Raw genomic sequence first — 55,709 nt, 5'->3', positions numbered from 1 at the left:
CGTTGCGCCAGTTCTCCTTCTTCGCCTCGTAATCCGGGATGTGGAAACCGGCGTTGCGGGCGATGGCCTCGGCCTCGCGCTGGGTGGCGATGAAGTCTTCGGGCAGGTCCCAGAACTGGGGCGGCGGCTCGAACAGGACGGCGGACAGGAACAGGTAGCCGGCGCGGATCTGCTTGGTGATGATCGACCGGTCCTCCACCGCCAGATGGGGATAGTCGCGCTCCATCACCGACATGCAGATCGCCATGTGGCGGCCCTCGTCGCGGCCGATGTTGCGGAAGGCCTCCTTGAACACCGGCTCGCTGCAACCGGCCGCCATCTGGTGGAAGATGGTCGCCGCCGCGATCTCGCCCATCAGGAAGGAGCTGAACAGAACGGCCAGCGAGTATTTCGGAACCGCCTTCTTGTAGCCGTCCCAATAGCGCCCGCCGTTGTAGTACAGCCAGTGCGCGTTCTTCTGCAGCCGGCGGCCGAGGTCGGTCTTCGGCTCGTAGGTCAGCGGGCTGGTGGCCTCCAGCAGCTTGGTGATCGCCAGACCGCACATCTGCTCGTGGTTCTGCTCGTCGCGGGTGACGGAGAAGAAGCAGCGGCGGACAGGGTCCTCCTCATGCACCTCGTAGGTCTTGATCAGGGCATGGGCGAACACCGGCGGCGCGGAGGCGTCGAACACCGACAGGATGGTCCACCAATAGGCGATGGCCTCCCGCTCCTCCCAGCTGTAGCGCGACACGTCGAAGCTGTCCCAGGGCAGCTTGGCCGGGTCCCAGTTCTCGCGCTGGGCAGCGGCATAGACCTCTTCCAGCTTCTTGGTCTGCGACACCCAGGACAGCGGATAGACGTTCGGCTGCGGCGTGGCGGGGGGGAGCTCCATCGTGTTGGCGATGGGGGTGTAGTCCTTGGACATGGGGGCGTTTCCTCCGGGGGCATTCCGCGGGCGCTCACATTACCACTGGCGCCCTGTGGTCTTTATATGACACAGAATTTTTCAGCCATCAACGGCATCTGTATCACTTAAGCCGGCCTGGAAAATCCGCCAACCTCTTGATTTGAAAACAGAATGCTTGCGAGTGCGCCGAATTGATCCAGATCAATTCGTTCGCAAAACGGAGTTTATCCGATCGTGTGGTATCGAAAGGCTGGACCCCGCCGGGGTCAGGCGGCTTCGAAACAGGGGATGTTGCCGCGCACCAGATCGCGTGTCGCGGCATCGACGTCGGCGGCGATGCAGGCGTGCATGTAGGCCCGCGCCAGGACGTCCAGCGCGAAATCGGCATCGTGCGACCGACGGCGGAACTCCTCGGTCCGCACGGGGGAGCCGAACACCGCCTGCCAGAAGGTCGGGGTGTCGAGCGGGCCGAAATTCATCGCCCAGAAGCCGAAATTGGGCTGCCCGACCGTGGCTTCGCGCAGCAGCAGCTCGACATTGCTGTGGCGCGTGTCGGCGGCGATGTGGGCGAAAAGCGTCTCCACCACATCCGGTTCGCCTTCCAGCACCTGCAGGAAGATGCCCTCGAACTCCACCAGGAAACCGGTGATGCCCAACTCGCGGTTCTTGCGGGCGCTGAACAGGCAGATGTCGGCAAGGGCGCTGTAGGGCAGCCGGTCGACGGCCTCGCTGCGGTAGACGATGGTCAGCATGGGCGGTGTCCCGGGAACGGTTGGATCGGACGGCTGCGATCCCAGCTTACCGCGATGTCTTGCATTTTATGTATGAACTTTAGGCCGAAGGAGCGGCTTCCACGGGCACCCTTTGTCGCAGATCGCTGGTCAACCCGCCGGTATGGTCTCCAACCCACCGAACCGGCCGTGGAAGGCGGGCTGGGCATCGGGCAGCGGTCCGTTGGCGGTGGTCGCCGCCTGCATCAGGAAGGATTCCGACGGGCCGGCGAGGCGGCGGTAGAGGTTGCGGGTCAGCATCCGCGATTCCTGGCCCGGCCAGTCCGCCGGCAGCAGGTCGGGCGGCAGCATCGGGTCGCGCAGCAGGATGCGGCGGAAATCATGGATCATCAGCGTGCGCAGAACGAAGCAGGCGGCGGGGTCCGGCGCCTCGGCGGCGTCGATCGCCGCCCAGACCGGACGGAAGTGATCCAGGAACGCCGCATAGTCGTGTTCGAGTTGGTCGATGTCCCAGCAGCCGCGCACCAGATCGCGCAGCGCGCCGAACCCTTCCGTCCGGTCCAGGCTGGCCTTCATGTGGACGATCTTGTCGGCGACCCCCAACTCGGCCAGCGAGCGGTGCATCGCCGCCTCGTCGCAGTTGGGATGGGCGTAGACGGTGGCCGACGCGGTGCCGAAGCCCTGCCAGGTCAGTTCCCGCCGCAAAGCGTCGCGCGTCTCGGCGTCCAGCGCGTTGGGCGGCACCATCAGCAGGTCCCATCCGCGGTCCCACTCGCGGGCCAGCGGCGCGTAGATCCGCCGTTCCGCCGCGGCGAAGCGCTCCTTCCCGCTGTCGGTGACGCGATAGAAGCTGCGGCGGCCGATCTGGGTGTTGGTCAGCCAGTCGTCCTTGCACAGACGGAAGACCGAGGTGCGGACGATCCGTTCGCTCATGCCGAACAGCCCCATCAGCTCGATCAGGCTGCCCAGCCACAGCGACCCGCCATGCGGCAGCACCGCGTCGCCATAGACGGTGATGATCAGCGACTTCGCGCGCGGCGCGATCGCTTCGGTCAACTGGGCGGCAAGGTCTTCGGGGCGGCGCGGGCGGGCCATGCGGGTGGGGTGTCCTTATCGATACGGCTTGTGATGCGGATGGACCGGAGTGAGGCGGCGCGATGGAATTGTATACGAAACCTGATGCCGGTTGGGCCAGTGCCCCGACAGCGTGGATGAACTGGCGGGCGGCCGATAGGAGGCAATCCGGACTTTCCGTTTGACAATCAATAACGTGATACACTAGGTTGGCGTCTCAAAGTAATTTTGTGTCATAAAACGAAATGACGATCTGCCGGCCAGAAGCGGGAAGGATCGCAAAGGGGAGGGGAAGGAGGCCGCAACATCCGTATTTCGATTGTGGTTGCGGGAACTGAAATTGGTCTTTCGAAATCATTTCGTTTGAAACATTATGTGAAACAAATCGTCCCTCAGCACGGGGACCGGGCCGCCGTCCGGTCCCTCGTGCAAAGGGGGGCAGCAATCGGGAGGACATCATGCGCAAAAGTTTGCTTGCCACCATCGCCTTCACCGCCATGACCGCCATGACGGCGGCATCCGGCCTGCTGTCCGGGGCGGCACAGGCCGCGGACCCGATCAAGGTCGGCGCCATCATCTCGGCCACCGGTCCGGCCTCCTTCCTCGGCGATCCGGAGAAGAAGGTGCTGGAGCTGTATGCCGACCGCATCAACAAGGCGGGCGGCGTCGATGGCCGTCAGGTGCAGCTGACCGTCTATGACGATGGCGGCGCCGCTGACAAGGCGGCCTCCTTCACCAAGCGCCTGATCGAGAGCGACGGCGTCGACGTGATCGTCGGCGGCACCACGACGGCGGCGACCATGGCGGCGGTGCCGCTGGTGGAGCGTGCCGGCGTGCCCTTCATCTCGCTGGCCGGCGCGGTGGTGATCGTGGAGCCGGTGAAGAAGTGGGTGTTCAAGACCCCCCACACCGACCGCATGGCCGCGGAAAAGGTGATGGAAGACATGAAGAAGCGCGGCCTGACCAAGCTGGCCCTGCTGTCCGAGGACTCCGGCTTTGGCAAGTCGGGCCGCGAGCAGACCGTCGCCGTCGCCAAGGAGCGCGGGATCGAACTGGTCGCCGACGAGACCTATGGCGCCAAGGACACCGACGTCACCGCCCAGCTGACCAAGATCAAGAACGCCGCGGCCGCCCAGGCGGTCCTGGTGTTCGGCCTGGGCCAGGGTCCGGCAGTGGTCACCAAGAACTACCGCCAGCTCGGCATCTCGCTGCCGCTCTACCAGTCGCACGGCGTTGCGTCGAAGGAATACATCCGTCTGGCCGGCGGTGCCGCCGAGGGTGTCCGCCTGCCGGCCGCCGGTCTGGTCGTCGCCGCCCAGCTGCCCGACAGCGACCCGCAGAAGAAGGTCGTGACCGAGTTCACCAAGGTCTATGAAGACAGCTTCAACTCGGAAGTCTCGACCTTCGCTGGTCATGCCTATGACGGTCTGATGATCGCGCTGGACGCGGTGAAGCGCGCCGGCGGCACCGACAAGGCCAAGATGCGCGACGCCATCGAGCAGACCAAGGGCTATGTCGGCACCGGCGGCACCGTGACCATGAGCCCGAAGGACCACATGGGCCTTACGCTGGACGCCTTCCACATGGTGGAGGTCAAGCAGGGCGACTGGTCGCTGGTGAAGTGAGGGAGGATTCCCGCCCTTTCTTAACTAACGCCACGATGCCCCCTCCCTAACCCTCCCCCGCTTTTCAGCGGTGGAGGGGACTGCCGCCGCTTTCCCGTGAGGCACCCTCTCCCGCAAAGCGGGGGAGGGCGGGGGAGGGGGCCTGCGAAGCGGAAACCCAACGATGTTCGCGGAACTGCTGCAATACATGCTGTCGGGGCTGACCATCGGCGCGATCTATGCGCTGGCGGGGCTCGGCTTTTCGATCATCTACAACGCAAGTCACGTCATCAACTTCGCCCAGGGCGAGTTCATCATGATCGGCGGCATGGCGTCGGCCACCCTGACGGCGTCGGGTGTGCCGCTGCCGCTGGCGATCCTGATCGGCTGCGGCGGCGCCATGCTGGTTGGCGTGGCAGTGGCGAAATTCGCGGTCGAACGGGCGCGCAACGCCTCGACCGTCACCCTCATCATCATCACCATCGGCGCCTCGATCTTCCTGCGCGGCGTGGCTGAACTGGTCTGGGGCAAGGACTTCAAGCGGCTGGACGCCTTTTCCGGCGAGACGCCGATCCAGTTCCTCGGCGCCTCGATGCAGCCGCAGTCGCTGTGGGTGGTGGGCACCGCCGCAGTGCTGATCGTCGCCATCGGCCTGTTCTTCAACCGGACCCTGACCGGCAAGGCGATCCTCGCCACCTCGCACAACCGGCTGGCTGCACAGCTGGTCGGCATCGACGTGAAGCGGGTGGTGCTGGCCTCCTTCGCGCTGTCGGCTGCGCTGGGCGCCGTCGGCGGGGCGGTGGTCGCCCCCATCACCTTCTCCTACACCGAGATGGGGATCATGCTGGGGCTGAAGGGCTTCACCGCCGCGGTTCTGGGTGGTCTCGGCCATGGGCCGGGTGCGGTGGCCGGCGGGCTGATCGTCGGCGTCGCGGAGGCGCTGGGCGCCGGCTACATCTCCTCGGCCTACAAGGATGCGGTGGCCTTCGTCATCATCCTGGCCGTCCTTCTCTTCATGCCGAACGGGCTGTTCGGCAAGCGCGGCACCGAACGGGTGTAAGGACAGTAGAACCGATGAACGCACTCCTTCACGGGCGGCTGACCGGCCTGCTGGCACTGGGCGCGGTGATCGCGGTCCTGCCGGCCTTCCTGCCCAACAACTTCTATCTCGACATCGCCATCCTGGCCGGCTTCAACGCCGTGCTCTGCGTCGGGCTGAACCTGCTGATCGGCTATGCCGGGCAGATCAGCCTCGGCCATGCCGGCTTCTTCGGCATCGGCGCCTATGCCTCGGGCGTGCTGGTCGGCGTCTATGGCTGGCCGCCGATCCTGGCGCTGCTGACCGGCGCCGTGGTGGTCGGGCTGCTGGCCTTCCTGGTCGCCAAGCCGATCCTGCGGCTGAAGGGCCATTACCTCGCCATGGCGACGCTCGGCATCGGCATCATCGTGTCGATCGTGCTGCGCACCGAAAGCGGCCTGACCGGCGGTCCCGACGGCATGATGGTGGAGCCGTTCAGGATCTTCGGCTTTGAGCTGTATGGCGAAAAGGTCTGGTACTGGGTGGTCGGCGTGCTGCTGGTCGGCGTGGTCTGGCTGTCCTTGAACCTGATCGACAGCCCGATGGGCCGGGCGCTGCGCGCCGTCCACGGGTCGGAGGTGGCGGCCGAGGTGGTCGGCGTCGACACCGCCCGCTTCAAGGTGCTGGTCTTCGTGGTGTCGGCGGTGTTCGCCAGCGTGGCCGGCAGCCTGTTCGCCCATTACGCCGGCCTGATCACCCCGGCCAAGGCCGACTTCTTCAAGTCGATCGAGCTGGTGACCATGGTGGTGTTCGGCGGCATGGCGTCGACCTTCGGCGCCGTCGTCGGTGCCGTGGTGCTGACGCTGCTGCCGCAGGCGCTGACGGTCTTCCAGGACTACCAGCAGATCGTGCTGGGCGGCATCCTGATGGCGACGATGGTGTTCATGCCCAAGGGCCTTCTCCCCACCCTGGCGGCGCTGCTCCCGGCGCGGAGGCGGGTATGAAGATGCTGGCGACCACCGATCTTTCCCCCGATACCACGTCGCAGGCCCGCCGCGTCGGCCCGCCGATCCTGAAGGTGGAGCATCTCAGCCGCGAGTTCGGCGGCGTGCTCGCCATCGGCGATCTGAGCTTCACCATTGCGGCCGGCGACATCCATTCGATCATCGGGCCGAACGGCGCGGGCAAGACCACGCTGTTCAATCTGGTGACCGGCGTCTACAAGCCGTCGGGCGGCCGGGTGCTGTTCGACGGGGCCGACGTGTCGGGCATGGCGCCCTACAAGCTGGCCGCCCGCGGCATGTCGCGCACCTTCCAGAACCTGCAGATCTTCTTCAACATGACGGCGCTGGAGAACGTCATGGTGGGGCGGCACCTGCACCTGAACACGCGGCTTCTGCCGGCGCTGTTCCGCTTTCCGTCGCTGGTGCGCAAGGACCGCGAGGCGAAGGACCGGGCGGCGCAGTTGATGACCGAGGTCGGGCTGGAGAAATACATCGACGCCGACGCGGCGGCGATGCCCTACGGCGCGCTGAAACGGCTGGAGATCGCCCGCGCGCTGGCGTCGGAGCCGAAGCTGCTTCTGCTGGACGAGCCGGCGGCCGGCCTGAACGCCACCGAAAGCCGCGAGATCGACGAGGTCATCAAGACCGTCGCGGCGTCCGGCGTCACCATCATCCTGGTGGAACACGACATGAAGATGGTGATGGGAATCTCTCACCGGATCACCGCCCTGAATCAGGGCCGCATGCTGGCCGAGGGCACGCCGCAGGAGGTGGCGGCCAACGCGGACGTCATCGCCGCCTATCTCGGCGCGGCACCGTGAGGGAGGCGCGGAGCATGCTTCTGGAGATCGAGGGACTCAACAGCCATTACGGCCGCATCCACGCGCTGAAATCGGCCAGCCTGACCGTGCGGGAGGGCGAGCTGGTGGCGCTGGTCGGCGCCAACGGCGCCGGCAAGACGACGCTGCTGCGCACCCTGTCCGGCGTCCACCCCGCCAGCAGCGGGCGCATCACCTTCGACGGCTGCGACATCACCCGGATGAAGGCGTCGCGCCGCGTCGCCGAAGGGGTGGTGCAGGTGCCGGAGGGCCGGCAGCTGTTCGGTCCGCAGAGCGTGGAGGACAATCTCCGCCTCGGCGCCTACCGCCGCGGCAGCGGCAAGCCGGACGACGACATCGACCGGCTGTACGAGATGTTCCCGGTGCTGAAGGTCAAGCGCGACCAGCCCGCCGGCACCCTGTCGGGCGGCCAGCAGCAGATCGTGGCGTTGGGCCGCGCGCTGATGGCGAAGCCGCGCCTGCTGCTGCTCGACGAGCCCAGCATGGGTCTGGCGCCTCTGCTGGTGGCGGAGATCTTCGACGCCGTGCAGCGGCTGAAGCGGGAGGGGACGACCATCCTGCTGGTGGAGCAGAACGCCCACGCGGCACTCGCCATCGCCGACCGCGGCTACGTGATCGAGACCGGCGAGATCGTGCTGAGCGACAGCGGCGCCGCGCTGTTGAGCAACGAGCGGGTGCGGCAGGCTTATCTGGGGCTGTGAGGGTTGGTAAAGTGTCGGCTGGCGAATGCCCCCTCCCTAACCCTCCCCCTCTTCGAGGGAGAGGGGACTGCCGCTGCTTCGCGATTGAACTCACGCCGCCAAGCGTCCTGCCCCCTCTCCCGCGGAGCGGGGGAGGGATGGGGAGGGGGCAAAGCGCAGCATCAACCTAGCGGACACACACCCGTGAAACTCCACACTTACTTCCGTTCCTCCGCCGCCTATCGCGTGCGCATCGCCCTGAACTTGAAGGGGCTGGCGCCGGAGCAGGCCTTCGTCCATCTGCGCCGGGGCGAGCAGGCCAAGCCGCCCTATGCCGACCTCAACCCGGAGCTTCTGGTGCCGGCGCTGGAGGTCGACGGGCCGGACGGGCACCATGTGCTGACCCAGTCGCTCGCCATCATCGAGTATCTGGACGAGACGCATCCCACCCCGGCGCTGCTGCCGGCCGATGCGCTGGGCCGGGCGCGGGTGCGGGCCTTGGCGCTGGCGGTGGCCTGCGACGTCCATCCGCTGAACAATCTGCGGGTGCTGAACCATCTGAAGACGATGGGCCACAGCCAGGAGGAGGTCGACGGCTGGTACCGGCACTGGATCGCCATCGGGCTGACCGCGCTGGAGGCGCAGCTCGCGACCGATCCGCGCACCGGGCGCTTCTGCCATGGCGACGAACCCGGACTGGCCGACATCCTGCTGGTGCCGCAGATGGCGAACGCCCGCCGGCTCGATTGCCCATTGGACGGCTATCCCACCCTGCTGCGCATCGACGGGGCCTGCCGTGCGCTGCCGGCCTTCGCCGCCGCCGCACCCGCCCGCCAGCCCGACGCGGAGGCCTGATCCCCCCACGCGAGACTTAGGTCCGCCTTTTGTCCCCGGCAGATCACATCCACGCCCGTTGGTGTTAGCGGTTTCGCGACACCCTTCCGTGGTATAGAGCTAGCCGGAATTCGGGTGGGGACGGCGGCCGGACGATGTTGGGCAACTTTTCTTCGATGGCGTACGACCTTGCCGAGAACATTGCGGCAAGCGCCTTCGTCGTCCTCGCCTACACCTTCCTGATCCGCCGCTCCGACGGCTGGAGGCTGAACACCCGCCAGATCGTCTTCGGCGCGGTGATGGCGCTGACCGCCCTGTTCTCCATGGTCCATCCCATCCATGTCGGGCCGGGCATCTTCATCGACGGGCGCACGCCGCTGGTCGGGCTCAGCGCCCTGTTCGGCGGCCCGCTGTCCGCCGCCATCACCGCCGCCACGGTCGCCGGCTACCGCATCTTCCTGGGCGGGGTGGGGATGGAGGCCGGCGTCGCCAACGCGCTGTTGTCCTTCCTGACCGGTGTCGGCTTCGCGATGTGGGTGAAGCGGCGTGGCGTGCTCCTCGGCGCCGTGTCGTTGCTGGGTTTCGGCCTGCTGCTGACGCTGGTGTCGCTGCTGACCCTGCTGCTGCTGCCGAACCTGGAACTGGCGCTGCAGGTGGGACAGCGCACCGCACCGCCGCTGCTGGCCATCGTTCCGTTCGGTACCCTGTTCCTGGGCGGTCTGCTGTTGCGCGAACAGCGCCAGCACGACGCCGAACGGCGGCTGGGGGAGAGCGAGGCGCGTTACCGCCTGCTGGCCGACAACGCCACCGACATGATCCTGGAGATGAAGGCGGACGGGGCGGTGCCCTACCTGTCGCCATCGGTGCGCGACATCCTGGGCCATGATCCGGCGGAGGTCGTCGGCCGCGCGCCCGCCACCCTGCTGCACCCCGACGATGTGGAAAGCGCCGCGACGGCCTTCGCCAGTATGAAGGCGGGATCGCCTCCCGTCACCTTCACCCATCGGCTGCGCCACCGCGACGGCCATTACCTGTGGGTCGAATCCAGCATGCGCCCGACGGTGGGGGCCGACGGCGAGTTCGTGGTGGTCGGCGTCGTCCGCGACGTGACCGAGCGCAAGCGCTATGAGGAGGAGCTGTCCGCCGCCCGCGCCGAGGCGGAGGCGGCCAACCGCGTGAAGTCGGAGTTCCTGGCCTCGATGAGCCACGAGATCCGCACGCCGCTGAACGGCGTCATCGGCTTCGCCGACCTGCTGCTGGGCACCGACCTGTCGGCCGAACAGCGCCAGTATGTGGCGCTCCAGCGCGAGGCCGGGCGCGGGCTGCTGGCAATCATCGGCGACATCCTGGATTACTCGAAGATCGAGGCCGGCAAGCTGGAGCTGGAGGAGCGCGCCTTCGACCTGCACCGGCTGCTGCGCGACTGCCGCGACCTGATGAGCAACGCCGCCTCGCAGAAGGGGCTGCTGCTGCAGTTGTCGCTGGGCGGCACCGTGCCGCGTTTCGTCCATGGCGACGAGGCGCGCATCCGTCAGATATTGCTGAACCTCGTCGGCAACGCGGTGAAGTTCACCGAGCGCGGGTCGGTTCTGGTGTCGGCCGGGCTGCTGTCGGCGGACGATGGCGAGGGGGCTCCGGTCCTGCTGCGCTTCTCCGTCAGCGACACCGGCCCCGGCATCGCGTCGGCCGAACAGGCCAACCTGTTCCAGCGTTTCAGCCAGGGCGACCGGTCCACCACCCGGCGCTATGGCGGCACCGGGCTCGGCCTCATCATTTCGAAACAGCTGTCGGAGCTGATGGGCGGGCGGATCGGCGTACAAAGCAGTCCGGGCGTCGGCAGCACCTTCTGGTTCGAACTGCCGCTGCCGGTCGCCGCCGCACCGGGGCTGGCCGCCGAACGCCGGGAGGCCGCGGCGACGCGTTGCGCCCGCATCCTGCTGGCCGAAGACGTGCCGATGAACCAGATCGTCACCTCCTCCATCCTCTGCAAGGCCGGCCATACGGTCGAGGTGGTGGAGGACGGCGTCCTGGCGGTCGAGGCGATGCGCAAGGGCGAGTTCGACCTTGTCCTGATGGACATGCAGATGCCACGCATGGACGGCTTGCAGGCGACCGCGGCGATCCGTCAGCTTGGCGGACGGCAGGGTGCCGTGCCCATCATCGCGCTGACCGCCAATGCGTTGAGCGATCAGCTGCAGCTTTGCCTGGATGTCGGCATGAACGACCATGTGACCAAACCGATCGAGCGCGACACCCTGCTGTCGGCGGTCGACCGCTGGCTCGACGCCGGGGCGGAGGACGCCCGGGACGACGCGGCCGTGCTGGCCGGAGTGGCTCCGGTTTCCGACAGTTCGCCGGTGCTGAACCTCGCGACCCTGGACACGCTGGCCCAAACGCTGGGCGCCGAGGTGCTGCCCCGCTTCGTCAACGGAACGCTGGCCGAGCTGGCCCTGCGCGCCGATCGCATCAGCGAGGCGGCGGCGGGGAAGGCCGCGGCGGCCGATGCGCATGCCATGGTGTCGCTGGCCGGCAATGTCGGCTTGCTGGACCTGTCGCGCATCGCCCGCAAGCTGCAGCATGCCTGCGAGCAGGATCGGCCGGACGCGCCGATGCTCAAGGCCGAACTGCGCGACGCCGTCAACCGCGCCTCCGCCGCGCTTCAGGCGGCGCTGCCCAACTTGGGCGTGGCGGTGGAGACGGCGCGCTGAGGCTTTTCTTTACCGGTTGACGATCAGGGCGACTCCGGCCACGGCGACCGCGGCGCCGGCCCAGGCGCCCAGCGCCGGGCGCTGGCCCGTCAGCAGCCACATCATCGGAAGGATCAGGACGGGGCTGAGGGCCGACAAGGTGGCGACCACCCCGGCATTGCCGTGGGCCAGCCCGACCAGCAGCAGCGTCATCCCCAGCCCGACGCCCAGCAGCCCGTTGCCGGCGATCTGCAGCATCAGCTTCGGCGTCAGCCCGCGCGGCAACAGCAGGCCGCCCAGCATCCCACCGAACATTCCGCCGGACACCCCGCCGCCTGCCGCCGCACCGCCGCCGCGGATCGCCGACAGGGCGCCGATCGCCGTGAACATCAGCGCCGCCGTGGTGACCCGCACCGCGGCCGAGGCGATCGGGTCGGCGCCCGCCGCCATCACCGGCTTGGCGATGATCGAGCCGGCGGCCTGCCCGACCGCCGCCAGCAGGCAGACCGACACGCCGGCCAGCAGGCTGCCCTGGATCGCCTCCCAGCTGTGGGTGGAGCCGGAGCGCAGAGCCACCGCCAGCATCACCCCCAGCGTGACCAGCGCCACGCCCAGGACGGTCCAGGGTCCCAGCGCCTCTCCCAGCAGGGCATAGGCGAGCAGGGCGGTCAGCGGCGCGTTGGCGGCGTAGATCACCACGTTGCGGCGCGGTCCCAGCCGGCTGAGCGACCAGAACAGCGCCATGTCTCCCACCACGATCCCCAGCAGACCCGACAGAGCCAGCGTCAGCGCCGATCCCGTATCCAGCGTCTGCCAGCCGCCCATCAGCGTCGTGGCGATCAGCAGCGCGGTGGCGACGATGGTCAGCCGCACGCGGTTGAAGGCGATGGAGCCGAGCACCCGCACCGGTCCGATAGCGATCAGGCCGCCCGCGGCCCAGCACAGCGCCGCGCCCAGCGCGGCCATGTTGGCGATCATGATGGAAATACGGACCGTATGTTTGGAGATGGGGGAGCAGGAGGACCAGCACTCTACAGCCGCCGCACGCTGCCCGCGAAATGAGCAAGATGCATGGCCGGGCCGATCTTCCGTCCGTCCGCCGGAACCGCGCCCCTCCCCCTGCCGTTGATTCGGTCGGAACACGCCTCTTGTGGCATAGCCGATCCGAGGAGCACGCGATCCATGCGGACAGATTTCATGAGGCTTGGCACCGTCGCCCCCGTCGCCCTCGTCTTGACGGCCGGGGTTCTCACCATCCAGCCGGCGGCGGCCCAGACGGGAGGAGCGGCCCCCGCGGGCTGCGCCGCGATGGTGGAGCAGTTCGCCGCCGACCAGGGCCTGTCGACCGAACCGCCGCCGGTCGCTGTTCCCGGCACCGCCGCGCCCGGCCTGTCCGGCTCCTCGCCGCGCGACGAGCAGGGGTCGGGCGTCAGCAGCGGAGAGCTGGCGCAGTCCGGTGGCATGGTGGCGCCGCCCGCCGTCGGCGATCAGGCGGTGATCGAACCGCCGGCCATCGGCAGCAACATGCCGACCGCTCCCTCGGTCAGTCCGCAGGCCAATTCGCGCGCCACGCCGGACAGCGGTCCGGGTGGTTCCGGCGGGGGCGACGGGCTGATGGGGCAGGCGGCGCGGAATGCCCAGCTGGAATCGCTGGTGACCGCCGCCCGCAGCGCCGCCCGCGACGGTGACGAGACCCGCTGCATGAACAGCCTGAACGACGCCCGCCGCCTGTCGCGGACCGCCCCCGGCGGCCATGGCGGCTGACGGAGCCGGTTGCCCTGAACAGTGTCGAGGAGCGATGCATGACCTTCAGTCTTGGACCCTTTCCGCCGGCACCGCCGCGCGAGCCGTCCGTGCCCGACGAGCCGATGCCGGTGCCGGGCGATCCGTCGCGCCCGCCGCTGGGGGAGCCGCCGGGGCCGATCCCCGTTCCGCCGCGTGAGCCGCCGCCGGCACCCGACCGTCTGGCCCCGGACCAGTTGGCCTCAGACCAGTTGGCCCCGGACCAGTTGATGGACCGACTGATGGGCTGAGGCCAGCCCATATGGCGTCACTTGTGTGATTTCATGGCCCGTCCGGCCTATTCGGAGCGGTCCCGACTTGCCAAGAGCGCCCGGACGGGCGATTTGTCAGGGGTTGGCGTCCACCGGTCCATAGATGGGCTGGCAAGGGCGCCGCTTCTGTTTGCCGGAGTTCGGGTTTCCCATGCACAATCAGCCGCCCCGCAGCCACGTCTATCGCCAGCCCAACGTCGTCGCCACCCAGGTGACGGCCACCGTGAAATGGTTCAACCCCGAACGCGGCTACGGCTTCGTCAAGGTCGGCGACAGCGGCAAGGACGCCTTGCTGCCGGCCTCGCTCGTCGTGCCCGCCGGCCACACCACCCTGCCGGACGGCGCCACCGTCGTCGTCGACATCGTCGAGGACCGCAAGGGCCAGCAGGTCAGCGTCCTGCATTCCGTCGACCTTTCCACCGCCGCTCCCGCCCGCCCGCAGGCGCGTGAGCGTGGCTTTGGTGATCGGGGCGGCGACCGGGGTGGTGAGCGCAGCTTCGGCGACCGTGGGAATCGCGGGTTTGGCGATCGTGGGCCCGGTGATCGTGGGCCCAGTGATCGCGGATTTGGGGCGCGCCGCGATGCCGGCGGTCCGCGTGAGCGCAACTTCGGCGACCGCAACTTCGGTGACCGGGGCGGCGACCGCGGCGGCTTCCAAGGCCGTGGGCCGGATCGGGGCTTCCAGGATCGTGGTCAGGATCGCGGCTTCCAAGACCGGGGCCAGGACCGGGGCCCGCGCCGGCCGCAGGCCAGCGGCCCGACCAGCGAGGTGGGCGCGACCGTGAAGTGGTTCAACGGCGGCAAGGGCTATGGCTTCGCGCAGCCCGACGACGGCGGTCGCGACGTCTTCATTCCCGCCCGTGCGCTGGAAAGCGCCGGCCTGCGCGGCCTGGACGACGGGCAGCGCGTACGCATGACCGTCCGCCAGGGCGAAAAGGGGATGGAAGCGGTCAGCCTCAAGATCGAGTGACCGCTTCTCCCGCTTCAATGCCGGCCGTCAGCTGTCCGACGGCACCGAGGACTGGCCCAGATGCGCCGCCGCTTCGCGCTGGTTGCGGGCGGCGACGTCATCCGGGACCGCCAGCCCGGCTTCCGGGCTGTTGACATGGGGGCCGCCGGAGTTGCGGCGGTCCTCCTCCTCGATCTCGCGCGCGGCCTGCGCCCAATGGTCGAGATGGCGGTGGTCGGGCCGCCCTTCCTGTTCCCAAAGCTGATAGGCCCGTTCACGGACCCGCGGGTCGTTGGGACCCAGAGTGTGTTCCATGATGGTCGGCTCCAGTTGCTGAAGGGGCTGGTCAGGTCCGGTCCGGCTGGGAGGGGGAGGAAATCCGTTCCAGCGCGTCCTGAACCGCGCGGTCGTTCTTGGCATCGGTGGCAAGGTCGCCCAGCGAGACGATGCCGGTCAGCCGGTCGTTGCGGTCCACCACCGGCACCCGCCGGACCTGCTGGCCGGCCATCAGTTCGGTCACGCTGCCGACCGGGTCGTCCTCGTAGCAATAGCGCGGGTTGGCGGTCATCACCTCCGACACCTTGCAGCGGTCGGGCTGCTTCCCGGCGGAAATCGCCCGGACGGTGATGTCGCGGTCGGTCAGCACGCCGATCAGATCCCGCCCGTCGCAGACGGGAAGGATGCCGACGTTCAACTGGTCCATCAATTGCGCGGCCCGGCGGATGCTGTCGTCGGGCCGTACCGTCTGCACGTCGCGGGTCATGATCTCGCGGATTTTCATGCGGGAGCTTCCTGGAACAGTGGCGGAGGGCACGGTGTCGTCGGGCACAGTGGCGCCGGGGCGCGGTACTCCTGTCCCGTCCTCAACAGATGCGCCGGTCCGCCGTCCCGCTCAACCTATCCAGTAGAGTGGATCCACCCCGAAGAGCAGGGGGTGCAGCATCAGCATGCCCCCATAGGCGGCAAGCCCGCCGGCCAGCCGCGCCGGTCCCATCTCCGCCAGTCCGCGCAATGCCCCGCGCCAGCCCTGCGGCCCCGCCAGCGGCAGCAGCGAGGTCTCCGCCCGGAAGGCGCGGCCGCCGGGGCTGCGGCGCAGCACGACCTCGTTCTTCACCAGCGCGAACAGGGCGATGGCCGCCATGGTGCCGAACAGCAGCACGCGGCGCCCGTCCCCGGTGGCGTTCAGATGGGCCAGCGCCCACAGCAGCAGCGCCAGGCTGCCCGGCGCGCGGGTCAGGCGGTAGACGCCGCGCGGCGGGTTGGGCTCGCCCTGGCTGCCGAAGCGGGTGGTGACGCGGGCGACCAGCAGCAGGAAGACGATCGGCATCACCACGGCGACCAGCGGAGCCGCCCAGTCGAAGGGGGTGAACACCACCTCCCCGCCGTCGGCGGCACGGTAGGCCAGCACGAACAGGGCCAGCGTCACCAGAGAGCCGACGGAATGGATCGTCGCGAAACCGCCGCGGCCGAGCCGAGCGATCAGGGTGGGCCGCACCCCCGGCCAGGACGGCAGGGCATGGCTGAGGAACAGCAGGGCGGCGGCGAGGGTGAGGGATGCGGTCATGATGGAGACACTAAACCGTGGACGAACGGCACTCGCCTTGATTGGAGTCAAGAAGACGGGAAATGGGGAACGACCGCAAGGCTCGCGCGGTTCACAGGTGGAGAAGCGGCTCATCCCCCGACCCTTGTGGACACAATGACCGAGTGGATCATCCAGATCGTGCAGCAGTTCGGCTATCTCGGCATCTTCCTGATGCTGATCCTGGCCCGCGTGCTGCCGCCGGTGCCGGCGGAGACGGTGATCCCGCTGGCCGGCATGGGTGCCGCGACGGGGGAGTTCAACCTGCTGCTGGTGGCGCTGGCCGCCGGGGCGGGATCCGCCGTCGGGGAGCTGGTGTGGTATCTGCCGGCGCACTGGATGGGGCGCGAGCGGTTCGAGGCCTTCCTGCGCCGCCATGGCCATTGGCTGACGGTGAAGCCGGAGCAGGTCCACCGCGCCACCGAATGGTTCGCCCGGCGCGGCGGCCTCGCCGTTCTGCTGTGCCAGCCGCTGCCGGGGCTGCGCACGCTGATCTCCGTTCCCGCCGGGGCCTGCGGGCTGCCAATGGGGGTGTTCCTGCTCTATGCCGCCGCCGGGGCGGCGCTGTGGTCGCTGGTGCTGGCCGCCACCGGCTATCTGGTGCGGGTGGGCTTCCCCTGGATCGCCGACTGGATGGTGCCGGCGACGCTGGTGCTGTTCATCGTCCTGCTGGGGACCTATGTGCTGCGGCTGGTCCGCCATCGCCGCGAGAATCGTCGGGAGGGGCGCCGGGCGGCGGAGAGCGGCGTTTCGCGCGGCGGCGGCTGAGTTTATGCGGAACCTTCACCCCGCCTTGCGCGTTTGAGGCGCGAGACATCCCCGAAAGGACATGGACCAGAAGGACATAGCCTTCCGGCCAGACCCCCGGTTTCCGGCGTGAAGCCCGATCCGAAAGGAACCGATCCGATGACCCGCAAATCCGCGAACCCGATCCGGTGGCGAGCCGCCGCCGTGCTGTCGGCGGCGCTGGGCATGGCCGCCTGCGCCTCCGACGTGCCGCCGCCCACCGCCCAGCTTGGCGCCGCTTCCCAGGCGGTGCAGGAGGCCGAGCGTGCCAACGCCCTGCAATACGCTCCCGTTGCGCTGCAGAGCGCCCGTGACAAGCTGGCCTCCGCCGACAAGGCGATGCGGGCCGACGAACGCACCCGTGCCCGCCGTCTCGCCGAGGAGGCCCGCGTCGATGCCGAACTGGCGACGGTGACCTCGCAGCGCGCGGTGACGCAGCAGGCCGCCACCGCGGTGGCCAAGTCCGCCATCCCCAACGCCCCGCAATCGGCTGCCGCGCCGAACGCGGCGCCGGTCTACAGCGGGTCGAGCTATGGCACGTCCGGTTACGGCGATTCCAACCTGAGCGGCTCCAGCTACGGGGCTCCGGCCACCGTTCCGAATGCCGTTCCACCTGCCGCTCCTCCCGCGCCGGCCGGTTCCCTCGGCACCATTGGCGGCACGAGCGGCGGCAACAGCTGGGGCTACAGCTATCCGGAGGTGCGTCAATGACCGCGTTCGCTCCCCGCACCATCCTCGTGTTGGCCGGGCTGGGCCTCGGGCTCGCCGGTTGCGCCACCCAGCCGACCGACAGCGCCGCCCTGACCCAGGCGCGCCAGGACTACAGCCTCGCCGCCGCCAATCCGCAGGTCGCCGGCAACGCTCCGCTGCAGCTGCGCGATGCCGAGCAGGCGCTGCGCCGGGCCGAGGCGCTGCGCGACCAGGGCGCCGACGGCGCCGAGGTCGACCATCAGGCCTACATCGCCAGCCGCCGGGTGCAGATCGCCCAGGAGACGGCCGGGGTGAAGGGCGCCCAAACCGTGGTCGCCAACGCCGACACCTACCGTCTCCAGGCCCGCAACACGGAGCTTGAGCAGCAGCTGCGCGACCTGCAGGCGCAGCGGACCGAGCGCGGGCTGGTCATGACGCTGGGCGACATCCTGTTCGCCACCGGCCGGGCGGAGCTGACCCCCGGCGCCTATGACCGGGTCGACCGGCTTGCCCGCTTCCTGCAGGCGCAGCCCGGCCGCACCATCCGGATCGAGGGCCACACCGACAACACCGGCAGCGACGCCACCAACCTGCGCCTGTCGGAGGCCCGCGCCAACGCCGTCCGCGACGCGCTGACCGCCCGCGGCGTCTCGCCGTCCCGCATCGTTACCCAGGGGATGGGTGAGGCGCAGCCGGTCGCCAGCAACAGCAACGACGCCGGCCGCCAGCAGAACCGCCGCGTCGAGATCGTCATCTCCGACGACGGCAGGGTGGCGGAGACGCGCTAACCGTCGACCACTCCTACCCGGGCCCCCCGCGCCGGCGTCAGTCGCGCGCGGGGTGCTTTTTTGCCTGCATGGCCCGGAAGACGCCCCAGGCTCCGGTGGCCAGACCGACCGTCAGCAACGCGGCGACGCCGGCGCGCAGGGCGGAGCGCGGCGGCGAGGGCAGGCGCTTCCACGGAGCCCAGGCCTCGTTCGGGTCGTTCGGGTCGGCGATGCGCAGGGCGGCGAAGGCCTGTTCGGTCAGGCTGGGATCGCTGGCCGGCAAATCCGCCAGCCGCCGCCCGGACGGCCGGCGCAGCCGGTCGATGGCGCCGACCACGCTGCCGGTCTTCGCGATCTCCACTTCCAGCCGGTCCTGCCCGATGCCCATATGCTCGGCCAGCAGGCGGTTGCGCACCCCCTCGATGGCGGCCTTCGCCCGGTCCTGCTCCGGTCCGTCCTCCGGCGGCGCTTCGATGGTCAGGTCGCATTCGGTGTCGTAGCCCATCGACCGGTTGTTCAGGTTGGACGAACCGATGCGCAGCAGCCGGCCGTCGACCGCCACCACCTTGGAATGGACGATCACCGGCCGGCCCTGCTCCGTCACCGGGGTCAGGGCGCGCAGCCGCCCGAAGCGGTCGGCCTCGCGCAGGCAGCGCAGGGCGACAGCGCGCGGCGTGTCCATCGCCATGCGGTCGAACCAGCTCGGGCTTTCCATCGACACCACCAGCACCACCTCCGGCCCGTCGGGTTCGGCCAGACGGCGGGCCAGCGCCTCGGCGACGCGGGCGGAGGCGAAATACTGGTTCTCCAGATAGATCGTCAGCTCCGCCGCGGCGATGGCGGCAAAGGTCAGCGCCTCGCTCTCGCGGATCGCCGGATGGCCGTCGGTTGCCGGCACGGTGCGCGACACGCCGACCTGCGCGTCGGTCAAGACCGGGTGGGCGCAGTCGGGCAGGGGGCAAGCCGGCCAGGGATCATGCTCGGAGGACTCCGGATCGGGGGGAGGGCAGGGCTCCAGCGCCTCGCCGGTGGCGCTGCGCCAGCGCTCCCGCGCCAGTTCGCCGAGCGCGCGGGCGGCATCGCCGTCGACCATCATCATCACGTCGTGGCGCGGGCCATAGGGTTCGCCGTTCGGACAGCGGCGGCGCGGGTCGTCGTCGCGATGCTCCGACGTGTCCCAGCGGTCGAAGGAGAAGTCGATCCCGCCGCAGAAGGCCAGCGCATCGTCGATCACCAGCAGCTTCTGGTGCTGGGCGGCGCCGACCGGCAACTCGCCGTCCAGCCGGGCGGTCAGCCGGCGGCCGGTGCTGCGGTCCAGCCGTTCCAGCGGTTCGTGCGGGTGGTCCAGCGCGATGGGAAAGGGCATGTCCCATTTCAGCGCCCGCACATGCAGGCCGGGACGCGACCGCATCAGCCGGGCGAGGAAGCGGCCCAGCGTCTCCCGGCTGTCGGGATCGAGGCGCATGCGCGGGTCGATGTCCCAGCCAACCAGAAGGATCGACTGCCGCGCCCGCTCCATCGCGGCGCGGGCGGCGACGAAATAGTCGGCGCCGTCGACCAGCACCGCCACGCGCCCGGCCCGCTCCGTCCGCCAGCAGGTGAGGCCGGGGCGGAGCACCGGGCCGGTTGCCGGCGGTGACGGCCCGGGCTCGGGAGCATCGGCGGGAAGGGCGGAGGAGTTGAGCTTCATCGGGGCACGTTGGGCTTGTGGGCGGCGGGGGACCGTCCGCCTCGCGGCTTGAACCCCGGTGCAGGTCCGTTGTTCCCGCATGGCCGGCTGGGCTTCCGTATCTCGCCGAAGGAGACCGGTGCGGTACGCTTTTGCCGCAGGCTTCCAAAAAAAGAAAAGGCGAAGACCGAAACCAAGTTCGTGCTGCCCTGTTCTAAACCGGTGAAAGACGCGAGGCACGCGCCGGAAGTCGCCAAGCGGCTCGAGGCGCGACGTTCGCCTCATTTTGAAAGACGCCCGAATGCGAGGCGTTGCCACCATGAAGGAGTTCGAGGATGCGTAACCTGATGATCGGCGCCGTTTCTGCGGTTCTCCTGATGGCCGCACCGGCCATGGCCCAGACGGCTCAGTCAGAGAGCCCCGGCGCCGTCAAGAGCAGCGGCGCCTACGACACCGCCCCGAGCACCAGCAGCGGCTACACCGGGCCGGACGGCGTCGTCCGCACCACGCCGGGCGCAACCACCTCGCCGTCGGCCGGTTCCTCGACCGGCGGTGTGGACATGCCGGGCACGTCCGGTTCGTCGGGCACCTACAGCAACGGCTCGGGTTCGTCGATGCCGGGCGTGACCACCGCGCCGTCGGGCATGGGCAACAACACCGGCAGCAACATTCCGCGCGACAACCAGACCGCCACCGGCACCCACTGCCCGCCGGGCACCCCGAACTGCGGCCCGGACCAGGGTGGTAGCCAGTAACCGTCCGCATCGCGGCAGTCACCGCGGGCGCCCCGGAGCCATCCCTCCGGCGGCGCCCGCGTCGTTTTGGACGCCGTTGAAGGCCCGTGAAGGGCGCCGGGAAGGGTGATGCGACGCAAGCCCGCCGTCAGCCGGATGCGCGGACCGAACGGCGGGGCGGAGCCTCCACGAAATCGTCGAGCGGAGCGGTGCCGGCGGCGGTGGCGACCAGACGGCGGAACAGCGCCTGCTGGCGGTTGTCGGCGACCAGATATTCCGGATGCCATTGCACGCCGATCAGGAAGGGCTCGTCCGGTGCCTCGATGCCCTGGACGACGCCGGCCCGTTCGCGGGCGACGACGCGCATCCCGTCGCCGACACGGTCCACCGACTGGTGGTGCAGGGCGTTCACCCGGCATTCGGCGATGCCGAGGATGCGGTAGAGCCGGCTGTCCGGCTCGATCCAGATGCGCTTGCGCGGCAGTACGGTGCGCATGTGCGGCGCCTCCTCGTACACCTCGTGGATGTCGACGTGGAGCGAGCCGCCACGGTGGACGTTGATCATCTGCGAACCGCGGCAGATGCCCAGCACCGGCAGCGCGATCTTCGCCGCGCAGTCCAGCGCCCGCATCTCCAGCCGGTCGCGTTCGGGATCGATGCGGATTTGCGGGCGGGCGGATTCGCCGTAGAGCGAGGCGTCGATGTCGTCGCCGCCGCCGACCACCAGCGCGTCCAGCCGGTCGATGGGAAAGGGTGTGTCGGCCGTGATGCGGACCGACGAGGCACCGGCCCGCCACAGGGCCAGCCGGTTGGCCATGGCGGCGATGCGGCTGCCATGGATCGAGGCGGTGATGCCGACCAGCGGCCGGGATCTGCCGACGATGGATGCCATCCCGATCCCCTCAGCCCGCCTGACGGGCGGAGTCGTCCAGGGCGCCGTTCTGGCCGGCGGCCCCGTCCGGATTCGAATTGCCCAGAGTCGAATTGCGCAGGGCCGGATTGGCGGCGAGCAGGGCGTCGATGCGTTCGGCCCAGCCGTCCAGCTGCTGCGCCTCGGCCGCCCGCCGGTAATCGGTGCCGAGACCGTCCAGCAGGGCGCGGTCGGCGGCCAGCCGCTCCACCGTCACCCAGCGGTTCCAGTCGGCGGCGAGCGACCAGCCGGGGTCGCTGAGCCGCGCGTTGGGCAGCCGGTAATGGAAGGTCGGGCGCGGGCGGATATGCGGATCCTGCATCGCCGCGGCCAGCCGGTCGCGGTCGAGATGGGCGAACAGCGGGAACAGGTCCAGCTCGCGGTTGCGGGTGGGGTTGTCGGCCAGATAATCGTCGATCAGCCCGCCGAGATCGGGACGGTATGCCGGATCGACCACCTTGGCGGCATACGGCGTCGGGAATGCGGCGATGAAGCCCGACAGCCGCCGGGTGACGTCGACCCGGATCTCCCGCCGCAGCCAGGGGGCCAGCAGCAGGAAGGCCTTTAGCGTGTCCAGCAGGTAGTCGGCGTCGGTCCGCGCCACCTCCGGATTGAAATGCAGGCCGAAGGCGAAAAGCGGGCTGGCCTCGGTTCCGGCGGCGCCCAGCGCGCGCAGGCGGGCGACCATCTCCTCCAGCTCTGGCATCTGCTCCACCGTCACCGGTGGCGCGGCGATCTCGAAGGGCATCACCAGGCTGCCGATGTTGCCCCACAGCGGACGCAACGGGTCGAGCATCGCCGCTCCCCCCTTGCCGCTGTGGGCGGAGCGCATGTCCAGCTCCACCGTGAAGTCGCCGAGCCGGGTGCCCGTCACCAGACATCGGTGCGGGTTCTCGACGGCGACCGTCCCGCCGAACAGCCGGTTCACGCAGGCTGCGGCCGACGGCGCGTCCAGGTCGGCGAATTCAAGTTCCACCCCCACACGGCGCGGCGTGCCCTGGGGAGTGGTGCGGAGCGGGGGGAGGAGGAAGGGTGTGGTCATTGCAAGCCTTCAACAGCGCATTCCGCACGCTGTTCCCTGACCGGAACCTTGGCGAAAATTGGGGGCGGGAGAAGTTGCGGATCATCGCGCAGGTGAGGAATCAGGGCAGAAACGCGGGCATACCCCTTTCGACGATAGCCGTCCGATGGTGGTATGTTTGGAGTTTAGATATTAATGTTGCTCGATTACCGGCACTTTAGAGAAAATCTGCCGACTTTCGTTCATGTCCTTCCGTTTATGCTGTGCTGCAGTTCTCTAAATTAACCGGCGCTTAACCATAAGTGCGTTAGCGATAGACACGCGGCACGGTGGCGCATCTGGTGTTCCATCCGGTCGGCTTCGCGGAGGAGCCTCGTCTACGCCATGACCCTTCTGGCACGCCTCTTCATCCTGGTCCTGCTTGCGGTGCTTCCGGCGATCGGGATCCAGATCTACAGCGTGCTCGAACAGCGGGCGGAGCGCGAAGCCGATGTCACGCTTCAGGCCGAGCGGCTGCTGCGTCAGGTGGAAAGCGAGCATTTCCGCATCATCGACAGCGCCCGTCTGATGGTCACCGCAATTACCGAGACGCGCTTCCTGCGCCGAGGCGAGATCGAGAACTGCCAGCCCTATCTGGAACGGCTGGCCGTCCGCTCCGCCGATTACCGCACCCTATCGGTCACCGACGGCGAAGGCCGCATCCTGTGCAGCGCCGACCCGTCGCGCATCGGCGCCTCGCTGGCGGCCCAGCCGCATTTCCGCCGGGCGATGGCCCAGGGGCGCTTTTCCGTCGGCGAATGGACGATCACCCATTCCGGCGACACCGGCGGGGAATTGCCGGTCGCGGCTCCCTATGCCGATTCCGAAGGCCGGCGGGCCGGGGTGGTCGCCCTGTCGCTCGACGTGTCGCGGCTGGCCGCCATGTTCGCCGCCCGCCCGATGCCGGAGAACACCACCCTGACCGTCGCCGACCGGTCCGGCACAATCCTGGTGAAGCTGCCGGGCACCCAGGGCCGTGCCGGCGAACGGCTGCCGGACGGCTATCTGTCGCTGCTGTCGGACAGGGAGGCCGGCGTGGCCATGCTGCCCGGGCTGGACGGCGTGTCGCGCATCCTCGCCTACTCCCCGCCGTCCGCCGGCATCCGCGACCTGTTCATCAGCGTCGGCGTCGACCGCGGTGCAGCCATGGGGGTGGTGGACCGCGCCACCCGCGACGGGCTGCTGATGACCCTGTCCGGCTTCCTGGTCGCCGCCGCCGCCGCCTGGATCGGCGGCACCCTGTTCATCCGCCGACCGGTCGACGCACTGGTCTCGGCCGCCCGCGACTGGAGCGAGGGCAAGACCACCACCCGCGTCAAGCTGTCCGACCGTTCGTCGGAGATCGGCCAGCTCGGCCACGCCTTCGACACGATGGCCGACCGGCTGGAGGCGCGGGAAGCCGCGCTGCGCCAGTCGGAGAGCCACATCCGCGCCGTGCTGGACGCGCTGCCGGCTTTCGTCGGCGTGCTGACGCCGGACGGGGCGGTGGCCCAGGTCAACCGCGTCGCGGCCGATGCCGCCGGGCTGCCGGCCGCGCGCATCGTCGGCCGTCCCTTCGACGAGATCTGCTGGCTGTCCTTCGACGAGGCCGGACGCGAGCGGCTGCGGCAGGCGCTGGCGCTGGGGGCGGGCGGCCGCTCCTCCCGCTTCGACGCCGGTCTGCGGCTGGCGCCGGGACGGGAGTCGGCATCGCGGGAGATGGCCCAGCGCGAAATGGTGGTGGACGTCAACCTGACCCCGATGGTCGACGCCGACGGCCATGTCACCCACCTGATCGCGACCGGCATCGACATCACCGAGCGCAAGCGCACCGAGGAGGCGCTGCGCGTCGCCGAGGAGCGCGTGCGCACCGGCCTGCGCAATTCCGGCGTGGTGGTGTTCAACCAGGACCAGGATTTGCGCTACACCTGGGCGCATTCGGAGTGGCTCGGCGTCGCGCCCGACGCGCTGATCGGTCGCACCGACACCGACCTGACCGATCATGGCGAGGATGCCGACGGCATCATGGCGCTGAAGCGCCGCGTCATGGAGAGCGGTGTTGGCGCGCGGGAAGAGGTGCGCATCCGCTGCAAGGGCGAGGACCGCTTCTTCGATCTGACCGTCGATCCGCTGCGCGACCCCTCCGGCCGGGTGGAGGGCGTCACCTGCGCCGCCGTCGAGGTCACCGACCGCAAGAAGGCCGAGGCCGAGCTGCGCCGCGCGCGGGAGGAGGCCGATCAGGCCAACGAGGGCAAGTCGAAGTTCCTCGCCGCCGCCAGCCACGACCTGCGCCAGCCGGTGCAGTCGCTCTACCTCTTCACCGCGGCGCTGAGCGACCGGCTGCAGGGCAATCCGGCCCTGCCGATCCTCGACAACATCCGCCAGGGGCTGGACACGCTGAAGACTCTGCTGGACGGTCTGCTGGACATGTCGCGGCTGGAATCCGGCAAGATCGTCGCCACCCCGGTCGAGGTGCGGTTGAACCAGCTGCTCGGCCGGCTGGTCGCCGAATACGGACCGCGCGCCGCCCAGAAGGGGCTGGAACTGCGCGCCGTGCCGACCCGTGCCTGGGTCCGCACCGATCCGGCCCATCTGGAACGCATCCTGCGCAATCTGGTCGAGAACGCGCTGCGCTACACCACCAAGGGCAAGGTGCTGCTGGGCTGCCGCCGCACCCCGTCCGGCATGCGGGTGGAGGTGTGGGACACCGGCAGCGGCATCCCCGCCGACCGGCTGGAGGACATCTTCGAGGAATTCACCCAGCTGGGCGAGCGCAGCGAGCGCGGCCTCGGCCTTGGGCTGGCCATCGTCAAGCGCCTGTCGCGCCTGCTCGGCCATCCGGTGACGGTGCGCTCGTGGGAGGGCCGGGGCTCGGCCTTCGCGGTCGAGCTGCCGCGGGTGATCCTTGGCACTCCCAAGAGCAACGCCCGGAGCACGCCGCGTCCGACCGGCGGCACCGCCGTCGCCGCGGCGACGCTGGCGCGCCACTCCGTTGCCAACGATGCCGCTGCCAACGACCGCGGGCAGGCGATCAGCGCCATCGCCAACGCCTTCGGCGGGCGGAGCGGCGGCGGCGGGGCCGCAGCGACGATTGCCGCCCCGGCGGCCACGGGGGCCACTGCGGCCAAGGGCATGGTGCTGGTGATCGACGACGAGGCGATCATCCTGCTTGGCCTCAAGGCGATCCTGGAGGGCTGGGGCTATGACGTGCTGACCGCCAAGTCGGGCGATCAGGCGCTGGAACGGCTGCGCGCCGACGGCCGCTGCCCGCAGATCGTGCTGGCCGACTACCAGCTCCAGCAAGGGCGCACCGGTCCGGAGGCGGTGAGTGCCGTCCAGACCATGCTGGGCCAGACCATTCCCGGCATCATCCTGACCGGTGACACCAGCTCCGAACGCCAGGAGGAGGCCGAGCGCCGCGGTTTCCGCATCCTGCACAAGCCGGTCTTCCCCAACGACCTGCGCCGCATGATGGCGAGCGCCGGGGCGGCGTGAGGCGAGGGCGGAGGTCGGGGTTCAGCCGGCCTCCGCCACGAAGGCGTCGAAGAACAGCCCGGCGGTCTCCTGGTTCGCATGGCGGCGGGAGAGCTGGTAGCTGAGTTCGAGGATGTTCTTCGCGGGCACTTAGCAGGGCATGAACAGCTTGCGCACCAGCAGAGTGGCCGCCAATTCCTGCACCAGATGGAAGTGGCTGTTCGTCCAGGCCGCTTCCTTGAAATGGACGATCTTGAAGCGGCTGAGCCGAAACGCCAGGACCCCGGCGATCTTGCCGGGTGAAATGCCGTGGGTACGGGAGCGGCGCGCCTGCATCGCCTGCACGTCGATCTCCGCCTCGTCGATGGCGAGGGCAAGCTCCTGCTGGCTGTACTCGACGCAGGACAGGGGCAGCCGGAAGACGCGACAGGCCTCGGTCAGGAAGCAGACATAGTTCGTGTAGATCTGCTGTCGGATACTATCGGAAATGATGATCGGGGGAGCGGATGCCGCCGCACCGGCACCGTCGCTCATTCCTGTTCAATACCCAACAGCCGGCGGAACGCCGCGACGTCGACGTCGTCGGACGCATTGTGCTCCAGGGAGCGGCGCACCAGGGCATCCAGTTCTGCCGTCGTACGAATGCCGTGGTTCAAGCAAACCTCACCGCGGCTGCCACGCAGGCTCATCATGGTCCTGATCGACTCCTGAAGCAGTTCGGGATTGTCGACGACGTCCTGAAGGTTCGGCATGGCGTTAACCCATGTTGTTCGCCCCGGCTCGCGCAAGATGCGGATCCGTAGGCCGGGTTCGAGGGCTTGTCCAAATAGGTAGGTTCCTAGCTACCTACCTATCCGAAGGGGTAGGGCAACGGTCGCCGAGGGTCAAGCGCTTCTTTCGAGGGAGTGGCGCTTCCGCACCACACGCTCCGGTATCGGAGCCGGCTGTCTCCGGGCTACCGACAGGGAAAGCTATTCCCTGTCGGCAGTTTATTGGAGCAAGGCCTTACTTCGCCAGATTCCGCAGCACGAAGTTCAGCACGCCGCCATTCCTGTAATACTCCACCTCGTCCAGCGTATCGATGCGCAGCAGCAGCGGGTAGGTCTCCACCGTGCCGCTGGCGCGGGTCAGGGTCAGGGTGACGTCCTTGCGCGGGCGCAGGTCCTGTTCGATGCCGGCGATGTCGAAGGTCTCCGACCCATCCAGCTTCAGGTCGGCGCGGGTGACGCCGTCCTTGAACTGCAGGGGCAGGATGCCCATCCCGACGAGGTTGGAGCGGTGGATGCGCTCGAAGCTTTCGGCGATCACCGCGCGGATGCCCAGCAGCCGGGTGCCCTTCGCCGCCCAGTCGCGGCTCGAGCCTGTGCCGTATTCCTTGCCGGCGACGACCACCAGCGGCACGCCCTCGTCGGCGTAGCGCATGGCGGCGGTGTAGATCGGCAGCCGTTCGCCCGACGGGTAATGCTTGGTCTCGCCGCCTTCGACGCCGGGGATCAGCTCGTTGCGGATGCGGATGTTGGCGAAGGTGCCGCGCATCATGACTTCATGGTTGCCGCGGCGGGCGCCGTAGCTGTTGAAGTCCTGCGGCCGCACCTGATAGCTCAGCAGATATTCGCCGGCCGGGCTGGTCTTCTTGATCGAGCCGGCGGGGGAGATGTGGTCGGTGGTGATGGAGTCGCCCAGCACCGCCAGCGCCCGCGCGCCGCGCACGTCCGAAACAGCGTCCGGCGTCTTGGTCAGGCCGCTGAAGAAGGGTGGCAGCTTCACGTAGGTGGAGTCTTCCTGCCACTGATAGGTCTGGCCCTCCGCCGTGGCAATGGCCTGCCACTGTTCCGGCCCCTTGAAGACGTCGGAATAGCGGCTGCGGAACATCTCGGCGGTCAGCGAGGCGTCGATGGCGTCCTGCACCTCGCGGTTGCTCGGCCAGATGTCCTTCAGATAGACCGGGCCGTCGGTGCCGGTGCCGATGGGGTCCTTGGTCAGGTCGATGTTCAGGTTGCCGGCCAGCGCATAGGCGACGCACAGCGGCGGCGAGGCCAGATAGTTGGCGCGGGTGTGCGGGTTGACGCGGCCTTCGAAGTTGCGGTTGCCCGACAGCACGGCGCCGACCACGAGGTTGCCTTCCTCCACCGCCGCGGCTATCGGCTCCGGCAGCGGGCCGGAATTGCCGATGCAGGTGGTGCAGCCGTAGCCGACGATGTTGAAGCCGATGCGGTCCAGATAGGGCTGCAGCCCGGCCTTGGCGAGATAGTCGGTGACCACCTGCGATCCCGGCGCCAGCGAGGTCTTGACCCACGGCTTCTGCTTCAGCCCCTTTTCCACCGCCTTCTTGGCCAGCAGACCGGCGGCGACCAGCACCGCCGGGTTGGAGGTGTTGGTACAGGAGGTGATGGCGGCGATGACGACGGCGCCCTGCTCAAGGCTGTAGTCGGTGCCCTTCACCGGAACCGCCTTCTTGGGATCGTCGGCCTTGTAGGCGTCGGTCATGTCCTTGGCGAAGCCCTGGGCGATGCCCGACAGGGCGACGCGGTCCTGCGGACGCTTCGGACCGGCCAGCGACGGCTCCACCGTGGCCATGTCCAGTTCCAGCACGTCGGTGAAGATCGGGTCGGGGCTGCCCGGCTCGCGCCACATGCCCTGGGCCTTGGCATAGGCCTCGACCAGCGCCACGCGGTCGGGGTCGCGGCCGGTGAAGGTCAGATAGCGGATGGTCTCGGCATCGATCGGGAAGATGCCGCAGGTGGCGCCATATTCCGGCGCCATGTTGCCGATGGTGGCACGGTCGGGCAGCGTCATGCTGTCCAGTCCCGGACCGAAGAACTCCACGAACTTGCCGACCACGCCCTTCTTGCGCAGCATCTGGGTGACGGTCAGCACGAGGTCGGTGGCGGTCATCCCTTCCTTCATCCGGCCGGTCAGCTTGAAGCCGACGACCTCCGGAATCAGCATGGAGATCGGCTGGCCCAGCATCGCGGCCTCCGCCTCGATGCCGCCGACTCCCCAGCCCAGCACGGACAGGCCGTTGACCATGGTGGTGTGGCTGTCGGTGCCGACCAGCGTGTCGGGATAGGCAACCGGCTTGCCCGACGGGTCGTTGTCGGCCCACACCACCTGCGCCAGATATTCGGTGTTGACCTGATGGCAGATGCCGGTGCCCGGCGGCACGACACGGAAATTGTCGAAGGCCTTCTGGCCCCAGCGCAGGAAGGCGTAGCGTTCCAGGTTGCGCTCGAATTCCAGTTCGACGTTCTTCTGGAAGGCGTCGTTGCCGCCGAAATAGTCGACCATCACCGAGTGGTCGATGACGAGGTCGACCGGCACCAGCGGGTTGATCTTCGTCGGGTTGCCGCCCAGCGACGCCATTGCTTCGCGCATCGCCGCCAGATCGCAGACTGCCGGCACGCCGGTGAAGTCCTGCATCAGCACGCGCGCCGGGCGATAGGCGATTTCACGGTCGGACCGCTTGTCGACCAGCCATTGGGCCACCGCCTTCACGTCGTCGACGGAGACGGTGCGCCCGTCCTCGAACCGCAGCAGGTTTTCCAGCAGCACCTTCATGGAGAACGGCAGCCGCGACAGATCGCCGAGACCCGCCTGTTCGGCGGCCTTCAGGCTGAAATAGTCGTAGCTCTTGCCGCCGGCGGTGAGGGAGCGGCGGGTCTTGAGCGAATCCTGACCGGTGAAGGTGGTCACGGGAAGCCTCCTTAATTCTTGAATTGGGGCCTTTGGGTCGGGCGTGCGCCTTGGTCGGCGCTTGGGAGAGCGCTTCGGTTACGGTCCAGGTGATGATGGTCCAAAGGACGATCGGTCAAATGACCCTAAAGATCGTCCGAAAGACTGGGGCAGCCACGCGGGCGCCCCTACATCATGCAGGCAAGATGTAGGGTGAAGCCCCGGCAGATCAAACGCATGACTCCAAGAAAGCGCCAGCATGGGCGTGGTTGACGGATGCCATGCCGTCACCTCCCTGAGGGGCGGCGGCGGTGCCAGCTCCGTCCATCATCCTATGACGTCTCTGCGGACTTGTTCTTTACTCATATGAGCATTGAGCGCATCACGCCGGCTTCATTGCCACATAGCGGACGAAGCGCAGGCCGCTGCCCAGAACCCGCAGCCGTGCCCACCACAGCGCAAGCTCCCGCTTCAGCGCCGCCAGCACCGGCGCCGGCGGCGATACGGCGTTCGCCAGCGTGTCGGCCAGCCTGCGCACGCGGTCGATGATGTGGCGGCGGTGCAACTGGGTCAGGTCCTCCGAAATGCGGAGGTCGAGGTTGCGCTGGGTCAGCTCGTCGGCCATGCGGGTGGCGGTCCAGGGATAGACCTCCATCGGCTCCTCCTCTCGCCAGCCGTTCCAGGCGTCCCAGGAACCAGGGGTGCCGTCGATCACGTAATCGAACAGGGCGATGCCGCCTTTGGGCTTCACGCAGTCGCCGACGCGGTCCAGGAACAGTTCCTTGTCGCGCAGCCGGTGGACGATGCGGTCGGCCATCACGAGGTCGAAGCTGCCGGCCTGGTTGAAATGCTCCGGATCGTAATGGGCAATGGGAGCCTTCTTCGACAGGCCTAGCGCCTTCGACCGGTCCATCGCCAGCTTCGCCAGCAGCGGCGACGGCTCCAGCCCGGTCACCCAGGTGTCGCAATTCTCAACCAGCGCGCGGGCGGTGCCGCCGAGACCGGCCGACAGGTCCAGCACGCTCTTGGCAGGGTTGAGCCCGAAGGAGCGGACGGAGTCGACCATCCAGGCCGCTTCTTCCGGCCCGGTCATGTCCTGACCCCACAGAAGCTGCGCCCCCTCGCTGCGCGCCGGCGACCAGACGGGTTCGCCGTGACGGTCGAGCTGCATCAGCGCCAGCCGGTCCAGCTCCGGATTGCCGTCGGCCGCCGCCGGGCCGGACGATGCCGCAGGAAGGGTGGCGCTGCCGACCGCCTCCACCGGTCCGGGATGGCGCCGCTCCGTCAAGTTACACAGGTCAGTCCGGTGCGAGACGCGGGGCAGCCGGGACAGGTCATAACCCTCCCACCAGGCGGCCAAACGGATGCGCCAGTCGGGGTTACGCCACCGCTCCAAATCCTGCGGACTGATCTGCGGAACCACGCATCTGCCCTTTCCAGGTCGTTGGGCGGAACATCAATCCAACCCTATTGGGGTATGACACAGGCATTCGGCGCTGTGATTTAGAAGTAGGTGCGACGCATTTGTCTGTCAAGAAACCATTATTTAACGATTTCGACTTCGTTTTCCTCAATTGTTGGAAAATTTTACCGGTTTTTGTCTGTGGGCCTGCTGTGTGCGGGCATTGCGGCAGAGGGGCTGTCTCACTATACTCCGGCCGCAACCGACGGAGGGGGCTTCGCGTGCCGATCGAATCCGGTGAGTCCACCGGCAATCCCTGGACCGTGCTGACCAGCACGACGAAATACGAAAACGCCTGGATGGAGGTGGTCGAACACAAGGTTCTGACCCCGAAGGGCGCTCCGGGAATCTACGGCGTCGTCCACCCCCGCAGCATCGCCACCGGCGTCGTGCCGATCCATGACGACGGCACGGTGACCCTGGTTGGCCAGTACCGCTTTCCGTTGAAGCAATACAGCTGGGAAATCCCCGAAGGCGGCGGGCGCAAGGGGTTGGAGCCGCAGGAATCCGCGGCGCGCGAACTGCGCGAGGAGACCGGCCTGACGGCGCGGCGCTGGATGCCGTTGATGAAGCTGCACCTGTCCAACTGCATCACCGACGAGGTGGCTTATACTTTCGTCGCCTGGGGCCTGGAGCAGGGCGAGTCCGCTCCCGACGAGACCGAGGTTCTGGCGGTCCGCCGCCTGCCTTTCGCCGAGGTGATCGACATGGTGCTGGACGGCGCCATCACCGACGCCATGGCGGTTGCCAGCCTGCTGAAGCTGCGGGTCCTGGCGGCGGAAGACGGGCTGCCCGAGGATCTCGCAAGCATTCTGCGCCTGTGACCTGCCTGCTTATCGGATCTCAATGACCGTCATTTCCGGCCACGCCGTCGCCATCGATTTCGAAACCGCCAACGAGACCCGCACCAGCGCCTGCTCCATCGGCGTCGCCTGGATCGAGGACGGCCGCGTGACCAGGACGGAGGAGCATCTGATCCGCCCGCGCGAGCTGCGCTTCAACTCCTTCAACAGCGCCATCCACGGCATCCGGGAGGAGGACGTTGCCGACGCCCCGGAATTCCCGGAGGTGTGGGCGACGTTGCGCGAACGGGTGCAGGGCCGGCTGATCCTGGCCCACAATGCCGCCTTCGACATCAGCGTGCTGCGCCACACCCTGACCGACTATGGTCTGGACTGGCCGGCCTGCGACTATCTCTGCACCGTCGTGATGGCGCGGCGTGCCTGGCCGACGCTGACGGCGCACCGGCTGAACCATCTGGCGGACTTCCTGGGCATCGCGCTGGACCACCACCATGCCGGCAGCGACGCCGAGGCCTGCGGCCGCGTCGCGCTGGCGGCCGCGGCGGAGATGGGGCTGCGCGGCTTCGGCGAGATCTCGCGCACGGGGATCAATCCTGGCCGCATCGCCCCCGGCGGCTATTCCCCCTGCAAAGGCGGCAAGGCGCTGCCGCGGCGTCCGCGCGTGGTGGTGTGACGCTTCAGCCGGCGCTTTCCCCCCGCTGCTGGCTGCGCTAGGCTCCCGCTCCACCGTATGAAGGAGCGAGCCGCATGCTGTTCATGTTCCATTGCGTCGACAAGGCGGGTGCCGCCGATATCCGCGCCGCCAACCGTGCCGAGCATCTGGCCTATCTGGAGGCCAACGCCGACCGCATCTTCGTCGCCGGCCCGCTGCTGTCGGACGACCAGAGCGGCATGGTCGGCAGCCTGCTGATCGTCGAGTGCGCCGATGCCGCCGCCGCACAGGATTTCGCCGCCGGCGACCCCTATGCCAAGGCCGGTCTGTTCGACAGCGTGACGATCCGGCCCTGGCGCCGCGTCTACCCCAAGGCCTAAGCGGGAGAGCGCCGGCGATGGCCTACTGGCTGGTGAAATCCGAGCCGTTCAAATATTCCTGGGACCGCATGGTCGCCGACGGCCGGACCCATTGGGACGGGGTGCGCAATTACCAGGCGTCCAACAATCTGAAGGCGATGGAGGTGGGCGACCGCGCCTTCTTCTATCACTCCAACGAAGGGCTGGAGATCGTCGGCGTCGTCGAGATCGTCCGTACCTATTACCCGGACCCCAGCGACGAATCCGGCCGCTTCGGCATGGTCGACGTGGCCCCGGTGATGCCGGTGAAGACGCCCGTCACGCTGAAGCAGATCAAGGCCGACCCGCTGCTGCAATCAATGGCCCTGGTCCGCCAGTCCCGCCTGTCGGTCTGCCCGGTCAGCGAGGAGGAATGGGCCCACGTGTGCGATCTGGCAGGAGTGGGTGTTCCGGCCTAAAGGAGCTGCCGAACGCCCCCTCCCTAACCCTCCCCCACCTTCGGTGGGAGAGGGGACTGCCGCTGTCCTCGATATCACTCCGGCATGCGTCCTACCCCCTCTCCCGCGAAGCTCTCGCACAAAGCTTTGCTTTGTGCTGACGCGACAGGCGGACCATAGGTCCGCTGAGAGCGGGGGAGGGATGGGGAGGGGGCATTCGCCGCCGAACTACGCACTCGAAAACCTATTCAGCCGCGTCCTGCATTGCTGCGCGGAAGTCGTTGGTCGCCTGCAGCATGCGCCGGGCGATGTCGGCCATGCCGGCGGCGGAGGTGGCGGTGAGGGGCGCGCCCAGGGCGCGCAGCGTGGCGTCGATGGCCGTCAGGCTGGTGCGGTCGGCCAGACCGGTCAGGCGGCCGGCGGTGTCGCCCGCTTCGGGAAGATCGTCCGCGTTGGTGGTGCTGGCCATTGCGATCCTTGCCGCCGATGATCGTTACCGTGATGCAGCAACTCTATAGCTGTCAGTCGGTTAAGGTCGGGTTAAGCAAGGGACTGTTCGTTACAGGGCCGACACGGCGCATGCTGCACCGCGGCGCGGCGGATGGTCGCGGCACGCGGTCGCCCATGATTCGGACCCGAACGGCGCCGAAACCTGCGTGCCTTGGTATGCTTGAGGAAGAAACAGTCTCGCGCTGCAAAATCAGCGACACAATCCTCCTTTGGTCGGGGGGCCTGCGGGGGCCGATTTGCTTGTTCGTCCCGCAACTTGTGTGGATAATGCCGCTCAATTCCGGGCGGCGGCCCGCCGCCCTGCAACATCTTCCGGCCAATTCGGAAGCACCACGGGGGAATCGCACTCATGACCGACAACAGCTTCTTTCCGGTGAAGCCCGAGATCGCGGCGACCGCCCACGTGAATGCGGAAGCTTATGCCCGCATGTACGAGCAGTCGGTCAAGGACCCCGAGGCATTCTGGGGCGAGCAGGGCAAGCGGCTCGACTGGATCAAGCCCTACAGCAAGGTGAAGGACGTCAACTTCAATGACGACGTCCACATCCGCTGGTTCCACGACGGCACGCTGAACGTTTCCGCCAACTGCATCGACCGTCATCTGGCGACCCGCGGCGACCAGACCGCGATCCTGTTCGAAGGCGACGACCCCGGCGTTTCGAAGGCCATCACCTATAAGGAGCTGCACGAGAAGGTCTCGCGCCTTGCCAACGTTCTGAAGAAGAACGGCGTCAAGAAGGGCGACCGCGTCACCATCTACCTGCCGATGATCCCGGAGGCCGCCTATGCGATGCTGGCCTGCACCCGCATCGGCGCCATCCACTCCATCGTCTTCGGCGGCTTCTCGCCCGACAGCCTGAAGGACCGCATCGTCGACTGCGACAGCCACTTCGTCATCACCTCCGACGAGGGCCTGCGCGGCGGCCGCAAGGTGCCGCTGAAGGCCAACGCCGACAAGGCGGTGGCCGGCGCGCCGATGGTCAAGCATGTGCTGGTCGTCAAGCACACCGGCGGCGACGTCGCCTGGACCGCCGGCCGCGACCTCTGGTACCACGAGGAGATGGACAGCGTCTCCGCCGACTGCCCGCCGGAGGAGATGAGCGCCGAGGATCCGCTGTTCATCCTCTACACCTCCGGGTCGACCGGCAAGCCGAAGGGCGTGCTGCACACCACCGGCGGCTATCTCGTCTATGCGTCGATGACCCACCAGTATGTCTTCGACTACAAGGACGGCGAGGTTTACTGGTGCACGGCCGACGTGGGCTGGGTCACCGGCCACAGCTACATCGTCTATGGCCCGCTCGCCAACGGCGCGACCACGCTGATGTTCGAAGGCGTGCCGACCTATCCGGACGTCTCGCGCTTCTGGCAGGTCATCGACAAGCACAAGGTCAACATCTTCTACACCGCGCCGACCGCCATCCGCTCGCTGATGCGTGAAGGCGAAGGCCCGGTGAAGAAGACCTCGCGCGCCTCGCTCCGTGTGCTGGGTTCGGTCGGCGAGCCGATCAATCCGGAAGCGTGGCTGTGGTATTACAATGTGGTCGGCGACGCCCGTTGCCCGATCGTCGACACCTGGTGGCAGACGGAGACCGGCGGCATCCTGATCAGCCCGCTGATCGGTGCCATCGGCCAGAAGCCGGGTTCGGCAACCAAGCCGTTCTTCGGCGTGCAGCCCGTCGTCGTCGACAACGAAGGCCAGATCCTGGAAGGCGAGACTGAGGGCAACCTCTGCATCGCCGATGCCTGGCCGGGCATGATGCGCACGGTCTATGGCGACCACGAGCGCTTCGTCCAAACCTACTTCTCGACCTTCCCGGGCAAGTACTTCACCGGTGACGGCTGCCGCCGCGACGCCGACGGCTATTACTGGATCACCGGCCGTGTCGACGACGTCATCAACGTCTCCGGCCACCGCATGGGCACCGCCGAGGTCGAAAGCGCCCTGGTCGCCCACCCGAAGGTCGCCGAGGCCGCGGTCGTCGGCTATCCGCACGACCTGAAGGGCCAGGGCATCTACGCCTACGTCACCCTGAACGCCGGCGAGACCCCGACGGAAGAGCTGCGCAAGGAGCTGGTGAACTGGGTCCGCAAGGAGATCGGCCCGATCGCCTCGCCCGACCTGATCCAGTGGGCCCCCGGCCTGCCGAAGACCCGCTCCGGCAAGATCATGCGCCGCATCCTGCGCAAGATCGCCGCGAACGAGCATGACAGCCTGGGCGACACCTCGACGCTGGCCGATCCGGGCGTCGTGACCGACCTGATCGACAACCGCATGAACAACGGTTGATGCCAGGTTGATGGGAAGAGGGGGCGCTCTGGTGGGGCGCCCCTTTTTCTTGCGGAGTTGTTAGCTTTTGCCCCCTCCCTAACCCTCCCCCGCCTTTGGCGGTGGAGGGGACTGCCGCCGCCTTTCCACAAGGCACCCTCTCCCACCGCAGGTGGGGGAGGGTCGGGGAGGGGGCAATCGAAGCCGACCACTCCGCGGCACCGACCCCCCTCAGCCCTCCGGCAGCACCAGTGGGGCGGCGGGGGAGATGGCGAAGGCGGTGGGGGAGGGGTGGCGTTCGGCGATCCGCTTGCGCGCGTCCTCCGCACTCTCGGCGGCGACGGCGTAGGTGCGGACGCCTGTCCAAGGGGCGGTGGCGTCCAGCGCCTCCACCGCGACATACCACAGCGGACCGCTGGAGCGGGCGACGCGGTCGACACAGTGGAACTCCATCGGCGCAAGGGCGGCATCGTCGGTCACGGCGGACTGCAGGGACAGGATCTCGCCCTCGACTTCCGCCACCTCGCGACGCAGGCCGGCCAGCGTTTCCTCCGCCTCCACCCGGCGGACGGCGGCGAGCTTGGCGTAGTTGGCGTAGACCTCCAGTCGTTCCTTCAGCGCGGTCAGCTTCTCCGACTGGCGGCGGGCGCGGATGCCGAGGATCCGTTCGCCCAGCATGCCGACGCCAAGACTGGTGACCGCCCCCAGCAGCCAGACGATGGTCATGGCGCGACAGCCCCGGCCGCAGCCTCTTCGGCGGCGCCCTCGCTGGAAACGGTCACGCCCACCCCGTCATGGAAGATGTTTCGGGTCAGCATCTGGGCGGCGGCGAAATCGCCGGCCCAGACCTGCGCCTCGTTCTCGAAGCGCCAGATGGCGGGGTGGACCACCGCCTTGGCATCGGGACGGGCGGTGAAGCCGGGCGCCATCGCCAGCCGGAAGACGAAGCGGTTGCGTCCCGGCTCATGCCGGCCGATCTCGTGGATGAAGCGGCGCGCGGTGGCGGCGCGCTTGCCGCCGCGGCGGTTGAGGATCAGCTTTTCGGTCGACAGCTCGACCAGCTTCGCCTTTATCGCCCCGATCTCGGCCTGCATGGCCTCAAGCTCGTTGGCCTGGCCTTCCAATGCATCGCGTTCGGCGGCAAGGGTGGCGCCGCAGCGGCGGATCTGGTGGTCGGCCCGCAGGATCAAAGCACGGCGGATGCCCAGGAACAGCAGGGTGGCGCCGATGCAGAACAGCGCCAGCAGCATCTCCGACGTCATAGGCGCCCGCTCCGCAATCCTTCCGGCAAGTTGGGAAAGTTGTAGCGCAATCCGCGCGGGCACGCATCACAAGCAAGTGCTTCGCGGCCATGAAAAACGGCGCCCCGAAGGGCGCCGTCATTCCGTACACCAACGAAGGTGAGGATCACTTCCGCGCGGCGATGGCGCTCTCGGCGGCCTTCACCAGATCGGGGCCGATCTGCTTGGTCCACTTGTCGAAGACCGGCTGGGTGGCGGTCTGGAAGGCCTTCTGCTCCTCCGGCGTCAGGCGCACCACCTCGACGCCCTGGGAGGTGATCTCCTTCAGCAAGCTGTCGTCCTCGGCGGTGATGCCCTTGCGGGAGATCGCGACTTCTTCGGCGGCGGCCTGGACGGCGGCGGCGCGCACCGCATCCTGGTCTTCCTTCGACCAACTGGCCCAGACTTCCTTGTTGACGACGAAGATCAGCGGGTCGGCGACATAGCCCCACAGGGTCAGGTTCTTCTGCCCCAGCGTGGCGAGCTTGGCGGCGACGAAGATGGACAGCGGGTTCTCCTGCCCGTCGACGGCGCCGGTGGACAGCGCCGGTTGCGCGTCGGCCCAGCTCATCTGCGTCGGGTTGGCGCCCAGCGCGGTGAAGGTGTCGAGATAGAGCGGCGAGCCGACGACGCGGATCTTCATCCCCTTCAGGTCGGCCGGCTTGCGGATCGGATGCTTGGAGTTGGAGATCTCGCGGAAGCCGTTCTCGCCCCAGGCCAGCGGCACCACGTCCTTGGTGGCGAGCAGGTCGAACAACTTCTTACCCACCTCGCCCTGGGTCAAGGCGTCGAGCGCCTTGTGGTCGGGCATCAGGAAGGGCAGGGAGAAGAGGTTCAGCTCCTTCACCTGCGGCGACCAGTTGATGGTGGAGCCGACCGCCATGTCGATGGTGCCCTGGCGGAGTGCGGTGAATTCCTTGGTCTGGTCACCGTTCACCAGCGAAGTGCCGGGATACATCTTGATGTTGATGCGGCCGCCGGTCTTCTCCTTGACCAGCTCGGCCCAGCGGTCGCCGCCGACGCCCCAGGGGAAGGGCTTGCCCAGAACGGTGGAAAGCTTGTACTCCGCCTTGTAGTCGGCAGCGTTCGCCGCACCGGCAACCAAGGCCGGAACCGTCAGCGCGGCCAGCGCGATGCCGGCGAGCAGAGCCTTCAGCGATTTCATGCTTGTTTCCTCCCAAGCGCCCTATACGAAAGATACGGACCGGGATCGTACAGATGCACGCAGGACTGTTCCACGAGCAATTTGACACGACCGTCCGCGGTCCGAACAATGCGGCCATGCGGCTTGGCTTGGCTCTCGGCGCTTGCGTCTGGCTGACCCTGCCGGTCGGGGCAGGTGCCCAGGGGTTGCCGAACCCGGCGATGCCGATGGGGCCGAATCCCAGCGAATGCGAGATCCAGGCGGCTCTGCTCGGCACCACCGGCCCCAATTGCCCGCCGGTGGCGATGCAGCGTCCCGCAGCCCCACCGCCGGCCACTCCCCCGGCCGAGCGGCCGACGCCGGTGACGGTGCCGCCTCTGCCGGGGCCGGCGGTAATGCCGACGCCGGAGCTGCGCGCTGCCTTCCGGGTGGAGTTCGATTTCAACTCCGCCGTCATCCGGCCGGAATCGCGGGCGATCCTCGACAAGGTGGCAACGGTGATGGCGACGGCCGGCAACACCCGCTTCCGTATCGTCGGCCATACCGACGCCGTCGGTGGCGACGCGGCGAACCTTGCCCTGTCCAAGAAGCGGGCGGCGGCGGTGGTCGAGTATCTGGTGTCCAAGCACCACATCCGCCGTGACCGGCTGGAGGCGTCGGGCATGGGCGCGCGGGAGCTGCTGCTGCCCGACCAGCCGAAGGCGGCAGCCAACCGGCGGGTGGAGATCATCAATCTGGGCAAATGAATTTTTTCGCGCCTGGAGGAACCTTCGGCGGCGTCAGGTGTTGCGCAGGGGCGCCGACGGGCCGTGGCCCCGCCCATGCCTTGGGTCGCCGACCCTCCACCCTCCAACCGGGAGAGCCGATGCCCGACCACACCCCCATTCCCATCGACAGCCGCCGCATCGCCGACGACGAGGTCGGCAAGCCGGCGGTTTTCGGCGCCATCCTGTCCGGCCAGCCGCTGGAGATTCACCGCAACATCTTCGAAGGCGACTATAGCCGCTTCCGGTCGGGGGTGTGGCAGTGCACGCCGGGCCTTGTCGCCATGAAGGACTGGCCGTACCACGAGTTCTGCGTCCTGCTGTCCGGCCGGGTCATCATCACGCCGGAGGGTGGGTCCCCGCGCGAATACAAGGCTGGTGACGCGCTGGTGCTGCCGATGGGCTTCACCGGCACCTGGGAGATCCTGGAGACGGTGCGCAAATACTATGCGGTGCAGGCGCGCCAGCCGCTGATGCGCCGGGTGAAGGAGCGGGTGAAGGGGTGGCTGCGCCCCGGCGCCAAGGGCGGTCGGACCACCGATGCGCAGGCCGGGGCCGCGTTCTGACGCCTCGCCATCCGCCGGACACCCGTGTTAGGGTCCGCCCCCGTGCAAGACCTTGATACCGGTGCGTTCCATGACCCAGGCTCCCCGTACCCTCACCGAGATCGCTGAAGCGCTGGGCGCCGCAGTCGAAGGCGACGGCTCCCTCACCATCCGCCGCGCCGTCCATCCGTCGGAAGCGGAGGGGCCGGAGGATCTGGCGCTGGCGATGGACAAGGACCTGATGGCCCTGCTGCCCGGCAGCAAGGCGGTCGCCGCCGTGGTCGCCGAAGGGGTCGAGGTGCCGGACGGCATCAAGGGCCGCATCGTGGTGAAGCGTCCGCGCTACGCCATGGCCGGGATGCTCGACATCTTCGAAAAGCCGGTCCATGCCGAACCGGGCGTCTCGCCGCAGGCCTATGTGGCGCCCGACGCCGTGGTGGCGCCCGATGCCTCCATCGCCCCCTTCGCCTATGTCGGTCCGCGCGCCCGCATCGGTGCCGGGGTCATCATCCTGCCGCACGTCACCGTCGGCGCCGACGCGGTGATCGGCGAGGGCTGCCTGCTGCATCCCGGCGCCCGCATCGGCGAGCGGGTGGAGATGGGCGCCCGCTGCATCATCCATCCCAACGCCGCCGTCGGCAATGACGGCTTCAGCTTCGTCACGCCGGAGCCGGGCAGCGTCGAATCGGCCAAGACCACCGGCCGCGTCGTCGGCACCAACGTGCTGATCCGCCGGGTGAACTCCATCGGCACGGTGGTGCTGGGCGACGATGTCGAGATCGGCGCCGGCGCCACCATCGACCGCGGCACGGTGACGGCCACCCGCATCGGCAACGGCACCAAGATCGACAACCTCGTCCAGATCGGCCACAACGTCCAGGTCGGCACCAACTGCATGCTGTGCGGCCATGTCGGCATCGCCGGCAGCACGGTGATCGGCGACCGCGTGGTGCTGGCCGGCAAGGTCGGCGTCGCCGACCATGTGAAGATCGGCAGCGACGCGGTGGTGGCGGCCAATTCCGGCGTCGGTATGGACATCCCGCCGAAGTCGGTGTGGATGGGCTATCCCGCCGTGCCGCGCGCCCGCGCCTTTGAACAATATAAGGGCCTCGCCCGCCTGAAACGCCTGTACGCCGACGTCTCCGACCTGAAGAAGCGCCTGACCGCCATCGACGGTGGCCCGGTGAAGGTCGAGGCGGAGCCGGCGGAGCAGCAGGAATAGGCCAAGCGCGGGTTCAGATTTCCCCCTCCCTAACCCTCCCCCGCTTTGAGGGAGAGGGGACTGCCGCCGCTCTGCGAGTGACTCCCTCTCCCGCGTTAGCGGGGGAGGGTCGGGGAGGGGGCCATAGCACTTCACCTCAAACGAACTTACGTCCCATGACCTCCGGCCAGAACCCCACCCGTGAGTCCATCCTTGGCGGCCCGGCCGTCATCCTGGTGCAGCCGCAGCTCGGCGAGAACATCGGCGCCTGCGCGCGCGCGATGCTGAATTGCGGGCTGACCGACCTGCGCCTTGTCAAGCCGCGCGACGGCTGGCCGAATCCAAAGGCCAGTGCCGCCGCGTCCGGCGCCGACCTCGTCATCGACAACGCGAAGATCTTCGAGACGACGGCCGAGGCGGTCGCCGATCTGGAGTCGGTCTTCGCCACCACGGTGCGCACCCGCGACATGATCCAGCGTTTCGTCACCCCGCGCGTCGCAGCGGGCGAGATGCGGGAACGCTATGCCGCCGGGCAGAAGGTCGGCGTGATGTTCGGGCCGGAGCGCACCGGGCTTTTCAACGACGACCTGACCTTCGCCCAGACACTGGTCACGGTGCCGCTGAACCCGGCCTTCTCCTCGCTCAATCTGGCGCAGGCGGTGCTGCTGATCGGCTACGAGTGGTTCCAGGCGGGCGACCGCACGCCAGACCGCTTCCTGCACACCGGGCAGACCCGCCCGGCGACGATGGCGGAGCGGGTGAACTTCTTCGAACGGCTGGAGGCGGCGCTGGACCGCACCGGCTTCTTCACCAGCGAGGAGAAGCGCCCCTCGATGGTCCGCACGCTCCGCAACGCCTTCGAGCGGATGGAGATGACCGAGCAGGAGGTGCGCACCTTCCACGGCGTCGTCGCCGCCCTGGTCCAGGGCAGTCGGCGGAAAGACGAGAGCTGAGGGACGGGTGCCGCTGAGCGGTCAGCGCCCAACAGTCAGCGCTTGGGGCCCGCCGCCGGCTCCTTCTCCGTTTCCTTGTCCGCCGCGGCGTAGGCGACGCGCCAGACCGTGCCGGAGGCGTCCTCGGCGATCAGCAGGGCGCCGTCGGCGGTCACCGCCAAACCGCTCGGCCGGCCCCAGACCTTCGGTGTCTCGTCGCCCTCGGCGGCGCTTCCGGTGGCGGTGCCGGCGGGGCTGGTCACGCGGAAGCCGGTGACGAAGGTCTCATAGGTGCCGGTCGGCTTGCTCTTGTCGAAGGGCGCGGTGTCGAAGGGCACAAAGGCGACGGCATAGCCGGTGGGGCGAGACCGGTTCCAGGACCCGTGCAGCGAGACGAAGGCGCCCATGCGGTAGCGCTCCGGGAAATGGGTGGCGTCGCCGAAGACCAGCCCGATCGGCGCCGAATGCGCCTGGAACAGCAGCCCCGGCACCAGCGCCGCCTTCACCAGATCGGGCCGCCGTTCGGCGAGGTCCGGCTGCGGGTTGTCGCCGATGTAGGAATAGGGCCAGCCATAGAAGCCGCCCGGCTTCACCATCGTCAGGAAATCGGGCACCAGCTGGTCGCCCAGCCCGTCGCGCTCGTTCACCACGGCATAGAGGTCGCCGGTGCCGGGCTTGAAGGCGAGGCCGACCGGGTTGCGCAGGCCGGCGGCGTAGGTGCGCTGGCCGCTGCCGTCCATGCGGAATTCCTGGATGGTGGCGCGCGGTTCAGCCTCCACCCCGATGTTCGATTCCGATCCGATGCCGACATAGAAATGCCGTCCGTCGGGGGCCACCGCGATGGAGCGCGTGTTGTGGCCGCCGCGCCGGCCGATGGCGCCCTCGGCCGTCAGCCGCCGCCGTTCCCCCGCCTGGACGGTCCCGGCGGTCCAGGGCAGGCGCCACACCCCCGCCAGATCGCCGACCAGCACCGCACCGTCATGAAAGGCGAGGCCGAAGGGATGGTCGAAGCCGTCGGCCCAGACCTGGGCCATCTCCGCCCGGCCGTCGCCGTCGGCATCGCGCAGCAGCGTCAGGCTGCCCGGCCGCTGCTGCGCCACCAGGACGTCGCCGTTGGGCAGTACCAGCAGGTTGCGGGCATTCTCCACATGGTCGCGGAACAGGGTGACGGTGAAGCCGCGCGGGGCGCGCAGCGGCTGGTCCTCGGGACGCGGCACCTGCACCGCTTGGTTGGCGACGGCGGGGGTGGCGTAGGGCTTCGGCAGCGTTTCGATCCGCACATGCACCTCGGCGCCGACCGTCTGCATCGGGTCGGAGCGCACCGGGCCGGTCATCGCCGCCTGGGCCAGGGCGGTCGCCGGCAGCATGGACTGGGCGAGGGCGGAACCGGCGGCCAGCGCGAGCAGGCCGGCCAGAAGAGGCTTGAGCGACGGGGCAAGGCGGTCGGCCATCGGACGGGCGCTTTCACGGCGAAACGGAGGATCGGACGACAGATGAGACAAATATCGGACGTAACTATGGGGACGATGCCGCAGACCGCACGCAAAGGCAGGCGGTGCAAGGGGGGCTGTACCGGAGGGGTCCCCCGCAAGCGCCGGGTGTCGCCAACGCCATCGTTGCACCCATCAAGTTGCTTGCGGTCGCAGCCGGCGCAAGACCATACTCCGACCGATCTAGGCGGAAGGGCCGGTGGGCGGCGATGATTCGGCAATGATGGACAGACACGGGATCGACGCTGCGGTTCTCACGCTATCGCCGACGCGGACCCGCCTGCTGCTGGCCGCAGCCTTCGCCCTGATCGCGCTGATGGGCGCCGGCTTCTGGGGCTATGTCGTCTGGGCCGACCGGGAAGAGACCCTGCGCCACAGCCGGGAGCAGGCCCAGTCCACCGCCCGCCTGCTGCAGGAGCATGTGCGGCGAACGGTCGCAACCGCCGACCTCGCCATCGGCCGCACGCAGGATCTGATCCATCACCACGGCATGGCCGGCCTGGACACCAACCGCGAGGCCTGGATCACCATCCGCGACATGGTGGAGAACCTGCCGGAGATCGCGGCGCTGTGGGTGCATGGCCCGACCGGCGACAATATCCTGTCCAGCCGCCAGTTCCCGGCACCGGTCGGCAACGTGTCCGACCGCGCCTATTTCCAGGCCCACCGCGATGGCGCCGATTTCTACGTCGGCGAGCGGATCACCGGCCGGCTGACAGGCGCCCAGTCCTTCACCGTCAGCCGGTCCATCCTGCAGGATGGCCGATTCCTGGGCGTCATCCACGCCAACATCGAGATCGACTACTACCGGATGCTGTTCGAGGGGCTGGATCTCGGCCCCGGCTCGGCGATCGCGCTCTACCGTACCGACGGCAAGCCGGTTCTGCGTTTCCCCTCCACCGAACCGCTGGACGGGCCGGAAGGGCCGACGGTGCTGCGCCATGCGGCGGAGGCCGCGACCGAGGTCTTCGAGGTGGACGGGCCGGCGGGCCGGCGCATCCTGTCCTACCAGCGGGTGCCGACCCTGCCGCTGGTCGTCTTCGTCGCCTTATCGAAGGGGACGGAGCTTGCTCCCTGGCGGGAGCGGACGGTCCGCGGCAGCATCCTGGTCGGGCTGGCGGTGCTGGCCTGCGCCGGGCTGGCCTATGCCGCGTTGCGCAGCCTGGAACGTGAGGTCGCCGGCCGCCGGGAACTGGCCGATACCAACGCCGAACTGGACGCCAAGAAGCGCGAGTTGGAGACCGCCAACGAGGCCTTTGCCAGCGCCAACCGCCGGCTGAACCTGATCCTGCATTCGGCGTCCGACAGCATCTGCGGCGTCGACCGCGGCGGGATGATCACCTTCGCCAATCCCGCCACCTCCGCGCTGACCGGCTATGCCAACGAGGAACTGCTGGGCGGCAATCTGCACTCGCTGATCCATTCGCGCCGCGCCGACGGCAGCCATTTCCCGGCGCTGGAATGCCCGGTGACCGAGGTGCTGCTGAGCGGGGAGAGCCGCCGCGGGCTGGAGGACACCTATTGGACCAAGGCCGGCACGCCGTTCCTGGTCGAATACACCGCCTCGCCCATGCTGGCCGACGGCAAGGTGGAGGGCGCCGTGGTGGTCTTCCACGAGATCGCCGAGCGCAAGCGGGCGGAGGCGGCGATGCAGCGCGCCCGTCTGGCGGCGGAGGCGGCGAGCCGCGCCAAGAGCGAGTTCCTGGCCAACATGAGCCACGAGATCCGCACGCCGATGAACGCGATCCTCGGGCTCATCCACCTGCTGCAGCAGACGGAGCTGACCGCCCGGCAGGCGGATTATGTGCAGAAGGTGCGGGTGTCGGCGCAATCGCTGCTGGGCATCCTGAACGACATCCTCGACTTCTCCAAGGTGGAGGCCGGCAAGCTGGAGCTGGAGCGGGTCGATTTCCGCCTGGACGACCTCTTGCAGACGCTGGCGGTGATCGTCGGGTCGGCCGCGCAGGAGAAGGACATCGACGTCCTGTTCTCCGTGGCGCCGGACGTGCCGCTGGATTTGATCGGCGATCCGCTGCGCCTCCAGCAAATCCTGATCAACCTGGCCGGCAACGCCATCAAGTTCACCGAGGCCGGCGAGGTGGTGGTGTCGGTCCGTGTGCGGTCGCTGAGCGACGCGCGCGCCGTGCTGGACTTCGCCGTGCGCGACACCGGCATCGGCATCGCGCCGGAGCAGCGCGAGCGGCTGTTCCAGGCCTTCAGCCAGGGCGACGGCTCCACCACGCGGCGCTTCGGCGGCACCGGTCTGGGGCTGGCGATCTGCGCGCGGTTGGTCCGGCTGATGAACGGCGCCATGGATGTGGAGAGCGAACCCGGCAAGGGCAGCGTCTTCCGCTTCCAGGCGGAATTCGGCCTCCAGCGCGGCGCGGCGGGACGGACCGCCCTGCCGCTGCGGCCGGTGCCGCGCGACCTGACGGTGCTGGTGGTCGACGACAACCCCACCGCGCGCGAAGTGCTGGGCGAGATCGCCACCGCCTTCGGCTGGACCGTCAGCGCCTGCTGCGACGGGCAGTCCGCCATCGCCGAGCTGGAGCGCGCCGCCGCCGCCGGCCATGCCTATGACGTGGTGTTGATGGACTGGAAGATGCCGGGGATGGACGGCATCGAGGCGGCGCGCCGCATCCGCGCCGACGCCGAGTCCGGCACGCCGATGATCATCGTCATCAGCGGCTATGGCCGCGAGCGGCTGGGCAGCCGGTTCGAGGAGGCCGGTATCTCCGGTTTCCTGGTGAAGCCGGTCACCGCCTCCACCCTGCTCGACGCCGTCACGGTCGCCTATGCTCAAAGTGGCCAGCCCGAGGGTGGTCTCCGCCTGCCGGTCCCGGTCCCGGCGCCTGCCGGGGAGCAGGGTGCCGGATCGCCGGGCGGCGGCCTGTGGGGGCCGGTCTGGGATGCCAGCCGGGCGCTGCATGGCCGCCGCCTGCTGCTGGCCGACGACAACGCCATCAGCCGGCAGGTGGCACGGGAGATCCTCGAACGCGCCGGGGCGAGCGTCACCACGGTCGGCACCGGACGGCAGGCGGTGGAGTGCGTGCGGAGCGCGGCGCAGCCCTTCGACGCCGTGCTGCTGGACGTGCAGATGCCGGACATGGACGGCTTCGCGGCCACGGCGGCGATCCGTGCGCTGCCGGGCGGACGGCAACTGCCGATCATCGCCATGACCGCGAGCGCCCTGCCGGCCGATCGGCAGCGCTGCCTCGACAATGGAATGGACGCCCATGTGCCGAAGCCGCTCGACCTGCCGCAGCTCTTCGCCACGCTGGCCCGCTGGATCGGCCCGCCGCTGGTGGCGGTCCGGCCCTCCACGCCCTGCGGTGCCGGGCCGATCCCGCCCCGGGGGGAAGCCATGCTGACGGCCGCCGGCGCTTCCGCATCGGGCATCGCCGCCGCGTCGCCCGCGCCGGCCGGCCGCCGGACCGGACAAGGGGCCGGCCAAGGGACCAATCTGCCCGATGAGCTGCCGGGCCTCGACCTTGCCGACGCGCTCAACCGGCTGGATGGCGACGCCGGCCTGTTCCGCCGCTTCATCGGCCAGTTCGCCGGGAGCTATGGCGATGTCGTCGAGCGGATCGCCGGGGCGCTTGAGAGCGGCGACCTGTCGGCGGCGAAATCCATCGCCCATGAATTGAAGAGCGTCGCCGGCAACGTCGGTGCCCGCCGCCTGTCGGAGTCCGCCGATGCGGTGCAGATCGCGGCCCAGCGCGGGGACGCCGCGGCGGTGGCGGCCGAGGTGCCGGTGTTGCGCGCCGAACTGGCGCTGGTGCTGGACAGCGCACGCCGCCTCGCGGCGGAAGGCGTCGGCGGAGAGGCGGCGGACGGAGGGACGGGAGAACCGGCCACGCCCGCCCGGTCGGCCGAAAGCCGGCGGCTGCTGGCCGAGCAGCTCCCGCAATTCGCAACATTGTTGCAGGACAGCAACTTCGCAGCGGCGGAAGAGTTCGCTATGCTGGCGCCGTTGCTGACGGACTGGGTCGAGCCTTCGACGATGAAGGGGCTGTCCGCCGCCATCGACGCTCTGGACTTCACCAAGGCGCTTGGGATTGTGCAGCGGATCGCACGCGACCTCGGCCTTTCGTTACCGACGGTCTGAACGCGCCCATGGCCGATCCCCGCCCTAAAATCCTGGTGGTTGACGACATCCCGTCCAACGTCCACGTGCTCAGCCGCATCCTGAAGGACGATTACGACATCTATTTCGCCACCGACGGCGAAAAGGCGCTGGATCTTGTCCAGGCGCGGATGCCCGACCTCGTCCTGCTGGACATCATGATGCCGGGGATGGACGGGTTCGAGGTGTGCCGCCGCATCAAGGACGATCCCACCACCTACGACATCCCCGTCATCTTCATTTCCGCCAAGAGCGAGGTGGAGGACGAGACGCGCGGGCTGGAGGTTGGCGCCATCGATTTCATCACCAAGCCGATCAGCCCGCCCATCGTGAAGGCGCGGGTGCGCAACCACCTGCTGCTGAAACGGCAGACCGACCTGCTGCGCAGCCTGTCCTTCCTCGACGGGTTGACCGGCATCGCCAACCGCCGCCGCTTCGACGAGGCGATGGCGCGCGAATGGCGGCGCTGCGCCCGGTCGCATCTGCCACTGTCGCTCATCATCCTCGATGTCGACCATTTCAAGGCCTACAACGACCAGTACGGTCATCAGGCCGGCGACGAGTGCCTGCGCATCGTGGCCGAGGTGCTGGCGGAGCGGGCAAGGCGGCCGAGCGACCTCGTCGCCCGCTATGGCGGGGAGGAGTTCGTCTGCCTGCTGCCGGAGACGGACGGCCCCGGCGCCACCCGCGTGGCCGAGGGGTTCCGGGCCGGCGTCGCCGAACGCCGCATCCCGCATGCGCAGTCGCCGGTCGCCCCCTTCGTCACCATCAGCCTGGGCGTCGCCACCGTGATCCCGTCCGCCGATAGCAGCCCTGAAAAGCTGGCGGAGATGGCCGACCAGCTGCTCTACCGCGCCAAGCGCACCGGCCGGAACCGCGTGCAGGACGCCACGGTGCCGGCGCTGTGACCGCCCCGCCTCCTCCATCGCCTTTCCATGATGTCCGCGGTCGCGGCTTCGCCCGCCGTATGCCGCTGACGGACGCCTGGGACTGGATCGATGCCCGCGTCGCCCCACCGCCTGCGAGGCTTCTGCCCCTGGCGGGGTGTGCCGGCCTGCGGCTGGCCGATGCGGTCGCGGCGGTGGGCGACTGGCCGCCGGCCGACCGGGCGGCGGTGGACGGCTATGCCGTGGCGGCGGCCGACACGCTGGGGGCCGGCTCCTACAACCCGGTGCCGCTGACGGCGGCGGTGGCGGTGAGCGCCGGCGACCCGCTGCCGCCGGGCTGCGACGCGGTGATCCCGTTCGAGGCGGCGCAGGCCGTCGGCCCCTTCATCGAGGCGATCGACGCGGTGGCGCCCGGCAGCGGGGTGGAGCGGCGCGGCGCCTGGACCGTCGCCGGAAGCCCGCTGCTGCCGGCCGGGCGGCGCCTCCGCCCAGCCGATCTCGGCCTGCTCGCCGCCGCTGGGCACAGCGCCGCGCCGGTCCTGCCGGCGCCGTCAGTGCAGATCCTGCTGGCCGGCGGACCCAAGGCGGGCGCGCCGGAGCAACTCGGCGCGATGCTGGCGGCGCTGGTCGGGCGCGACGGCGGTGTGGTCGCGGCGGTCGAGGAACTGCCCGGCGACCTCGACGCCCTGGCCCAGGCATTCATACGGCCGGGCGCCGACCTGATCCTGTCGGCCGGACGCACCGGCACCGGTCCCGATGATTTGGCGCCGCCCGCCCTGGCGCAGGCCGGCAGTCTCAACCTGCACGGCATCGCCATGCGGCCGGGCGGCAGCGCCGGGCTCGGGCTTGCCGGCGGCATTCCGGTCCTGCTGCTGCCGGGCGAGCCGATGGCGGCGCTGGCGGCCTACGAGTTGCTGGCCGGGCGCGCGGTGCGGCTTGCCGCCGGCTTGCCGGCCGCACTGCCCCATGCGACGGTCGAGGCGGTGACCGCGCGCAAGCTGGTGTCGGAGATCGGCTGCCTCGACCTGCACCGGGTGCGGCTGGACGATGGTGGCAGGGTGGAGCCGGTGGCCTCGCCCGGCTGGCCGGGACTGGCCGCGGCGGCGCGTGCCGACGGCTTCGTCCTGATCGGGGCGGAAAGCGAAGGCGTGCCGGACGGCGCTCCAGTCATTATGTATCGTTTCGCCTGATCTTCTTCTGCAAGGGTTTGCCGCGTGCACAGTTCCGACCGCAGCCGCGAGGACATCCGCCGTTTCGTCGCCCAGGCCGCCCGCCAGGACCAGTTCCTGGAGGTGGTCAGCGGGGAGGAGGCGCGCGCCCGTTTCCACCGCCATCTCGACCTGTCGCCGCGCGGGGAGGAGCGGGTGCCGCTGTCCGCAGCGCTCGGCCGCGTGCTGTCCGCCGACGTGGTGGCGGAGGTGGACGTGCCCGGCTTCGACCGCTCGGTGGTCGATGGCTTCGCCGTGCGGGCCGCCGATACAGTGGGGGCGGCAGAGGACCGGCCGGTTGCCCTGCGCCTGAACGACGAGGTGCTGGCGGCCGGCCATGCCCCCGAACTGACGGTGGAGCCCGGCACCGCCACGGTGATCGCCACCGGCGGCATGCTGCCGCGCGGCGCCGACGCCGTGGTGATGGTGGAGACGACCGAGGCGGTCGAACGCGCGGACGGCCTGTTCGTCACCCTGACCCGCCCGGCGACGCCCGGAGCCTTCGTCGCCGCCGCCGGTTCCGACATCGGTCGGGGCGAGGTGGTGCTGCGCAAGGGCCAAGCCCTGACCTCGCGCGAGATCGGTGTGCTGGCCGCCATCGGGCTGGCCGAGGTGCCGGTGGTGCGCCGGCCGCGCGTCGCCATCCTGTCGACCGGCGACGAGATCGTGGCGCCGGGCCAGCCGATCCGCACCGGGGCGGTCTATGACAGCAACGGCGCCATCCTGGCCGCCGCGGTTTCCGAACTGGGCGGCGAACCGGTGCCGCTCGGCATCGCCCCGGACGAGGACGCGGCGCTGGAACGGCTGGTCGCCAAAGGGCTGGAGTGCGACGCGCTGCTGCTGTCGGGCGGCACGTCGAAGGGGGCGGGCGACCGCTCCCACCGCATCGTCGCGCAGTTGTCCGACCCCGGCATCGTCGCCCATGGCGTGGCGCTGAAGCCGGGCAAGCCGCTGTGCCTCGCGGTGACCGGCGGCAAGCCGGTGGTGATCCTGCCGGGCTTCCCGACCTCGGCCATGTTCACCTTCCACAGCTTCGTCGCCCCGGTGATCCGCGCCATGGCCGGCCTGCCGCCGGCGCTTGCCGAAGAGGTGCCGGCCACCCTGCCGGTGCGTCTGGGGTCGGAACGCGGGCGCACGGAATTTGTCATGGTCTCGCTGGTCCATGGCGCCGGCGAGGACGAGCTGGCGGCCTATCCGCTGTCCAAGGGATCGGGCGCGGTCACCGCCTTCAGCCATGCCGACGGCTTCCTGGCCATCGACGCCCAGGCGGAGGCGGTGGAGGCCGGCACGCCGGTGTCGGTCCAGCTGCTCGGCCGCTCGCTGGCTCCCGCCGACCTGATCGTGGTGGGCAGCCAGTGCATCGGGCTGAACGCCGTGCTCGGCCGGCTGATCGGCGAGGGGATGACGGTCAAGGCGCTGAATGTCGGCTCGATGGGCGGGCTTGCGGCGGCGCGGCGCGGGGAGTGCGACATCGCCCCGGTCCATCTGATGGACCCGGCCACCGGCACCTACAACACGCCCTTCCTGGCGCCGGGGCTGGAGTTGGTGACCGGCTATCGCCGCATGCAGGGCATCGTCTTCCGCCGCGGCGACCCGCGGTTCGAGGGCAGGACGGCGGCGGAGGCGGTGGCGGCGGTCGCCGGTCTGGCCGACTGCATCCTGATCAACCGCAATGCCGGCAGCGGCACCCGCATCTTGACCGACCGGCTGCTGGGGCCGGCGCGGCCGACCGGCTATTGGACGCAGGCCAAGTCGCACAATGCGGTGGCCGTCGCGGTGGCGCAGAACCGCGCCGACTGGGGCGTCGCCATCGAAACCGCGGCGAAGCTCTATGGGCTGGGCTTCCTGCCGCTGCAGGAGGAGCATTACGATTTCGTCATCCCCGCCGCCCGCCGCGACCGCCCGGCCGTCCGCCGCTTCGTCGAGGCGCTGGAGACGCCGGAGGTGGCGGAGGCCCTGCGGTCGATGGGGTTCAGCAGATAGAGTCTGACCAAATCCTCCGGCACATCCGAACAAAATGCCGTACGCCGGGTTTTTTCGTGATCCGGCGGCCGGGCGGTTGCGTATCGAGGGTCACGATGCGACATACAGCCCGGCGAGACGGCTGGTGGCGTGCAGGGCAGAGTGCAGGATTGACGCAGAGTCCTTGAAAATGGGGGCGCTGCCGCGAATTCCGGGAATGGATGCCATCCCCGGCTTGTGCGGCGGTCGATGTTCCCCTTGAATGGGACCATGCAGGACCAGCACACCCCCGCGGCCGACACGGCCCCCAGCCTGGAAACCCTGCTCGTCGCCGTTGGGCGCGAGCGGGACAAACAGGCGTTCGGGGTGCTGTTCGGCCACTTCGCGCCGCGGCTGAAGACGTATCTGCGCCGGTTGGGATGCGATTCCGGCGCGGCGGAAGAGCTTGTTCAGGAGGTCATGCTGTTGGTCTGGCGTCGTGCCGAAACCTACGATCCGAGTCACGCCTCGGCCGGCACCTGGGTGTTCACCATCGCCCGCAACAAGCGAATCGATGTGCTGCGCCGCGAACAGCGGCCGGAGATCGATCCCGACGATCCCGCCCTGGTGCCCGAGCCGGATGAGGCCGCCGACCGCCGGATCGAGGCGAAGGAAAGCAACGGACGCCTGCGCGCCGCGCTGAAGGATCTGCCGCCGGAACAGGCCGAGCTTCTGCGCATGGCTTATTTCGAGGACAAGCCGCACAGCGTCATTTCCGCGGAGAACGGCATCCCGCTCGGCACCGTCAAATCGCGCCTGCGTCTGGCGATGGAACGCCTGCGCCGGTCGCTGAAGGATGTCGGATGAGGCATTTCCGATGAACCGGCCGAGCCACCACCCCGGCGACACGCTGCTGATCGACTATGCCGGCGGCGCCCTGTGCGAAGGCGCCTCGCTGGCCGTCGCCACCCACATGGCCTTCTGCCCGGCCTGCCGCCACGCGGTTGCGGAGATGGAGGCGATCGGCGGCGCCCTGCTGGACGATCTGGAGCCGGAACCGCTGTCCGACGGCTGCCTGGAAGCGCTGATGGCCCGCCTGGACCACGAGCGGCCGGCGCCCTGCCGCCCGGCGGTAAAGCCGTCGCCTGAAAAGTCGCGCTATCCGGAACCGTTGCGCAGCTATCTGCGCGGGCGGCTCGACCGCGACGGGCGGATCGGCGAGGGCGGTTGGCGCTTTCTTCAGCCGGGCATGCGCTGCATGGATTTGCTGTCGGGTCCGAACGGGACGACACGGCTGATCCGGATGAAGGGCGGGGTCGGCGTGCCGCAGCACACCCATGGCGGGATCGAGCTGACCGTGGTGCTGGAGGGCGGCTTCTCCGACGAGTTCGGTGCGTTTCTGCCCGGCGATCTCGCCATCGGCGACCCGTCGCTGGTCCACCGGCCGGTGTCGGACCCGGAAGGCTGCCTGTGCCTCGCCACCACCATCGGCGGGCTGAAGCTGACGGGGCCGTTGGGGCGGTGGTTCAACCGGTTCGTGAAGTTCTGAGGCGATGGGCGCCGGAGCGCCCATCGCACGCGTCTTACCGGCCCGTTCGACTTACTGGAAAGCGATCTTGGCGTTGTCGCCGGGATCGGGCGACTGGCCGGTCAGCTTCGCCTTCACATAGCCATAGGCGTAGACCATGGTGCTGGACGGGCTGTCCCAGTATTCGGCCTGATCGACCGACACCTTCAGCAGCGCCACCTCCGGATCGTCCGGACCTTGGGGGAACCAGGTGCTCATGATGTCGCGCCACAGGAAGCGGATCTTGTCGCGGTCGCGCACCACCTCGGCGACGCCGGAAACGGACACGTAATCCTGCTTGTCGGGGTTGGCGTAGGCGAGGTTGACGCGCCAGTGGCGGTCGATCTCGTCCACCTTTTCGGAATGGGCGCGGGTGAAGAACCACAAGGTGCCGTCTTCGAACCCCGCATGGGACAGCGTCGCCATCGGACGGGAGTTCATCCGGCCGTTGTCGTCCAGCGTCGTCATCATCGCGACCTGAACGCTCTTCATCATCTCCCAGAGCTTTTTGACTTCGCCCTGGTCGGGGTTATGGCCGGCGGTGGTGCTATGGACCATGGTCTGCCTCTCGTTCGGTAGCCCAACGGAGACTGAGGAACGCCTGCCGCGGTCAGAAAGTTCCGACCTGCTGATTCACTCCCCCGACAGACCAGGATCCTGTCCCGGCGTGGTAGTGGTCGATCCGGGTCAGCGACCAGGGGTCGATCCGCAACCGCAATGCCGCCTCCGGCGTGAGATCCAGCGCCAGAGCCAGCGCGCCCCGGATGCTGCCGGCGTGAATCACCGCAACCACATCGCGTCCGGCATGGAGGTCGGTCAGCCGCCGCAGGGCCGCCGCCGTGCGCTCCATCACCGTGGCGAAGCTCTCGCCGCCGGGCGGGGCGTGGCGGGCCGGATTGCGCCAGAAGCGCGCCGCCGCCTCGGCATCGCGCAGGGCCGCGGTGTCGTGGCTGATGCCTTCCCACTCGCCGAAATCCTGCTCGGCCAGCGCCGGCTCGACAACCGCGGTGTCGGCGAGGCGTGGGTTGCGGCTCCACAGCGCCTGGGCGGTCTGGCGGCTGCGGCGGAGCGGGCTGGTCAGCCACAGGCCGTCGGCGGGGAGGCTGGCCGCGAGCGCTGCCGCCGGGGCGCGGTTGCCGGTGTCGGCCTCGCGGTCGGTCGCCCCGCAGATCACGTTGTCCGGGTTGTGGACCGGCGCATGGCGGATCAGCCACCAGCGGGTGACGGTCAGGGGGGTGAGGCTCACCGCGCTCATGCAACTGCTCCCAAGAAGGCGGAGAGGGTCAGCAGCACCGCGGCCTCCGCCACCTGCTGGGCGGCGCCGAAGACGTCGCCGGTGTGCCCGCCGATCTGCCGCCGGCCCAGCATCGCCACCGCGATCACCGCCAGCAGCGAGGCCGCCAGCGCCGGCAGGGCCAAGCCGCCAAGGGCGACCGCGGCCAGCGCCGTGCCGGAGAGGAGCGCCAGCAGCACCGTCGCCATCGCCGGCCGGCCCTGTGCCGCCGCCAGCCCGTCACGCCGCGCCGGGGACAGGATGCGCGCCATCGCCGCCAGCCCGCAACGCGACAGGGCGCCGGCCGCCACCAACGCGGCGACCGCCGCCGGCACCGGCAGGGCGGCCAGTGCTGCGGCACGGATGCCGATGGAGAAGACCAGGGCCAGCACACCATAGCTGCCGACCCGGCTGTCGCGCATGATCTCCAGCTTGCGTGCCACGTCGCGCCCGCCGCCGAAGCCGTCGGCGACGTCGGCCGCACCATCCTCGTGCAGCCCGCCGGTCAGCCGCACCGTCGCCGCCAGCGCCAGCAGCGCACCGGCCAGAGGCGGCAGGTGCAGCGCAGCGGCAGCGGCGAACACCACTCCGCCGGCCAGCCCGACCAGCGCACCGACCAGCGGAAACCACCCCATCGCCCGCGCCGCCGCGCCCTCGGCCAGCGGGCCATTGAGCGGACCCAGGGGCGGGAAGGGCAGGCGGGTCAGGAACACCAGCGCCAGGGCGGCGTCCTGGGTCCAGCTTGGCGGAGGGGGAGGGGCGGTGGTCGCGTCAGGCATGATCGGCATCGACTACGCCCAACCGGCGTCCGGCGCAACCCTGCTCGGCGGGTGGTTCCGCACCGTTCGCACAGGTCCGATTCCTTGACCAAAACACTCGGTCCGCCTACTTTGTCCGTTTGAACTCCCCCTACCAGCATCGAGCACCCATGGCCCGTCTTCCGATCCTCGTCGCCCCGCATCCGATCCTGAAGCGCAAGGCGCAACCCGTCGCCGAAGTGGATGCGCGCGTCGTCAAGCTGATGGACGACATGGTGGAGACCATGTACGACGCCAACGGCATCGGTCTGGCCGCTCCGCAGGTCGGCGTGCTCGACCGCGTCATCGTCGTCGACGTCCACGAGAAGGGCGAGCCGGCGAACCCGATGCGCCTCGCCAACCCGGAAATCGTCTGGTC

At 69.0% G+C, this 55,709-nt stretch carries 53 protein-coding genes (2 of these 53 running past the window's edge); 31 read left to right on the top strand and 22 right to left on the bottom strand.

What is annotated here, in order from left to right; translation table 11 throughout:
* The 3 genes from M5E06_RS10170 to paaX form a co-directional block, all read right to left on the bottom strand.
* Positions 1–904 carry the 5' portion of a hypothetical protein gene (locus M5E06_RS10170; protein ID WP_252138063.1) on the bottom strand. The gene continues 125 nt to the left of window position 1, outside the view, so 904 of the gene's 1,029 nt are visible here — the first part of the coding sequence; it begins with the start codon at positions 902–904; its stop codon lies beyond the left edge, outside the window.
* A gap of 248 nt (positions 905–1,152) precedes the next feature.
* Entirely contained in the window at positions 1,153–1,638 is a 486-nt protein-coding gene (locus M5E06_RS10165) for a BLUF domain-containing protein (protein ID WP_252138062.1), read from the bottom strand.
* Positions 1,639–1,767: 129 nt separating this feature from the next.
* Positions 1,768–2,712, bottom strand: a complete 945-nt coding sequence (gene paaX / locus M5E06_RS10160) for a phenylacetic acid degradation operon negative regulatory protein PaaX (protein WP_252138061.1) — start codon at positions 2,710–2,712, stop codon at positions 1,768–1,770.
* A gap of 437 nt (positions 2,713–3,149) precedes the next feature.
* On the opposite strand from paaX, the gene M5E06_RS10155 reads away from it, so the two are divergent.
* The 7 genes from M5E06_RS10155 (at position 3,150) to M5E06_RS10125 (ending at position 11,378) form a co-directional block, all read left to right on the top strand.
* A complete protein-coding gene (locus M5E06_RS10155) occupies positions 3,150–4,316 on the top strand; it encodes an ABC transporter substrate-binding protein (RefSeq protein ID WP_109154485.1) in 1,167 nt (388 codons plus the stop codon).
* A gap of 163 nt (positions 4,317–4,479) precedes the next feature.
* On the top strand, positions 4,480–5,355 hold the full coding sequence (locus tag M5E06_RS10150) for a branched-chain amino acid ABC transporter permease (RefSeq protein WP_252138060.1): 876 nt from the start codon (positions 4,480–4,482) through the stop codon (positions 5,353–5,355).
* Between the two features lie 14 nt (positions 5,356–5,369).
* A complete protein-coding gene (locus M5E06_RS10145) occupies positions 5,370–6,317 on the top strand; it encodes a branched-chain amino acid ABC transporter permease (RefSeq protein ID WP_252138059.1) in 948 nt (315 codons plus the stop codon).
* Positions 6,314–7,138 carry an ABC transporter ATP-binding protein gene (locus M5E06_RS10140; protein ID WP_252138058.1) on the top strand — a complete coding sequence of 275 codons (825 nt, stop codon included), beginning with the start codon at positions 6,314–6,316 and terminating at the stop codon, positions 7,136–7,138. The genes M5E06_RS10145 and M5E06_RS10140 overlap by 4 nt, the downstream gene beginning before the upstream one ends.
* Positions 7,139–7,152: 14 nt before the next feature.
* On the top strand, positions 7,153–7,857 hold the full coding sequence (locus M5E06_RS10135; RefSeq protein WP_109048004.1) for an ABC transporter ATP-binding protein: 705 nt from the start codon (positions 7,153–7,155) through the stop codon (positions 7,855–7,857).
* A gap of 183 nt (positions 7,858–8,040) precedes the next feature.
* Positions 8,041–8,691 (top strand): maleylacetoacetate isomerase, encoded by a 651-nt coding sequence (maiA, locus tag M5E06_RS10130; protein ID WP_252138057.1) that lies wholly within the window; start codon positions 8,041–8,043, stop codon positions 8,689–8,691.
* 155 nt (positions 8,692–8,846) lie between these two features.
* Positions 8,847–11,378, top strand: coding sequence for a hybrid sensor histidine kinase/response regulator (locus tag M5E06_RS10125; RefSeq protein WP_252138056.1), 2,532 nt, complete (start codon positions 8,847–8,849; stop codon positions 11,376–11,378).
* Positions 11,379–11,387: 9 nt separating this feature from the next.
* Here M5E06_RS10125 and M5E06_RS10120 read toward each other — a convergent pair whose 3' ends face one another.
* The gene (locus tag M5E06_RS10120; RefSeq protein WP_252138055.1) at positions 11,388–12,335 is read right to left on the bottom strand and encodes a DMT family transporter; all 948 of its coding nucleotides are present in this window, start codon (positions 12,333–12,335) and stop codon (positions 11,388–11,390) included.
* Between the two features lie 204 nt (positions 12,336–12,539).
* On the opposite strand from M5E06_RS10120, the gene M5E06_RS10115 reads away from it, so the two are divergent.
* The 3 genes from M5E06_RS10115 (at position 12,540) to M5E06_RS10105 (ending at position 14,381) form a co-directional block, all read left to right on the top strand.
* Positions 12,540–13,121, top strand: a complete 582-nt coding sequence (locus M5E06_RS10115) for a hypothetical protein (protein ID WP_252138054.1) — start codon at positions 12,540–12,542, stop codon at positions 13,119–13,121.
* Positions 13,122–13,159: 38 nt separating this feature from the next.
* Entirely contained in the window at positions 13,160–13,390 is a 231-nt protein-coding gene (locus M5E06_RS10110; protein WP_252138053.1) for a hypothetical protein, read from the top strand.
* A 172-nt stretch (positions 13,391–13,562) separates the two neighbouring features.
* Entirely contained in the window at positions 13,563–14,381 is an 819-nt protein-coding gene (locus tag M5E06_RS10105; protein ID WP_252138052.1) for a cold-shock protein, read from the top strand.
* A 27-nt stretch (positions 14,382–14,408) separates the two neighbouring features.
* Here the strand turns inward: M5E06_RS10105 and M5E06_RS10100 are convergent, their stop codons facing one another.
* From M5E06_RS10100 to M5E06_RS10090, 3 genes are all read right to left on the bottom strand, one after another.
* Entirely contained in the window at positions 14,409–14,675 is a 267-nt protein-coding gene (locus tag M5E06_RS10100) for a DUF2934 domain-containing protein (RefSeq protein WP_109154475.1), read from the bottom strand.
* Between the two features lie 31 nt (positions 14,676–14,706).
* Positions 14,707–15,141, bottom strand: a complete 435-nt coding sequence (locus M5E06_RS10095; RefSeq protein WP_252138051.1) for a CBS domain-containing protein — start codon at positions 15,139–15,141, stop codon at positions 14,707–14,709.
* A gap of 111 nt (positions 15,142–15,252) precedes the next feature.
* Positions 15,253–15,924, bottom strand: a complete 672-nt coding sequence (locus M5E06_RS10090; protein WP_252138050.1) for an NnrU family protein — start codon at positions 15,922–15,924, stop codon at positions 15,253–15,255.
* A gap of 135 nt (positions 15,925–16,059) precedes the next feature.
* Between M5E06_RS10090 and M5E06_RS10085 the strand changes: the two genes are divergently transcribed.
* The 3 genes from M5E06_RS10085 to M5E06_RS10075 all read left to right on the top strand — a co-directional run bounded on the left by M5E06_RS10085 (position 16,060) and on the right by M5E06_RS10075 (position 18,206).
* Positions 16,060–16,710, top strand: coding sequence for a DedA family protein (locus M5E06_RS10085; protein ID WP_252138049.1), 651 nt, complete (start codon positions 16,060–16,062; stop codon positions 16,708–16,710).
* A gap of 138 nt (positions 16,711–16,848) precedes the next feature.
* Positions 16,849–17,439 carry a DUF4398 domain-containing protein gene (locus M5E06_RS10080; RefSeq protein WP_252138048.1) on the top strand — a complete coding sequence of 197 codons (591 nt, stop codon included), beginning with the start codon at positions 16,849–16,851 and terminating at the stop codon, positions 17,437–17,439.
* A complete protein-coding gene (locus M5E06_RS10075; protein WP_252138047.1) occupies positions 17,436–18,206 on the top strand; it encodes an OmpA family protein in 771 nt (256 codons plus the stop codon). Before M5E06_RS10080 ends, M5E06_RS10075 begins: the two co-directional genes overlap by 4 nt.
* A gap of 37 nt (positions 18,207–18,243) precedes the next feature.
* Here the strand turns inward: M5E06_RS10075 and M5E06_RS10070 are convergent, their stop codons facing one another.
* The gene (locus M5E06_RS10070; protein WP_252138046.1) at positions 18,244–19,875 is read right to left on the bottom strand and encodes a phospholipase D-like domain-containing protein; all 1,632 of its coding nucleotides are present in this window, start codon (positions 19,873–19,875) and stop codon (positions 18,244–18,246) included.
* A gap of 314 nt (positions 19,876–20,189) precedes the next feature.
* On the opposite strand from M5E06_RS10070, the gene M5E06_RS10065 reads away from it, so the two are divergent.
* Positions 20,190–20,609 (top strand): hypothetical protein, encoded by a 420-nt coding sequence (locus M5E06_RS10065; protein WP_109154469.1) that lies wholly within the window; start codon positions 20,190–20,192, stop codon positions 20,607–20,609.
* A gap of 127 nt (positions 20,610–20,736) precedes the next feature.
* Here the strand turns inward: M5E06_RS10065 and M5E06_RS10060 are convergent, their stop codons facing one another.
* Together M5E06_RS10060 and M5E06_RS10055 are read right to left on the bottom strand one after the other, a co-directional pair.
* Positions 20,737–21,480: a gamma-glutamyl-gamma-aminobutyrate hydrolase family protein gene (locus tag M5E06_RS10060; protein ID WP_252138045.1), complete on the bottom strand. Its 744-nt coding sequence runs from the start codon at positions 21,478–21,480 to the stop codon at positions 20,737–20,739.
* A 10-nt stretch (positions 21,481–21,490) separates the two neighbouring features.
* Entirely contained in the window at positions 21,491–22,540 is a 1,050-nt protein-coding gene (locus tag M5E06_RS10055; RefSeq protein WP_252138044.1) for an amidoligase family protein, read from the bottom strand.
* A 363-nt stretch (positions 22,541–22,903) separates the two neighbouring features.
* Here M5E06_RS10055 and M5E06_RS10050 point away from each other — a divergent pair, with 363 nt between their 5' ends.
* On the top strand, positions 22,904–26,032 hold the full coding sequence (locus tag M5E06_RS10050; RefSeq protein WP_252138043.1) for a PAS domain-containing protein: 3,129 nt from the start codon (positions 22,904–22,906) through the stop codon (positions 26,030–26,032).
* Between the two features lie 129 nt (positions 26,033–26,161).
* Here the strand turns inward: M5E06_RS10050 and M5E06_RS10045 are convergent, their stop codons facing one another.
* The 4 genes from M5E06_RS10045 to M5E06_RS10030 all read right to left on the bottom strand — a co-directional run bounded on the left by M5E06_RS10045 (position 26,162) and on the right by M5E06_RS10030 (position 31,106).
* A complete protein-coding gene (locus M5E06_RS10045) occupies positions 26,162–26,545 on the bottom strand; it encodes a hypothetical protein (RefSeq protein WP_252138042.1) in 384 nt (127 codons plus the stop codon).
* Positions 26,542–26,763, bottom strand: coding sequence for a hypothetical protein (locus M5E06_RS10040; protein ID WP_252138041.1), 222 nt, complete (start codon positions 26,761–26,763; stop codon positions 26,542–26,544). The genes M5E06_RS10045 and M5E06_RS10040 overlap by 4 nt, the downstream gene beginning before the upstream one ends.
* Before the next feature lie 253 nt (positions 26,764–27,016).
* A complete protein-coding gene (gene acnA, locus M5E06_RS10035) occupies positions 27,017–29,704 on the bottom strand; it encodes an aconitate hydratase AcnA (RefSeq protein WP_252138040.1) in 2,688 nt (895 codons plus the stop codon).
* Positions 29,705–30,065: 361 nt separating this feature from the next.
* Complete coding sequence (locus M5E06_RS10030) at positions 30,066–31,106, bottom strand: SAM-dependent methyltransferase (RefSeq protein WP_252138039.1); 1,041 nt, start codon at positions 31,104–31,106, stop codon at positions 30,066–30,068.
* 260 nt (positions 31,107–31,366) lie between these two features.
* On the opposite strand from M5E06_RS10030, the gene M5E06_RS10025 reads away from it, so the two are divergent.
* From M5E06_RS10025 to M5E06_RS10010, 4 genes are all read left to right on the top strand, one after another.
* Positions 31,367–31,969, top strand: coding sequence for an NUDIX domain-containing protein (locus M5E06_RS10025; protein WP_109154464.1), 603 nt, complete (start codon positions 31,367–31,369; stop codon positions 31,967–31,969).
* Positions 31,970–31,991: 22 nt separating this feature from the next.
* Positions 31,992–32,621, top strand: coding sequence for a 3'-5' exonuclease (locus M5E06_RS10020; RefSeq protein WP_252138038.1), 630 nt, complete (start codon positions 31,992–31,994; stop codon positions 32,619–32,621).
* 74 nt (positions 32,622–32,695) lie between these two features.
* On the top strand, positions 32,696–32,980 hold the full coding sequence (locus M5E06_RS10015) for a YciI family protein (RefSeq protein WP_252138037.1): 285 nt from the start codon (positions 32,696–32,698) through the stop codon (positions 32,978–32,980).
* Between the two features lie 17 nt (positions 32,981–32,997).
* Complete coding sequence (locus M5E06_RS10010) at positions 32,998–33,417, top strand: EVE domain-containing protein (protein WP_252138036.1); 420 nt, start codon at positions 32,998–33,000, stop codon at positions 33,415–33,417.
* Between the two features lie 223 nt (positions 33,418–33,640).
* Here the strand turns inward: M5E06_RS10010 and M5E06_RS10005 are convergent, their stop codons facing one another.
* The gene (locus tag M5E06_RS10005; protein WP_169055017.1) at positions 33,641–33,865 is read right to left on the bottom strand and encodes a hypothetical protein; all 225 of its coding nucleotides are present in this window, start codon (positions 33,863–33,865) and stop codon (positions 33,641–33,643) included.
* A gap of 390 nt (positions 33,866–34,255) precedes the next feature.
* Here M5E06_RS10005 and acs point away from each other — a divergent pair, with 390 nt between their 5' ends.
* Positions 34,256–36,196 (top strand): acetate--CoA ligase, encoded by a 1,941-nt coding sequence (gene acs / locus M5E06_RS10000; RefSeq protein WP_109154459.1) that lies wholly within the window; start codon positions 34,256–34,258, stop codon positions 36,194–36,196.
* Between the two features lie 210 nt (positions 36,197–36,406).
* Here the strand turns inward: acs and M5E06_RS09995 are convergent, their stop codons facing one another.
* The 3 genes from M5E06_RS09995 to M5E06_RS09985 form a co-directional block, all read right to left on the bottom strand.
* A complete protein-coding gene (locus tag M5E06_RS09995) occupies positions 36,407–36,901 on the bottom strand; it encodes a hypothetical protein (RefSeq protein WP_252138035.1) in 495 nt (164 codons plus the stop codon).
* Positions 36,898–37,437 carry a hypothetical protein gene (locus M5E06_RS09990; protein ID WP_252138034.1) on the bottom strand — a complete coding sequence of 180 codons (540 nt, stop codon included), beginning with the start codon at positions 37,435–37,437 and terminating at the stop codon, positions 36,898–36,900. The genes M5E06_RS09995 and M5E06_RS09990 overlap by 4 nt, the downstream gene beginning before the upstream one ends.
* A 145-nt stretch (positions 37,438–37,582) precedes the next feature.
* Positions 37,583–38,620, bottom strand: coding sequence for a DctP family TRAP transporter solute-binding subunit (locus M5E06_RS09985; RefSeq protein WP_252138033.1), 1,038 nt, complete (start codon positions 38,618–38,620; stop codon positions 37,583–37,585).
* Positions 38,621–38,673: 53 nt separating this feature from the next.
* Between M5E06_RS09985 and M5E06_RS09980 the strand changes: the two genes are divergently transcribed.
* The 4 genes from M5E06_RS09980 to M5E06_RS09965 all read left to right on the top strand — a co-directional run bounded on the left by M5E06_RS09980 (position 38,674) and on the right by M5E06_RS09965 (position 42,062).
* Positions 38,674–39,345 carry an OmpA family protein gene (locus M5E06_RS09980; protein ID WP_252138032.1) on the top strand — a complete coding sequence of 224 codons (672 nt, stop codon included), beginning with the start codon at positions 38,674–38,676 and terminating at the stop codon, positions 39,343–39,345.
* A 119-nt stretch (positions 39,346–39,464) separates the two neighbouring features.
* On the top strand, positions 39,465–39,929 hold the full coding sequence (locus tag M5E06_RS09975) for a cupin domain-containing protein (protein ID WP_252138031.1): 465 nt from the start codon (positions 39,465–39,467) through the stop codon (positions 39,927–39,929).
* 70 nt (positions 39,930–39,999) lie between these two features.
* Entirely contained in the window at positions 40,000–41,130 is a 1,131-nt protein-coding gene (gene lpxD, locus M5E06_RS09970; RefSeq protein ID WP_252138030.1) for a UDP-3-O-(3-hydroxymyristoyl)glucosamine N-acyltransferase, read from the top strand.
* A gap of 155 nt (positions 41,131–41,285) precedes the next feature.
* Positions 41,286–42,062 carry an RNA methyltransferase gene (locus M5E06_RS09965; protein WP_109154452.1) on the top strand — a complete coding sequence of 259 codons (777 nt, stop codon included), beginning with the start codon at positions 41,286–41,288 and terminating at the stop codon, positions 42,060–42,062.
* Between the two features lie 35 nt (positions 42,063–42,097).
* On the opposite strand, the gene M5E06_RS09960 is transcribed toward M5E06_RS09965, so the two are convergent.
* Positions 42,098–43,492, bottom strand: a complete 1,395-nt coding sequence (locus tag M5E06_RS09960) for a PQQ-dependent sugar dehydrogenase (RefSeq protein WP_252138029.1) — start codon at positions 43,490–43,492, stop codon at positions 42,098–42,100.
* A gap of 259 nt (positions 43,493–43,751) precedes the next feature.
* Between M5E06_RS09960 and M5E06_RS09955 the strand changes: the two genes are divergently transcribed.
* From M5E06_RS09955 to M5E06_RS09930, 6 genes are all read left to right on the top strand, one after another.
* Positions 43,752–47,639 carry a response regulator gene (locus M5E06_RS09955; RefSeq protein WP_252138028.1) on the top strand — a complete coding sequence of 1,296 codons (3,888 nt, stop codon included), beginning with the start codon at positions 43,752–43,754 and terminating at the stop codon, positions 47,637–47,639.
* Between the two features lie 8 nt (positions 47,640–47,647).
* Positions 47,648–48,565 (top strand): diguanylate cyclase domain-containing protein, encoded by a 918-nt coding sequence (locus tag M5E06_RS09950; RefSeq protein ID WP_252138027.1) that lies wholly within the window; start codon positions 47,648–47,650, stop codon positions 48,563–48,565.
* 59 nt (positions 48,566–48,624) lie between these two features.
* Positions 48,625–49,734, top strand: coding sequence for a molybdopterin-binding protein (locus M5E06_RS09945; RefSeq protein WP_252138026.1), 1,110 nt, complete (start codon positions 48,625–48,627; stop codon positions 49,732–49,734).
* Positions 49,735–49,758: 24 nt separating this feature from the next.
* Positions 49,759–51,735 (top strand): molybdopterin biosynthesis protein, encoded by a 1,977-nt coding sequence (locus M5E06_RS09940; RefSeq protein ID WP_252138025.1) that lies wholly within the window; start codon positions 49,759–49,761, stop codon positions 51,733–51,735.
* 249 nt (positions 51,736–51,984) lie between these two features.
* Positions 51,985–52,560, top strand: coding sequence for a sigma-70 family RNA polymerase sigma factor (locus M5E06_RS09935; RefSeq protein ID WP_252138024.1), 576 nt, complete (start codon positions 51,985–51,987; stop codon positions 52,558–52,560).
* 10 nt (positions 52,561–52,570) lie between these two features.
* Positions 52,571–53,242 (top strand): ChrR family anti-sigma-E factor, encoded by a 672-nt coding sequence (locus tag M5E06_RS09930; protein WP_252138023.1) that lies wholly within the window; start codon positions 52,571–52,573, stop codon positions 53,240–53,242.
* Between the two features lie 51 nt (positions 53,243–53,293).
* On the opposite strand, the gene M5E06_RS09925 is transcribed toward M5E06_RS09930, so the two are convergent.
* From M5E06_RS09925 to cobS, 3 genes are read right to left on the bottom strand one after another with little or no spacing between them, the layout of a single operon-like run.
* Positions 53,294–53,818, bottom strand: a complete 525-nt coding sequence (locus M5E06_RS09925) for a pyridoxamine 5'-phosphate oxidase family protein (RefSeq protein WP_109154446.1) — start codon at positions 53,816–53,818, stop codon at positions 53,294–53,296.
* A gap of 52 nt (positions 53,819–53,870) precedes the next feature.
* Positions 53,871–54,515, bottom strand: a complete 645-nt coding sequence (locus M5E06_RS09920) for a histidine phosphatase family protein (RefSeq protein WP_252138022.1) — start codon at positions 54,513–54,515, stop codon at positions 53,871–53,873.
* The gene (gene cobS / locus M5E06_RS09915; RefSeq protein ID WP_252138021.1) at positions 54,512–55,312 is read right to left on the bottom strand and encodes an adenosylcobinamide-GDP ribazoletransferase; all 801 of its coding nucleotides are present in this window, start codon (positions 55,310–55,312) and stop codon (positions 54,512–54,514) included. The genes M5E06_RS09920 and cobS overlap by 4 nt, the downstream gene beginning before the upstream one ends.
* Before the next feature lie 149 nt (positions 55,313–55,461).
* Here cobS and def point away from each other — a divergent pair, with 149 nt between their 5' ends.
* A protein-coding gene (gene def / locus M5E06_RS09910) for a peptide deformylase (protein ID WP_109150857.1) crosses the window boundary here: on the top strand, positions 55,462–55,709 show its start. 265 nt of this gene lie beyond the right edge of the window; only the first 248 of its 513 coding nucleotides appear in the window; the start codon lies at positions 55,462–55,464; the stop codon falls past the right edge of the window.

The organism is Azospirillum sp. A1-3, assembly GCF_023806445.1.
Lineage (GTDB): Bacteria > Pseudomonadota > Alphaproteobacteria > Azospirillales > Azospirillaceae > Azospirillum.
The sequence above is the reverse complement of the archived record's forward strand: the minus strand, read 5'-3'. Positions and strand labels throughout refer to the sequence as shown.

Coding starts and splice junctions, on each gene's coding strand:
- M5E06_RS10165 (WP_252138062.1), bottom strand. CDS start 1,638: ATGCTGACCATCGTCTACCGCAGCGAGGCCGTCGACCGGCTGCCCTAC.
- paaX (WP_252138061.1), bottom strand. CDS start 2,712: ATGGCCCGCCCGCGCCGCCCCGAAGACCTTGCCGCCCAGTTGACCGAA.
- M5E06_RS10155 (WP_109154485.1), top strand. CDS start 3,150: ATGCGCAAAAGTTTGCTTGCCACCATCGCCTTCACCGCCATGACCGCC.
- M5E06_RS10150 (WP_252138060.1), top strand. CDS start 4,480: ATGTTCGCGGAACTGCTGCAATACATGCTGTCGGGGCTGACCATCGGC.
- M5E06_RS10145 (WP_252138059.1), top strand. CDS start 5,370: ATGAACGCACTCCTTCACGGGCGGCTGACCGGCCTGCTGGCACTGGGC.
- M5E06_RS10140 (WP_252138058.1), top strand. CDS start 6,314: ATGAAGATGCTGGCGACCACCGATCTTTCCCCCGATACCACGTCGCAG.
- M5E06_RS10135 (WP_109048004.1), top strand. CDS start 7,153: ATGCTTCTGGAGATCGAGGGACTCAACAGCCATTACGGCCGCATCCAC.
- M5E06_RS10125 (WP_252138056.1), top strand. CDS start 8,847: ATGGCGTACGACCTTGCCGAGAACATTGCGGCAAGCGCCTTCGTCGTC.
- M5E06_RS10120 (WP_252138055.1), bottom strand. CDS start 12,335: ATGATCGCCAACATGGCCGCGCTGGGCGCGGCGCTGTGCTGGGCCGCG.
- M5E06_RS10115 (WP_252138054.1), top strand. CDS start 12,540: ATGCGGACAGATTTCATGAGGCTTGGCACCGTCGCCCCCGTCGCCCTC.
- M5E06_RS10110 (WP_252138053.1), top strand. CDS start 13,160: ATGACCTTCAGTCTTGGACCCTTTCCGCCGGCACCGCCGCGCGAGCCG.
- M5E06_RS10105 (WP_252138052.1), top strand. CDS start 13,563: ATGCACAATCAGCCGCCCCGCAGCCACGTCTATCGCCAGCCCAACGTC.
- M5E06_RS10100 (WP_109154475.1), bottom strand. CDS start 14,675: ATGGAACACACTCTGGGTCCCAACGACCCGCGGGTCCGTGAACGGGCC.
- M5E06_RS10095 (WP_252138051.1), bottom strand. CDS start 15,141: ATGAAAATCCGCGAGATCATGACCCGCGACGTGCAGACGGTACGGCCC.
- M5E06_RS10090 (WP_252138050.1), bottom strand. CDS start 15,924: ATGACCGCATCCCTCACCCTCGCCGCCGCCCTGCTGTTCCTCAGCCAT.
- M5E06_RS10085 (WP_252138049.1), top strand. CDS start 16,060: ATGACCGAGTGGATCATCCAGATCGTGCAGCAGTTCGGCTATCTCGGC.
- M5E06_RS10080 (WP_252138048.1), top strand. CDS start 16,849: ATGACCCGCAAATCCGCGAACCCGATCCGGTGGCGAGCCGCCGCCGTG.
- M5E06_RS10075 (WP_252138047.1), top strand. CDS start 17,436: ATGACCGCGTTCGCTCCCCGCACCATCCTCGTGTTGGCCGGGCTGGGC.
- M5E06_RS10070 (WP_252138046.1), bottom strand. CDS start 19,875: ATGAAGCTCAACTCCTCCGCCCTTCCCGCCGATGCTCCCGAGCCCGGG.
- M5E06_RS10065 (WP_109154469.1), top strand. CDS start 20,190: ATGCGTAACCTGATGATCGGCGCCGTTTCTGCGGTTCTCCTGATGGCC.
- M5E06_RS10060 (WP_252138045.1), bottom strand. CDS start 21,480: ATGGCATCCATCGTCGGCAGATCCCGGCCGCTGGTCGGCATCACCGCC.
- M5E06_RS10055 (WP_252138044.1), bottom strand. CDS start 22,540: ATGACCACACCCTTCCTCCTCCCCCCGCTCCGCACCACTCCCCAGGGC.
- M5E06_RS10050 (WP_252138043.1), top strand. CDS start 22,904: ATGACCCTTCTGGCACGCCTCTTCATCCTGGTCCTGCTTGCGGTGCTT.
- M5E06_RS10045 (WP_252138042.1), bottom strand. CDS start 26,545: ATGAGCGACGGTGCCGGTGCGGCGGCATCCGCTCCCCCGATCATCATT.
- M5E06_RS10040 (WP_252138041.1), bottom strand. CDS start 26,763: ATGCCGAACCTTCAGGACGTCGTCGACAATCCCGAACTGCTTCAGGAG.
- M5E06_RS10020 (WP_252138038.1), top strand. CDS start 31,992: ATGACCGTCATTTCCGGCCACGCCGTCGCCATCGATTTCGAAACCGCC.
- M5E06_RS10015 (WP_252138037.1), top strand. CDS start 32,696: ATGCTGTTCATGTTCCATTGCGTCGACAAGGCGGGTGCCGCCGATATC.
- M5E06_RS10010 (WP_252138036.1), top strand. CDS start 32,998: ATGGCCTACTGGCTGGTGAAATCCGAGCCGTTCAAATATTCCTGGGAC.
- M5E06_RS10005 (WP_169055017.1), bottom strand. CDS start 33,865: ATGGCCAGCACCACCAACGCGGACGATCTTCCCGAAGCGGGCGACACC.
- acs (WP_109154459.1), top strand. CDS start 34,256: ATGACCGACAACAGCTTCTTTCCGGTGAAGCCCGAGATCGCGGCGACC.
- M5E06_RS09995 (WP_252138035.1), bottom strand. CDS start 36,901: ATGACCATCGTCTGGCTGCTGGGGGCGGTCACCAGTCTTGGCGTCGGC.
- M5E06_RS09990 (WP_252138034.1), bottom strand. CDS start 37,437: ATGACGTCGGAGATGCTGCTGGCGCTGTTCTGCATCGGCGCCACCCTG.
- M5E06_RS09985 (WP_252138033.1), bottom strand. CDS start 38,620: ATGAAATCGCTGAAGGCTCTGCTCGCCGGCATCGCGCTGGCCGCGCTG.
- M5E06_RS09980 (WP_252138032.1), top strand. CDS start 38,674: ATGCACGCAGGACTGTTCCACGAGCAATTTGACACGACCGTCCGCGGT.
- M5E06_RS09975 (WP_252138031.1), top strand. CDS start 39,465: ATGCCCGACCACACCCCCATTCCCATCGACAGCCGCCGCATCGCCGAC.
- lpxD (WP_252138030.1), top strand. CDS start 40,000: ATGACCCAGGCTCCCCGTACCCTCACCGAGATCGCTGAAGCGCTGGGC.
- M5E06_RS09965 (WP_109154452.1), top strand. CDS start 41,286: ATGACCTCCGGCCAGAACCCCACCCGTGAGTCCATCCTTGGCGGCCCG.
- M5E06_RS09960 (WP_252138029.1), bottom strand. CDS start 43,492: ATGGCCGACCGCCTTGCCCCGTCGCTCAAGCCTCTTCTGGCCGGCCTG.
- M5E06_RS09955 (WP_252138028.1), top strand. CDS start 43,752: ATGATGGACAGACACGGGATCGACGCTGCGGTTCTCACGCTATCGCCG.
- M5E06_RS09950 (WP_252138027.1), top strand. CDS start 47,648: ATGGCCGATCCCCGCCCTAAAATCCTGGTGGTTGACGACATCCCGTCC.
- M5E06_RS09945 (WP_252138026.1), top strand. CDS start 48,625: ATGCCGCTGACGGACGCCTGGGACTGGATCGATGCCCGCGTCGCCCCA.
- M5E06_RS09935 (WP_252138024.1), top strand. CDS start 51,985: ATGCAGGACCAGCACACCCCCGCGGCCGACACGGCCCCCAGCCTGGAA.
- M5E06_RS09930 (WP_252138023.1), top strand. CDS start 52,571: ATGAACCGGCCGAGCCACCACCCCGGCGACACGCTGCTGATCGACTAT.
- M5E06_RS09925 (WP_109154446.1), bottom strand. CDS start 53,818: ATGGTCCATAGCACCACCGCCGGCCATAACCCCGACCAGGGCGAAGTC.
- M5E06_RS09920 (WP_252138022.1), bottom strand. CDS start 54,515: ATGAGCGCGGTGAGCCTCACCCCCCTGACCGTCACCCGCTGGTGGCTG.
- cobS (WP_252138021.1), bottom strand. CDS start 55,312: ATGCCTGACGCGACCACCGCCCCTCCCCCTCCGCCAAGCTGGACCCAG.